The organism is Rhodococcus sp. RD6.2, assembly GCF_001040705.1.
Classification (GTDB): Bacteria; Actinomycetota; Actinomycetes; order Mycobacteriales; family Mycobacteriaceae; genus Rhodococcus_G.
The window spans coordinates 1-56,328 of the sequence record NZ_CVQP01000011.1; the positions used below are offsets into that span (position 1 = coordinate 1).

At 69.0% G+C, this 56,328-nt stretch carries 54 protein-coding genes (1 of these 54 only partly in view); 39 read left to right on the forward strand and 15 right to left on the reverse strand.

The features are described from left to right. The 3 genes from RHCRD62_RS22455 to RHCRD62_RS22465 form a co-directional block, all read right to left on the reverse strand. The coding region (locus tag RHCRD62_RS22455) for an aminotransferase class III-fold pyridoxal phosphate-dependent enzyme (protein ID WP_157051034.1) at positions 1-513 on the reverse strand (513 nt) is incomplete at its 3' end. Then, positions 510-1,037, reverse strand: a complete 528-nt coding sequence (ectA, locus tag RHCRD62_RS22460) for a diaminobutyrate acetyltransferase (RefSeq protein WP_050066997.1) — start codon at positions 1,035-1,037, stop codon at positions 510-512. The genes RHCRD62_RS22455 and ectA, both read right to left, overlap by 4 nt. 193 nt (positions 1,038-1,230) lie before the next feature. Beyond that, a complete protein-coding gene (locus tag RHCRD62_RS22465; protein ID WP_050067223.1) occupies positions 1,231-3,327 on the reverse strand; it encodes a RecQ family ATP-dependent DNA helicase in 2,097 nt (698 codons plus the stop codon). Between the two features lie 74 nt (positions 3,328-3,401). Between RHCRD62_RS22465 and RHCRD62_RS22470 the strand changes: the two genes are divergently transcribed. Further along, the gene (locus RHCRD62_RS22470; protein WP_253277443.1) at positions 3,402-4,832 is read left to right on the forward strand and encodes an amidohydrolase; all 1,431 of its coding nucleotides are present in this window, start codon (positions 3,402-3,404) and stop codon (positions 4,830-4,832) included. Between the two features lie 24 nt (positions 4,833-4,856). On the opposite strand, the gene RHCRD62_RS26210 is transcribed toward RHCRD62_RS22470, so the two are convergent. The 3 genes from RHCRD62_RS26210 to RHCRD62_RS22480 all read right to left on the reverse strand — a co-directional run bounded on the left by RHCRD62_RS26210 (position 4,857) and on the right by RHCRD62_RS22480 (position 7,621). After that, positions 4,857-5,855, reverse strand: coding sequence for an AMP-dependent synthetase/ligase (locus tag RHCRD62_RS26210; protein ID WP_216596660.1), 999 nt, complete (start codon positions 5,853-5,855; stop codon positions 4,857-4,859). Beyond that, positions 5,855-6,649, reverse strand: coding sequence for an AMP-binding protein (locus RHCRD62_RS26215; protein ID WP_216596661.1), 795 nt, complete (start codon positions 6,647-6,649; stop codon positions 5,855-5,857). The genes RHCRD62_RS26210 and RHCRD62_RS26215 overlap by 1 nt, the downstream gene beginning before the upstream one ends. Positions 6,650-6,751: 102 nt before the next feature. Beyond that, positions 6,752-7,621 carry a ribokinase gene (locus tag RHCRD62_RS22480; protein WP_050066998.1) on the reverse strand — a complete coding sequence of 290 codons (870 nt, stop codon included), beginning with the start codon at positions 7,619-7,621 and terminating at the stop codon, positions 6,752-6,754. A gap of 112 nt (positions 7,622-7,733) precedes the next feature. Between RHCRD62_RS22480 and RHCRD62_RS22485 the strand changes: the two genes are divergently transcribed. The 12 genes from RHCRD62_RS22485 (at position 7,734) to holA (ending at position 19,459) form a co-directional block, all read left to right on the forward strand. After that, a complete protein-coding gene (locus RHCRD62_RS22485; RefSeq protein WP_157051035.1) occupies positions 7,734-7,916 on the forward strand; it encodes a hypothetical protein in 183 nt (60 codons plus the stop codon). Between the two features lie 60 nt (positions 7,917-7,976). Further along, a complete protein-coding gene (locus tag RHCRD62_RS22490) occupies positions 7,977-9,251 on the forward strand; it encodes a glutamate-5-semialdehyde dehydrogenase (RefSeq protein ID WP_050067224.1) in 1,275 nt (424 codons plus the stop codon). Positions 9,252-9,311: 60 nt separating this feature from the next. Further along, complete coding sequence (locus RHCRD62_RS22495; RefSeq protein ID WP_050067000.1) at positions 9,312-10,193, forward strand: AAA family ATPase; 882 nt, start codon at positions 9,312-9,314, stop codon at positions 10,191-10,193. Between the two features lie 32 nt (positions 10,194-10,225). Then, the gene (locus tag RHCRD62_RS22500; RefSeq protein ID WP_050067001.1) at positions 10,226-11,674 is read left to right on the forward strand and encodes a vWA domain-containing protein; all 1,449 of its coding nucleotides are present in this window, start codon (positions 10,226-10,228) and stop codon (positions 11,672-11,674) included. Between the two features lie 94 nt (positions 11,675-11,768). Continuing rightward, complete coding sequence (gene nadD, locus RHCRD62_RS22505) at positions 11,769-12,461, forward strand: nicotinate-nucleotide adenylyltransferase (protein WP_050067002.1); 693 nt, start codon at positions 11,769-11,771, stop codon at positions 12,459-12,461. Beyond that, positions 12,462-12,914 carry a ribosome silencing factor gene (gene rsfS, locus RHCRD62_RS22510; protein WP_050067003.1) on the forward strand — a complete coding sequence of 151 codons (453 nt, stop codon included), beginning with the start codon at positions 12,462-12,464 and terminating at the stop codon, positions 12,912-12,914. After that, positions 12,911-13,570: a histidine phosphatase family protein gene (locus RHCRD62_RS22515; protein ID WP_050067004.1), complete on the forward strand. Its 660-nt coding sequence runs from the start codon at positions 12,911-12,913 to the stop codon at positions 13,568-13,570. Before rsfS ends, RHCRD62_RS22515 begins: the two co-directional genes overlap by 4 nt. Continuing rightward, positions 13,560-14,363 (forward strand): diglucosylglycerate octanoyltransferase, encoded by an 804-nt coding sequence (octT, locus tag RHCRD62_RS22520; protein ID WP_050067005.1) that lies wholly within the window; start codon positions 13,560-13,562, stop codon positions 14,361-14,363. The genes RHCRD62_RS22515 and octT overlap by 11 nt, the downstream gene beginning before the upstream one ends. Before the next feature lie 6 nt (positions 14,364-14,369). After that, on the forward strand, positions 14,370-15,248 hold the full coding sequence (locus RHCRD62_RS22525; protein WP_050067006.1) for a DegV family protein: 879 nt from the start codon (positions 14,370-14,372) through the stop codon (positions 15,246-15,248). 88 nt (positions 15,249-15,336) lie between these two features. Continuing rightward, complete coding sequence (locus RHCRD62_RS22530) at positions 15,337-16,167, forward strand: ComEA family DNA-binding protein (RefSeq protein WP_050067007.1); 831 nt, start codon at positions 15,337-15,339, stop codon at positions 16,165-16,167. A 44-nt stretch (positions 16,168-16,211) separates the two neighbouring features. Then, a complete protein-coding gene (locus tag RHCRD62_RS22535; RefSeq protein ID WP_050067225.1) occupies positions 16,212-18,503 on the forward strand; it encodes a ComEC/Rec2 family competence protein in 2,292 nt (763 codons plus the stop codon). Further along, entirely contained in the window at positions 18,500-19,459 is a 960-nt protein-coding gene (gene holA, locus RHCRD62_RS22540; protein WP_050067008.1) for a DNA polymerase III subunit delta, read from the forward strand. The genes RHCRD62_RS22535 and holA overlap by 4 nt, the downstream gene beginning before the upstream one ends. Positions 19,460-19,598: 139 nt before the next feature. Here the strand turns inward: holA and rpsT are convergent, their stop codons facing one another. After that, the gene (gene rpsT / locus RHCRD62_RS22545; RefSeq protein ID WP_050067009.1) at positions 19,599-19,859 is read right to left on the reverse strand and encodes a 30S ribosomal protein S20; all 261 of its coding nucleotides are present in this window, start codon (positions 19,857-19,859) and stop codon (positions 19,599-19,601) included. A 214-nt stretch (positions 19,860-20,073) separates the two neighbouring features. On the opposite strand from rpsT, the gene RHCRD62_RS22550 reads away from it, so the two are divergent. Genes RHCRD62_RS22550 through RHCRD62_RS22565 form a run of 4 tightly spaced genes read left to right on the forward strand, consistent with a single transcriptional unit; the run spans position 20,074 to position 24,364 of the window. After that, positions 20,074-21,741, forward strand: a complete 1,668-nt coding sequence (locus RHCRD62_RS22550; protein ID WP_050067226.1) for a circularly permuted type 2 ATP-grasp protein — start codon at positions 20,074-20,076, stop codon at positions 21,739-21,741. Further along, positions 21,728-22,696, forward strand: a complete 969-nt coding sequence (locus tag RHCRD62_RS22555; RefSeq protein ID WP_050067010.1) for an alpha-E domain-containing protein — start codon at positions 21,728-21,730, stop codon at positions 22,694-22,696. Before RHCRD62_RS22550 ends, RHCRD62_RS22555 begins: the two co-directional genes overlap by 14 nt. Then, the gene (locus RHCRD62_RS22560; protein ID WP_050067011.1) at positions 22,693-23,535 is read left to right on the forward strand and encodes a transglutaminase family protein; all 843 of its coding nucleotides are present in this window, start codon (positions 22,693-22,695) and stop codon (positions 23,533-23,535) included. The genes RHCRD62_RS22555 and RHCRD62_RS22560 overlap by 4 nt, the downstream gene beginning before the upstream one ends. A 55-nt stretch (positions 23,536-23,590) precedes the next feature. Further along, entirely contained in the window at positions 23,591-24,364 is a 774-nt protein-coding gene (locus tag RHCRD62_RS22565) for an aquaporin (RefSeq protein ID WP_050067012.1), read from the forward strand. Between the two features lie 57 nt (positions 24,365-24,421). On the opposite strand, the gene RHCRD62_RS22570 is transcribed toward RHCRD62_RS22565, so the two are convergent. Then, entirely contained in the window at positions 24,422-24,991 is a 570-nt protein-coding gene (locus RHCRD62_RS22570; protein WP_050067013.1) for a type II toxin-antitoxin system PemK/MazF family toxin, read from the reverse strand. Positions 24,992-25,095: 104 nt separating this feature from the next. Between RHCRD62_RS22570 and lepA the strand changes: the two genes are divergently transcribed. Next, a complete protein-coding gene (gene lepA / locus RHCRD62_RS22575; RefSeq protein WP_084734439.1) occupies positions 25,096-26,994 on the forward strand; it encodes a translation elongation factor 4 in 1,899 nt (632 codons plus the stop codon). A gap of 82 nt (positions 26,995-27,076) precedes the next feature. Next, the gene (locus RHCRD62_RS22580) at positions 27,077-28,006 is read left to right on the forward strand and encodes an NAD(P)H-dependent flavin oxidoreductase (RefSeq protein WP_050067015.1); all 930 of its coding nucleotides are present in this window, start codon (positions 27,077-27,079) and stop codon (positions 28,004-28,006) included. A gap of 97 nt (positions 28,007-28,103) precedes the next feature. On the opposite strand, the gene RHCRD62_RS22585 is transcribed toward RHCRD62_RS22580, so the two are convergent. After that, entirely contained in the window at positions 28,104-30,104 is a 2,001-nt protein-coding gene (locus RHCRD62_RS22585; protein ID WP_253277444.1) for a glycoside hydrolase family 15 protein, read from the reverse strand. Positions 30,105-30,169: 65 nt separating this feature from the next. Between RHCRD62_RS22585 and RHCRD62_RS22590 the strand changes: the two genes are divergently transcribed. The 6 genes from RHCRD62_RS22590 (at position 30,170) to RHCRD62_RS22610 (ending at position 34,551) form a co-directional block, all read left to right on the forward strand. Continuing rightward, positions 30,170-30,379, forward strand: coding sequence for a hypothetical protein (locus RHCRD62_RS22590; protein ID WP_050067016.1), 210 nt, complete (start codon positions 30,170-30,172; stop codon positions 30,377-30,379). 136 nt (positions 30,380-30,515) lie between these two features. Beyond that, positions 30,516-30,605, forward strand: a complete 90-nt coding sequence (locus RHCRD62_RS26765; RefSeq protein WP_317698979.1) for an Ms4533A family Cys-rich leader peptide — start codon at positions 30,516-30,518, stop codon at positions 30,603-30,605. A gap of 167 nt (positions 30,606-30,772) precedes the next feature. Further along, positions 30,773-31,831 (forward strand): sulfate ABC transporter substrate-binding protein, encoded by a 1,059-nt coding sequence (locus tag RHCRD62_RS22595; RefSeq protein ID WP_050067228.1) that lies wholly within the window; start codon positions 30,773-30,775, stop codon positions 31,829-31,831. Positions 31,832-31,877: 46 nt separating this feature from the next. Beyond that, positions 31,878-32,759: a sulfate ABC transporter permease subunit CysT gene (cysT, locus tag RHCRD62_RS22600; RefSeq protein ID WP_050067229.1), complete on the forward strand. Its 882-nt coding sequence runs from the start codon at positions 31,878-31,880 to the stop codon at positions 32,757-32,759. Positions 32,760-32,785: 26 nt separating this feature from the next. Beyond that, positions 32,786-33,562, forward strand: a complete 777-nt coding sequence (gene cysW / locus RHCRD62_RS22605; protein ID WP_157051044.1) for a sulfate ABC transporter permease subunit CysW — start codon at positions 32,786-32,788, stop codon at positions 33,560-33,562. Then, positions 33,559-34,551: a sulfate/molybdate ABC transporter ATP-binding protein gene (locus RHCRD62_RS22610; protein ID WP_050067018.1), complete on the forward strand. Its 993-nt coding sequence runs from the start codon at positions 33,559-33,561 to the stop codon at positions 34,549-34,551. Before cysW ends, RHCRD62_RS22610 begins: the two co-directional genes overlap by 4 nt. A gap of 62 nt (positions 34,552-34,613) precedes the next feature. Here the strand turns inward: RHCRD62_RS22610 and RHCRD62_RS22615 are convergent, their stop codons facing one another. Then, on the reverse strand, positions 34,614-35,915 hold the full coding sequence (locus RHCRD62_RS22615; RefSeq protein ID WP_050067019.1) for an outer membrane protein assembly factor BamB family protein: 1,302 nt from the start codon (positions 35,913-35,915) through the stop codon (positions 34,614-34,616). A gap of 244 nt (positions 35,916-36,159) precedes the next feature. Here RHCRD62_RS22615 and RHCRD62_RS22620 point away from each other — a divergent pair, with 244 nt between their 5' ends. Together RHCRD62_RS22620 and RHCRD62_RS22625 are read left to right on the forward strand one after the other, a co-directional pair. Continuing rightward, complete coding sequence (locus tag RHCRD62_RS22620; protein WP_157051036.1) at positions 36,160-36,423, forward strand: hypothetical protein; 264 nt, start codon at positions 36,160-36,162, stop codon at positions 36,421-36,423. A gap of 17 nt (positions 36,424-36,440) precedes the next feature. Continuing rightward, positions 36,441-37,184 (forward strand): acyltransferase, encoded by a 744-nt coding sequence (locus tag RHCRD62_RS22625; protein WP_050067021.1) that lies wholly within the window; start codon positions 36,441-36,443, stop codon positions 37,182-37,184. A gap of 71 nt (positions 37,185-37,255) precedes the next feature. Here RHCRD62_RS22625 and RHCRD62_RS22630 read toward each other — a convergent pair whose 3' ends face one another. Genes RHCRD62_RS22630 through RHCRD62_RS22640 form a run of 3 tightly spaced genes read right to left on the reverse strand, consistent with a single transcriptional unit; the run spans position 37,256 to position 40,852 of the window. Next, entirely contained in the window at positions 37,256-38,500 is a 1,245-nt protein-coding gene (locus RHCRD62_RS22630) for a glycosyltransferase family 4 protein (protein ID WP_050067022.1), read from the reverse strand. Position 38,501: 1 nt separating this feature from the next. Beyond that, positions 38,502-40,064 carry a 1,4-alpha-glucan branching protein domain-containing protein gene (locus RHCRD62_RS22635; RefSeq protein WP_050067023.1) on the reverse strand — a complete coding sequence of 521 codons (1,563 nt, stop codon included), beginning with the start codon at positions 40,062-40,064 and terminating at the stop codon, positions 38,502-38,504. Next, positions 40,061-40,852 carry a class I SAM-dependent methyltransferase gene (locus tag RHCRD62_RS22640; RefSeq protein ID WP_050067024.1) on the reverse strand — a complete coding sequence of 264 codons (792 nt, stop codon included), beginning with the start codon at positions 40,850-40,852 and terminating at the stop codon, positions 40,061-40,063. The genes RHCRD62_RS22635 and RHCRD62_RS22640 overlap by 4 nt, the downstream gene beginning before the upstream one ends. Positions 40,853-41,084: 232 nt before the next feature. On the opposite strand from RHCRD62_RS22640, the gene RHCRD62_RS22645 reads away from it, so the two are divergent. The 10 genes from RHCRD62_RS22645 to RHCRD62_RS22690 all read left to right on the forward strand — a co-directional run bounded on the left by RHCRD62_RS22645 (position 41,085) and on the right by RHCRD62_RS22690 (position 51,425). Continuing rightward, a complete protein-coding gene (locus tag RHCRD62_RS22645; RefSeq protein ID WP_050067025.1) occupies positions 41,085-41,870 on the forward strand; it encodes an electron transfer flavoprotein subunit beta/FixA family protein in 786 nt (261 codons plus the stop codon). Positions 41,871-41,916: 46 nt separating this feature from the next. Continuing rightward, positions 41,917-42,870 (forward strand): electron transfer flavoprotein subunit alpha/FixB family protein, encoded by a 954-nt coding sequence (locus RHCRD62_RS22650; protein WP_050067026.1) that lies wholly within the window; start codon positions 41,917-41,919, stop codon positions 42,868-42,870. 143 nt (positions 42,871-43,013) lie between these two features. After that, positions 43,014-43,784 carry a GNAT family N-acetyltransferase gene (locus RHCRD62_RS22655; RefSeq protein ID WP_050067027.1) on the forward strand — a complete coding sequence of 257 codons (771 nt, stop codon included), beginning with the start codon at positions 43,014-43,016 and terminating at the stop codon, positions 43,782-43,784. Positions 43,785-43,882: 98 nt separating this feature from the next. After that, positions 43,883-44,662 (forward strand): lysophospholipid acyltransferase family protein, encoded by a 780-nt coding sequence (locus RHCRD62_RS22660; protein WP_253277445.1) that lies wholly within the window; start codon positions 43,883-43,885, stop codon positions 44,660-44,662. Positions 44,663-44,745: 83 nt separating this feature from the next. Continuing rightward, entirely contained in the window at positions 44,746-46,041 is a 1,296-nt protein-coding gene (locus RHCRD62_RS22665; protein WP_050067029.1) for a cysteine desulfurase family protein, read from the forward strand. Continuing rightward, entirely contained in the window at positions 46,041-47,132 is a 1,092-nt protein-coding gene (mnmA, locus tag RHCRD62_RS22670; RefSeq protein WP_050067030.1) for a tRNA 2-thiouridine(34) synthase MnmA, read from the forward strand. The genes RHCRD62_RS22665 and mnmA overlap by 1 nt, the downstream gene beginning before the upstream one ends. Beyond that, on the forward strand, positions 47,129-48,151 hold the full coding sequence (locus RHCRD62_RS22675) for a methionine synthase (RefSeq protein WP_050067031.1): 1,023 nt from the start codon (positions 47,129-47,131) through the stop codon (positions 48,149-48,151). The genes mnmA and RHCRD62_RS22675 overlap by 4 nt, the downstream gene beginning before the upstream one ends. A gap of 14 nt (positions 48,152-48,165) precedes the next feature. Further along, positions 48,166-48,594: a DUF1801 domain-containing protein gene (locus tag RHCRD62_RS22680; protein ID WP_050067032.1), complete on the forward strand. Its 429-nt coding sequence runs from the start codon at positions 48,166-48,168 to the stop codon at positions 48,592-48,594. A 36-nt stretch (positions 48,595-48,630) separates the two neighbouring features. Further along, entirely contained in the window at positions 48,631-50,712 is a 2,082-nt protein-coding gene (ligA, locus tag RHCRD62_RS22685) for an NAD-dependent DNA ligase LigA (RefSeq protein ID WP_050067033.1), read from the forward strand. A gap of 224 nt (positions 50,713-50,936) precedes the next feature. Continuing rightward, positions 50,937-51,425, forward strand: coding sequence for a GNAT family N-acetyltransferase (locus tag RHCRD62_RS22690; protein ID WP_050067034.1), 489 nt, complete (start codon positions 50,937-50,939; stop codon positions 51,423-51,425). 19 nt (positions 51,426-51,444) lie between these two features. Here RHCRD62_RS22690 and RHCRD62_RS22695 read toward each other — a convergent pair whose 3' ends face one another. Together RHCRD62_RS22695 and RHCRD62_RS22700 are read right to left on the reverse strand one after the other, a co-directional pair. Continuing rightward, positions 51,445-53,799, reverse strand: coding sequence for an arylsulfatase (locus tag RHCRD62_RS22695; protein ID WP_050067230.1), 2,355 nt, complete (start codon positions 53,797-53,799; stop codon positions 51,445-51,447). A 142-nt stretch (positions 53,800-53,941) separates the two neighbouring features. After that, positions 53,942-54,592, reverse strand: coding sequence for an ACT domain-containing protein (locus tag RHCRD62_RS22700; protein WP_050067035.1), 651 nt, complete (start codon positions 54,590-54,592; stop codon positions 53,942-53,944). A 365-nt stretch (positions 54,593-54,957) separates the two neighbouring features. Between RHCRD62_RS22700 and gatC the strand changes: the two genes are divergently transcribed. Together gatC and gatA are read left to right on the forward strand one after the other, a co-directional pair. Further along, the gene (gene gatC / locus RHCRD62_RS22705; protein WP_050067036.1) at positions 54,958-55,257 is read left to right on the forward strand and encodes an Asp-tRNA(Asn)/Glu-tRNA(Gln) amidotransferase subunit GatC; all 300 of its coding nucleotides are present in this window, start codon (positions 54,958-54,960) and stop codon (positions 55,255-55,257) included. Further along, a protein-coding gene (gene gatA, locus RHCRD62_RS22710) for an Asp-tRNA(Asn)/Glu-tRNA(Gln) amidotransferase subunit GatA (protein ID WP_050067037.1) crosses the window boundary here: on the forward strand, positions 55,254-56,328 show its 5' portion. It continues 401 nt past the right edge of the window; the window shows 1,075 of its 1,476 coding nt (coding positions 1-1,075); its start codon is at positions 55,254-55,256; its stop codon lies off the right edge, out of view. The genes gatC and gatA overlap by 4 nt, the downstream gene beginning before the upstream one ends.

Consider the following 56,328-nt stretch of genomic DNA (forward strand, 5'->3'; position numbering starts at 1 on the left):
GGGGGTGGGGTGGGCGAGGGGGATGACGGCGCCGGCGCGTTGCATGGAGTTGCCGGTGACGGNGAGGGAGCCGAGGGTCATGCCGTGGAAGGCGTTGGTGAAGTTGACGATCGATTCGCGTCCGGTGACCTTGCGGGCGAGTTTGAGTGCGGCTTCGACGGCGTTGGTGCCGGTGGGTCCGGGGAACTGGACTTTGTAGGGGAGGTTTCGGGGTGCGAGGACGAGGGCGTCGAAGGTTTCGAGGAANCGGCGTTTGGCGACGGTGTGCATGTCGAGGCTGTGGGTGATGCCGTCGCTGTCGAGGTAGTCGAGGAGGGCGCGTTTGAGGACGGGGTTGTTGTGTCCGTAGTTGAGTGCGCCTGCGCCTGCGAAGAAGTCGAGGTAGTCGCGTCCGTCTTCGGTGCGGAGCCAGGATCCTTTGGCGGAGGTGAAGACGGTGGGCCAGGACCTGCTGTAGCTGCGAACCTCGGACTCGAGATCGGTGAAGATGGTGGTGTCGATGGCGATTGTCATCGTTGCGCTCCTTCGGTGCTCGTGTCCCCGATGATGTAGAGCTCTTCGGATTCGTGCGCATCGGGAAAATGGCTGGGAGTGAACAGTTCTCGCTTCGTGATCGTGGTGTAGCGGTGTCGGGCAAGGGATGTGAACATGGCGATCGAAGCACCGTTGTCCGGGCTGATCGTGGTTTCCAGGCGGGTAATGCCCTGGTGGGAAAGGTGGTCCAGGAGTTCGTTCAGCATGGCTGCTGCCACGCCGTGTCCGCGAGCGGACTCGTCGACGGCCACCTGCCAGACGAACAGTGTGCTGGGGTCGTCACGTCGGACGTAACCGGTGACGAATCCGACGACGCGGCCGTCGAGTTCTGCGACGACGGAGCAGTCGTGGAAGTCCCTGCACCACAACAGGTAGGAATAGCTGGAATTGAGATCGAGCACGCGTGAGTCGCGGGCGATCTCCCAGATCCTGGTCCCGTCGTCGACCGTCGGTCTGCGGCAGGCGATCTCAGTTGGGGTAGTGCTCTCCGTGAAGGGCTTCATATGCAACTCGAACGTAACAACCCGATCTCATTCAGGGCACACCCCTGGTTGGCGAGGGTGGCGATATACCCGGTCCGTCCCAGGTGAGACGGCGGGTGTGAGGTGCGACACATTCGTGTAGCAGTGGACCGCCTCCGGGCGATTGTCCTGCCCGGCACCGGGTCGCCGGAAGGCTGCCGGCGCCCCGTCGGGATCAGTTCGGCGTGGCGATTGCGAACGGAAGCACCGCGGGGGCGCCGGCCGCACGCAGCTCCCGCGCGGCGGTCGTCAGCGTCCAGCCGGTATCCCAGAGGTCGTCGACGAGGAGCACCGGGCCGTCGGCAGGGAGCGGGCCGGGGGTGAGGAACGCACCCGTCAGGCCCGCGACGCGGTACGCGGAGTTCGCAGCCGAGACCGGGGGGCGTCCGGGAGTGCGGTGCAGGGTTCCCAGGTCGGCGAGTCTGCCCACCTGCGCCAGCCGCGCCGCCAGCGAGGACACCAACTGCGGCCGGACGTCCGACTCGACCGCCATGACGCCGGTCGGGCGGACCTCCCAGTCCCAGGCGGAGAGCACCCGGATCGCGGCGTCGACGATTGCGTCGGGAACCGGGCCGTCCGGCGCGTCGAACAGAGCGCGCAGTCGAGAGCCCCAGCCGAGGTCGGAGAGCCTGCCTATCGCGCGTCCGGTCTGTGGCCCGTCGGTGATCCTTCCGGACAGGGACAGGCCGAGCTTCGCCAGGCCGGTGGGCCACTGCTTGCGTGGTGTCAGGTCGACGCCCGGCCGGTCGAGGCGGGCCCTGGTGCGCGTCACGGACTGCTCGTCGACGCTGGTGTCGGGGCCGACGCCGGTGCAGTTGTCGCAGCGGCCGCAGGGGGCGGGTGTGTCGCCGAGCAGCGGGTCGTCGAGTTGGCGGCGCAGGAACTCCATCCGGCACATGGGGGTGCTCTGGTAGTCGATCATCGCCTGCTGCTCGGCCGCCCGGGCCTGCTCGAGCCGCTCGTAGCGCGGTGCGTCGTACACCCACGGCTGTCCGGTGCCGATCCAGCCGCCGCGGACCCGGCGCACCGCGCCGTCGACGTCGAGGACCTTGAGCACCATCTCCAGACGCGAGCGGTTGAGCTCGACGAGGGGTTCGAGTGCCTGCGTCGACTGCGGGCGCTCGAGATCGAGTGCCTCGAGGACCTGCCGCACGATGTGCTCACGCGGGAAGGCGACGGACGCGAACCAACTCCAGATCTGCCGATCCTCGTGGCCGGGCAGCAGCACCACCTCGGCGCGGTCCGTGGAGCGGCCGGCTCGGCCCACCTGCTGGTAGTAGGAGATCGGAGACGACGGCGCCCCCAGATGCACGACGAACCCGAGGTCCGGCTTGTCGAACCCCATGCCGAGCGCCGATGTCGCGACGAGTGCCTTCACCCGGTTCGCCAGCAGGTCGGCCTCGAGCTGCTCGCGTTCCGCGGGATCCGTCTGCCCGGTGTAGGCCGCGACCGTGTGGCCCTGATCGGTGAGCAGGGCGGCCAGTTCCTGTGCCGCCGAGACCGTCAGCGTGTAGACGATCCCGGACCCCGGCAACGAGTGCAGATGCTGCCCGAGCCACGCGGCGCGCTTGGTGGCCTCGTCGATACGCACCACCGACAGGCTGAGCGACTCGCGGTCGAGGCCGCCGCGCAGCACCAGCGTCTCCGCGCCCCCGACACCGAGCTGCGCAGCGACGTCGGAGACGACGCGGTCGTTCGCCGTCGCGGTGGTGGCGAGCACGGGGATGCCGTCGCCGAGATCGGCGACGAGGGTGCGGATGCGGCGGTAGTCGGGACGGAAGTCGTGCCCCCAGTCGGAGACGCAATGCGCCTCGTCGACCACCACGAGGCCGGCGTCGGCGGCCAGCGACGGCAGCACCTGGTCTCGGAAGTCCGGGTTGTTCAGGCGCTCGGGGCTCACCAGCAGCACGTCCACCTCGCCGTCGGCGATCCGCTGATGGATCTCGTCCCACTCGGTGACGTTGCCGGAGTTGACGGTGGCTGCCCGGACACCGGCGCGCGCCGCGGAGTCGACCTGGTTGCGCATCAGTGCCAGCAGTGGCGAGACGATGACCGTGGGACCGAGCCCCCGGGCGCGCAGCAGCTTCGCGGAGATGAAGTACACGGCCGACTTGCCCCAGCCGGTGCGCTGGACGACCAGTGCCCGCTGCCGGTGCACCACCAGCGCCTCGATCGCGGTCCACTGGTCCTCGCGCAGCCGGGCGTCCGGTCCCGCGAGTTCACGGAGCAGGGACTCGGCGTCGGCGCGGAGATCGGTCGCTGCGGAGGTCATGGCGTCCATCGTGCCGGACGACACCGACACGACGCCTGCACGCTGCGGGGGTCGCCGTCTGGTAGGCCTGAGCGATGGACCTGACAGATCACCCGATCCTCGGCGGCTTCGACGTGCTCGCGGGCGAGCTGGCCGACCTGTATCGAGACCTGCACGCGCATCCCGAACTCTCCTACGAGGAGCACAGGACGGCCGGCATCGTCGCCGAACGGCTCGCCGCGTCCGGGTACGACGTCACCAGCGGGATCGGTGGCACCGGCGTGGTCGGCGTTCTCGTCAACGGGGACGGGCCGGTCGTGCTGCTTCGCGCCGACATGGACGCGCTGCCCGTGCGGGAGGACACCGGCCTCGAATACGCCTCCACCGCGACGACGGTGAACTCGGCGGGCGAGACGGTGCCCGTCATGCACGCCTGCGGCCACGACATGCACGTCACCTGCCTCCTCGGTGCGGCCGATCTCCTCGTTCGCGCACGCGGGCACTGGTCGGGCACGGTGATCGCCCTGTTCCAGCCGGCGGAGGAACTAGGGGACGGCGCGCGCAGCATGATCGACGACGGTCTCTACTCGCGGATTCCGCGGCCGTCGGTGGTCCTCGGACAGCACGTCATGCCGGGTCCGGTCGGGTCCGTGTTCGCCAGCCCCGGAACTGCAATGGCAGCCGCACGCAGCATGCAGATCCGGCTGTTCGGTCGCGGTGGCCACGGATCGACGCCCGACCAGTGTGTCGACCCGGTGGTGATGGGCGCGTCCACGGTGATGCGGTTGCAGACGCTCGTCTCCCGGGAGGTCTCGCCGACGAACCCGGCCGTCGTGACGGTCGGCTCGTTCCAGGCGGGCACCAAGGAGAACGTCATCCCGGACGAAGCCGTGCTCAAGGTCAACACCCGCGCGTTCGAGACGCACGTCGCCGAGCAGTTGGCGGAGGGCATCGCCCGGATCGCGAACGCCGAGGCCGAGGCGTCGCGGGCCCCGCGTCCGCCCGAGATCATCGACCTGAACAGCTTCCCGCTGACCGTCAACGACGTGGACGCGACCCGGCGCACCCTCGTCGCGCTCGGCGGAATGCTCGGCGCCGACAAGGTGTTCGAGATCGGACCCGTCGCGGGCAGCGAGGACGTCGGTGACCTCGCCACCGAGCTCGGAGTCCCGCTGGCCTACTGGTTCATCGGAGGGTTCGAGATCGAGGAGGGGAAGGGGTTGCCGTCCAACCATTCCCCGCAGTTCGCTCCAGTCGTGCGTCCGACTCTCGATGTCGGGGTTGCGGCGCTGGTCGTGGCCGCGCAGGAATGGCTCGGCGCCGCGGCGCCGGGGACGACAGAGTTTCCGCGCACCATCGGCAAGGTCGCTGCGCGGGAGCTCTCCGCACACGGGTACACGCGGTACGAGCAGTTGACGTCCGTCGCCGCGACAGCGTTGCTGGCAATCCACGGAGTCGGCCCCAAGGCGATTCGGATCCTCGGAGACGAACTGGCGGAGCGGGGGCTCGCCTTCGCCGACGCATGACGGCAGCGAAGGCGAGCGCTGCCGTCAGTCCACGTACAGGGCGTCGAACACGGCCGCGAAGTTCTCCCCGACCACCTTCCGCTTGATCTTGAGCGTCGGGGTCAGCTCGCCCGTCTCCTGCGCGAGGTCGCGGTCGGCGATCGCGAACTTCTTGACCTGTTCGGGCTGGGCGAGTTTCGCGTTCGCCGCATCCACCGCCTGCTGGACGAGGCCGACGACCGAGGGGTGCGTCGCAAGTTCCGCGATCGACTCCGGTAGTCCTTGCGCCTGCGCCCACGGCAGCACCGTCTCGGGATCGAGAGTCACCAGCACCACCGGATAGGGACGCCGATCGCCGTGCATGACGGCCTGACTGATCCATGGCGACCGCTTGAGGTCGTTCTCCAGATTGGCGGGAGTCAGGTTCTTGCCGCCGGAGGTGACGATGATGTCCTTCTTGCGGCCGATGATCGAGACGTACCCGTCCGCGTCGATCGAGGCGAGGTCGCCGGTGTGCAACCAGCCGTCGGTGACGGCGCCGAAGGAGGCGTCGTCCATCTTGTAGTAGCCCTGGAAGATGTTGCCGCCCTTGAGGAGCAGTTCGCCGTCTTCGGCGACCCGGGCCTCGATGCCGGGCAGCGGCCTACCGACCGTGCCGAACCGGTGATGCTTGACGGTGTTGACGGTCGCGCCCGTCGAGGTCTCGGTCATGCCGAAGCCCTCCATCAGCGGAACCCCACAGCCGTAGAAGAACTCGAGGATCTCCTTCGCGATCGGGGCCGCGCCGGTGATCGCGAGGTCGAGGTTGCCGCCGAACAGGGCTCGAACACCCTGGAACAGGGCGGTTTCGGCGGCATCGAACATCTCCTGCAGTTCCGCGGGCACCGGCTCGCCCGCCGCCTGCATGTCCCGGACGCGCACACCGAGTGCGGCGGCCGCCAGGATTCGCTCCTGCTCCTCGGCGGGCTTCGATCCGACAGCGAGGGTGTAGATCTTCTCGAAGACGCGCGGCACCGACGGCAGATGTGTCGGCCGGACGGTCATCACCTCGCCCCCACGATGCGGGTGGTGTCGCCGCCCCAGTAGGCGATGACGCCACCGCGGTCGAACGTCATCAGCTGAAACAGCAGTGCGAAGGCGTGTGCGAGCGGCAGGAACAGGTACAGCACCATGTCCTTGTCCGTCGTGATGCCGTCGAGGGCGTCGAGGCTGTCGTTCGCGGTCATGATGGCGCGGTAGTTGCCGTGGGAGAGCACGCATCCCTTCGGTGGACCGGTGGTTCCCGAGGTGTACATGAAGACATACGGGTCCGTCGGGTCGACGGCCGCCGCCCGGCGGCGCAGTTCGTCGGCGCCCGCCTCGCGTCCGCGCCTGCGGATCTCGTCGGCCGAGATCGCGCCGCCGGCGTCGCCCTCCAGCACGGCGATCCACTCCAGCGCGGGCAACTGGTCGCGGACGGCGACGATCTTCGCGACCTGTTCGGCGTTCTCGCAGACGATGCCGCGGGCCTCGGAGTTGCCGACGACCCAGGCGCATTCGTCGGGGGAGTTGGTCGGGTAGACGGAAACGTGTACGCCCGCGGCCGCGACGATGGCGAGGTGTGCGACGGACCAGTCGAGGCGGGTGCTCGCCAGCACGGCGACGCGGTCGCCGACGCCCAGTCCGAGGTCGATCAGTCCGGCACCGAACTCGTCGACCCGCTCGGCCAGATCGCGGAAGGAGAACTGTTCCCAGGTGTCCGGGACACTCTGCCAGCGGGCGGCGGGCCGGTCTCCGTACTCCTCCGCGGCGCGGAAGACGAGGTCGGCGATGGTCTTGCCCGCAACTGTCCGATTCATACGCACATTCTCCGATCGCGAGGAGCGGCCTGTGACCTTGCTCACCCTGGCCGCGGTGCGGTGATGGTATGCCGCACGAACGATTCGGGGGTGGGTTTGCGTTCAGGAGTGTCGGGCGAGCAGTGCGTCCACCTCGTCGGCAGTGGGGGAGGACACCGCTGCGCCCGCCCGGGTCGTCGCCAGCGACCCTCCGACGACGGCGCGGCGCAGTGCGCGTTCGGGCCCCAGATGCCAGGACGCGGCGAGGGCGCCCGCGAACGCGTCACCCGCGCCGGTGGTGTCGACGACCGCGACCGGGGGTGCGGCGACGTGCACGGCGACACCGTCCGGTCCCCGCCATGTCGCGCCGCGCCCACCGAGCGTCGTCACGACGTGCGGCACCCGTTCGACGCTCGCGGATCCGAGCTGCGCGAACTCCGTCTCGTTCACGATCAGCACGTCGACCGATCCGATCAGGTCGGTCGGAGGAGGTTGGACCGGAGACGGGTTCACGAACACGAGGGTGCCCGCGGAGTGCGCGTGCGCGGCGGCCGAGACGACCGTGTCCATCGGCGTCTCGAACTGGCACAGCAGCACGTCCGACTGCGCGATCCGCGCCAGCTCCTGGTCGTCGAGGTCCGTGAACGCACCGTTCGCCCCCGGCACCACGACGATCGAGTTCTCGCCCGCGGCGTCGACGACGATGACCGCGACACCGCTCGGTCCCGGAATCACCCGGAGCAGGTCGATGTCGACGCCGGCCGCGGCGAGCGTGCCGCGCAGCGTCGAGGCGAAGGCGTCGTCGCCGACCGCACCGAGGAAGCAGGTGCGGGCACCGGCACGAGCGGCGGCGATCGCCTGGTTCGACCCCTTGCCGCCGGGGCCGGTTGCGAAAGCCGTCCCCAGCACCGTCTCCCCGCCGGTCGGGCGGACGGCGGTCGTCGCGACCAGATCCATGTTGACGCTGCCGAGGACCGTCACGCGCGCAGGCATGTTTCCGAGGTTAAGGCAGTGGCCGGGGCGGGCAGCCGAAAATCGGATGACGCTGTCGGACCGTGCCTCTACGGTGCACCCGACGGATCGGTTTCGGGGGAGGACATTGCGCATGGCGGCGACGATCGAGCGAGGCGACGGCACCCGTATCCACGGCCCCGGCAAGTTGTCGCCGGAGCGGCTCCAGCACGAGTTGGCGCTGCGTCGGCGGGCACATCGCATTCCTGGACGTCGGGCGCACGACGGGAAGGGTGGGCGCAGGCAGCAGCGTCGCGACGCCGCCAGCGCGGGGTGAGACACCTCGTCCGCCGGGTACGGCGCTGACCTCCTCCCCAACGATCGTTAGGCTGTGTTCATGACAGCGGTGAACGAGCAAGAGCTGGGGACGGACACGATCCGGAAAGCCGTGCACGACGCGGCCCGCCGGGCCCGGGTGGCGTCGAAGGCGCTGGCCCTGCTGACAACGGCCCAGAAGGACGCCGCGCTGCACGCCGCCGCCGACGCTGTCCTCGCCGCCACCGATGCGGTGCTCGCCGCCAATGCCGTGGACGTCGAGACCGCGCGCGCAGCGGGTACCGAGGAATCCCTGATCGACCGGCTCCGGCTCACCGCCGACCGCATCGACGGCATCGCTTCGGGGCTGCGTCAGGTCGCCGGGCTGGCCGACCCGGTCGGTGAGGTCGTACGCGGCTCCACGCTCCCGAACGGACTCGAGATCCGGCAGCTGCGGGTGCCTCTCGGCGTCGTCGGCATGGTCTACGAGGCCCGCCCGAACGTCACCGTCGATGCCTTCGGGCTCGCCCTCAAGTCCGGCAACGCCGCCCTGCTGCGCGGCTCGTCGTCGGCGAAGGCATCCAACGCGGCACTGGTCGAGGTGCTGCGTGCCGCACTCACCGAGCAGGGTCTGCCCGCCGACGCCGTCCAGTTGCTGCCGTCCGAGGACCGCTCGTCCGTCACCCATCTGATCCAGGCCCGCGGCCTCGTCGACGTCGTCATCCCTCGCGGCGGCGCCGGTCTCATCAACGCCGTCGTCCGTGATGCCACCGTGCCGACCATCGAGACCGGCGTCGGTAACTGCCACGTCTACGTGCACGCAGCCGCCGACCTGGACCGGGCCCGCGACATCGTCCTCAACGCGAAGACCCGCCGACCCAGCGTGTGCAACACAGCCGAGACGGTCCTCATCGACGCCGCGATCGCGGACGTCGCGGTGCCCGCGCTCACCCAGGCGTTGCAGACCGCAGGCGTCGTCATCCACGGCGACCTCGACGGTCAGGTCCCCGCGACCGAAGCCGACTGGACCGAGGAATACCTCACCCTCGACATCGCCATGAAGGTCGTCGCCGACCTCGACGAGGCCGTGGCGCACATCGACCGTTACGGCACCGGTCACACCGAGGCCATCGTCACCGACAACCTGGCCGCGGCCCGCGAGTTCACCGCCCGCGTCGACGCGGCCGCGGTCATGGTGAACGCGTCGACCGCGTTCACCGACGGCGAGCAGTTCGGGTTCGGTGCCGAGATCGGCATCTCCACCCAGAAGCTGCACGCCCGGGGCCCGATGGGACTGCCTGAGCTGACCTCGACCAAATGGGTGGTGTGGGGCGACGGCCACACCCGCCCCGCCTGATCCCGGCCGCCCCGCCCGACCCGGCTGCCCAGTCACCCGGCCCGTACGAAAGGTTCCCCCGTGGATCGAGCACTCCCGACCACCCCGCCCGTCTTCGCCAGCGTCGACGACGTGATCACGCGTCTCGCCGAGACCGGTTACCTCGCGGACAAGGGGACCGCGACCGCGGTGTTCCTCGCGGATCGACTCGGCAAGCCGCTGCTGATCGAGGGTCCCGCCGGAGTCGGCAAGACCGAATTGTCGCGCGCGGTCGCGCAGACGGCGGGCGCCGAACTCGTCCGTCTCCAGTGCTACGAGGGTGTCGACGAGTCGCGCGCCCTGTACGAGTGGAACCACGCCAAGCAGATCCTGCGGATCCAGTCGAGCACCGAGAACTCGTGGGAGGACACCCGGCAGGACGTCTTCGCCGAGGAGTTCCTGCTCTCGCGTCCACTGCTGACCGCCATCCGGCGCTCGGATCCGACTGTCCTGCTGATCGACGAGGTCGACAAGGCCGATGTGGAGATCGAGGGTTTGCTCCTCGAGGTCCTCAGCGACTTCGCCGTCACGGTGCCCGAGCTCGGCACCATCACCGCAACCCGAAAGCCGTTCACGGTGCTGACGTCCAACGGCACCCGTGAACTGTCCGAGGCGCTCAAGCGGCGCTGCCTCTTCCTGCACCTCGACTTCCCGGATGCCGATCTCGAACGCCGGATCCTGGCCAGCCGCGTGCCCGAACTGCCCGAGGCGATCGCCGAACAGCTCGTCCGCACGGTGCGGGTTCTGCGCGGCATGCAGCTCAAGAAGCTGCCGTCCGTGGCGGAGACCATCGACTGGGGTCGGACCCTGCTCGCGCTCGGCATGGACACCCTCGACGACGAGGCGATCCGCACGACCCTCGGCGTCGTCCTCAAGCACCAGGCCGACCAGCAGCGCGCCGAGTCGGAACTCCGGCTCAACTAACGACTAGGTCAACTAACGACTAGGGAGGCCTCATGGCCGTCACCGCAGGCAGGTCGGGGGTTCCGGCAGCACCGTACGGGCTGCCCGGGCACCTCGTCGACTTCGTCGAAGCCCTCCGTAAGCGCGGAATCGCGGTCGGACCGTCCGAGACCGTCGACGCCGGACAGGTGATGTCGGTTCTGGACCTGCTCGACCGGGAGTCGGTGCGGGAGGGGTTGGCGTGCGCGCTGCTGCGTCGACCGACGCACCGCGCCACGTACGACGCGCTGTTCGACCTGTGGTTCCCGGCCGCGGTCGGAGCGCGCACCGACGGCAGTGGTGACGTCGAGATCGAGATCCCGCGCGGCGAGAACGGTGAGGTCGACTTCGAGGCGCTGCGCGAGTTGATCGCGGGACTGCTCGTCGACGGGTCCGCGGAGTCCCTGCAACTGATCGAGCAGCTCACCTCGCGTCTCGTGGAGGAACTGGGCCAGTACCAGTCCGCGAAGGGGCCGTCGTTCTCCGCCTATCAGGCACTGCGGGACGTGGCCCCGGAGACGCTCGTGTCCCGGATCCTCGACGGCCTGCTCGGGCATTCGAGCAAGGGTGAGCACCAGGCCGACGATTACGCGACCGAGATCGCCCGCCGCACGGCCGCGCAGCGGATCGCCGACTTCCGCAAGATGGTCGAGATCGAGACGCGTCGCCGCTCCGCCGAGCAGCTCGGCAAGGAGCGCGTCGCGAGCTACGGCGTTCCGAAGCTCGCCGAGGAGGTCGACTTCCTCCGTGCCACCGACTCGGAGATGGTCACGCTCAAACGTACCGTCAATCCGCTCGCCCGCAAGCTCGCGAGCAGGCTCGCGGCGCGCCGCAAACGTGCGCGGGCCGGCGCCATCGACCTCCGCAAGACGCTGCGCAAGTCGATGTCCACCGGCGGCGTCCCCATCGACCTCGTGCTGCGCAAACCGCGTCCGGCACGCCCCGAGCTCGTCGTGCTGTGCGATGTGTCCGGCTCGGTCGCCGGGTTCTCCAACTTCACGCTGCTGCTCGTGCACGCGCTGCGCGAGCAGTTCGCCCGGGTCCGGGTGTTCGCGTTCATCGACACCACCGACGAGGTCACCCGGTTCTTCGACTCGGGCGCCGACCTCGGCGTGTCGATGTCGCGCATGATCCGCGAGGCCGACCTCATCGCGTACGACGGGCACTCCGACTACGGAAACGCGATCGGGGTCTTCGCCGAGCGGTTCGCGCACAGCCTGACGGGCCGCTCGTCGCTGCTCATCCTCGGCGATGCGCGCAACAACTATCGCGACCCCAACCTCGCGACACTGGCGCACCTGGCCACGGTCGCCAAACACACGCATTGGCTCAACCCCGAGCCGCGCGGCCAGTGGGGCGGCGGCGACTCCGCCGCCAACGTGTACGCCGACGTCGTACCGATGCACGAGTGCCGCAACGCGCAGCAGCTGGCCGCGGTCGTTGCGGGGCTGTTGCCGGTGTGACGTGGTGGCGAATTCACCCCGCGGCCTCCCAGTAAGCTCGACTCTCGTGCACAAGGGAGAGAAAGCGGCAGCGCGTCGCCGCAGGCTGGGAGTCATGGGTGGCACCTTCGACCCCATCCACCACGGTCACCTCGTCGCAGCGAGTGAGGTCAAGGATCTCTTCGATCTCGACGAGGTCATCTTCGTGCCGACCGGCCAGCCGTGGCAGAAGGCGGGCAAGAACGTCAGCGGCGCCGAGGACCGCTACCTCATGACGGTCATCGCGACGGCGTCCAATCCGAGTTTCTCGGTCAGCCGCGTCGACGTCGACCGGCACAAGGACACCTATACCGTCGACACCCTGCGCGACCTGCGTGACCAGCACCCCGACGCGGACCTGTACTTCATCACGGGCGCCGACGCGGTCGAGACGATCCTCACCTGGCAGAATTGGGAGGAGATGTTCGAGCTGGCGAAGTTCGTGGGTGTGAGCAGGCCCGGATACGAACTCGGTGGCGACCACCTCGCCGAGCACCTCGCCGGCCAGCCCGCCGACGCGTTGACGCTCGTCGAGATTCCCGCGATGGCGATCTCGTCGACCGACTGCCGCTTGCGGGCGAGTGAGAACCGTCCCGTCTGGTACCTGGTGCCGGACGGGGTGGTGCAGTACATCTCGAAGCGGAACCTGTATCGACCCCGGGGCGCGGAGCGTCACGACGGCGCGATCACGGTGTCGGGACCGGCACCGCAGCACGACACGGGCACGACCCAGAACACCAGCCGAACCCAGAACCGGGAGAACAGTTAAGTGAGCGCATCCGCCGAAGCACTCGAGATGTCGCGGATTGCCGCGTTGGCCGCCGACGAGAAGCTGGCCAAGGACGTGGTGGTTCTGGACGTGTCGGAACAGTTGGTCATCACCGACTGCTTCGTCATCGCGTCCGCGTCCAACGAGCGTCAGGTCAATTCGGTCGTCGAGAACATCGAGGACAAGCTGCGTGAAGCCGGGCACAAGCCGGTTCGCAAGGAAGGCACCCGCGAGGGTCGTTGGGCACTGCTCGACTACGTCGACATGGTCGTCCATGTGCAGCACGACGACGAGCGCAACTTCTACGGCCTCGAGCGGCTCTGGAAGGACTGCCCCGTCGTGACGATCGACGGCATCGAGGCACCCACGTCCGAGTGGGGTGCCGATTCCGACGGCGTCATCACCGACGACCGCGCGGGCCTGGACGACGCTGCCCCGGAGTCCGGACTGTGACGTCCGCGCTGCCGCATTCGCGGCGGCTGATCCTGCTTCGGCACGGGCAGACGGAGTACAACGCGGGCGACCGGATGCAGGGGCAACTCGACACCGACCTGTCCGAGCTCGGCCGAATCCAGGCGAAGTCGGCGGCGAAGGTACTCGCGGAGCGCGGGCCCGCCGCGATCGTCAGCTCGGACCTGCGGCGTGCGTCGGACACCGCAGCCGCCCTGGGCGAGCACGCCGGCCTGACCGTCACCACCGACATCCGCCTGCGGGAAACCCACCTCGGGGAGTGGCAGGGCCTCACGCACACCCAGGTCGACGAGCGCGACCCCGGAGCGCGGGCCGCCTGGCGTGCCGACGCGTCCTGGACGCCGCCCGGCGGCGAGAGTCGCATCGACGTCGCGCGGCGTGCCGTGCCGGTCGTGGACGAACTCGTCGCCGACCGTCCCGAGTGGGGTGAGTCGCCCGTGGTGCTCGTCGCGCACGGTGGTCTCATCGCGGCGCTGACCGCCGCGCTCCTCGACCTTCCCGTGGACCGCTGGCCCGTCCTCGGTGGCCTGGGCAACACCAGCTGGGTGCAGCTCAGCGGGCACGGCGAACCCGGTGCCGTCTCATGGCGTCTCGACGTGTGGAACGCGTCCGCAGCGGTGGCCGGCGATGTCCTCTGACCTCGCGGGCGGTGCCGCCGCCGAATCCGCCGATCGTCCGACGCTGTTGGTGATCGCGGACTCCCTGTCCTACTTCGGACCGAAGGGCGGGCTCGCCGCCGACCACCCGAAGATCTGGCCGAACATCGTCGCCGCGGAACTCGGCTGGGACGTCGAACTGGTCGCCCGCATCGGGTGGACCAGCCGCGACGCCTACTGGGCCCTGATCCAGGACCCGCGCGTGTGGGCGACCGTGCCGCGCGCGGGCGCGGTGGTGTTCGCGGTCGGCGGCATGGACTCGTTGCCGTCCCCGCTGCCGACCGCGCTGCGCGAGACGCTGCGGTACATCCGCCCACCCGCCCTGCGTCGCCAGGTCCGCAACGCCTACCAGTGGCTGCAGCCCCGGCTCGCGCCGCTGGGATGGCCCGTCGCGCTGCCCCCGAGGCTCAGCGTCGAGTATCTCGAGGAGTGCCGCACCTCGCTCGAGTACATGCGGCCGGAGTTGCCGATCATCGGCTGCCTGCCGTCCGTGCACCTCAGCGACGCCTACGGCAAGGTGCACGCTGGTCGTACGGCGGCCGTCAACGCACTCGAAGCGTGGAGCAGCGAGAAGGACGTGCCACTGGTCGACCTCGCCCAGGCGGTCCGTCCCGACATCTACTCCGGTGAAGGGAATCCCGACGGCATCCACTGGGGGTGGGCCGGCCACGCCGCGGTCGCCGAGGCGATGCTCCCGACCATCCGCGCCGCCGTCGCGGCTGCTGCCGCCCGCGCTGCCGATGTCGTGGACCCGGCCGCCGACGGAGCCCGGTAGTCGCCCATGGCGGTCGTCGTGGTCACGGACTCGTCCTGCGGTCTCGAACCGAAGGTCGCGGAGGACCTGGGTATCCGGGTGGTCCCGCTGCACGTACTCGTCGACGGGACCGACCTGCGCGAAGGTGTCGACGCGATGCCGGCGAACCTGTTCGTCGGCGCGGGCATCACCACCTCGGGGGCGTCGCCGGGTGAGCTGACGGACGCCTACGCCCGTGCCCTCGAGGACAGCGCCGGGGACGGTGTCGTCGCCGTGCACATCTCGCGGCAACTGTCCGGGACCTGGGAGGCCGGGCGGCAGGCGTCGCAGGAACTGGGGGACAAGGTTCGCATCGTCGACTCCCGTTCCACGGCAATGGCATTGGGCTATGCGGTGCTCGCCGCGGCTCGCCTCGCCCGGGCGGGCGGTAGCCTGCGCGCGGTGTACGAGCGGGCCGTGGAGGTCGCCGACCGGGGTCGCGTCCTCATCATGGTCGACCGGCTCGACCACCTGCGCCGCGGCGGCCGGATCGGCACGGCGGCCGCACTGTTCGGAACCGCCCTCGCGATGAAGCCGGTGCTGCACCTGGTCGACGGGAAACTGGTGCTCCGGGAGAAGACGCGGACCGCCACCAAGGCGATCGGCAGGCTCGTCGACGGCGCCGTCGAACTGGCGGAGTCCGGCACCAGGGAGCTGTCCGGATCCGACGCAGGCGACGTCGCGGTCGCGGTGCATCACGTCGGCGCCGCCGAGCGGGCGGAGCAGGTCGCGGCGGCGCTCCGCGAACGACTCCCCGGCGCAGGCGAGTTCGTTGTAGCCGAACTCGGCCCGGTCGTCGCGAGTCATCTCGGGCCCGGCGCAGTCGGGGTGCTCGTGGTGCCCGGCGGGGCCGACGCGCCCGAGTAGTACACAGGGCGCCAATTCATCCACAGGCCACGCTGTTTCGGCTGGTCGGCCCCGAGGTCCGGTGCGGCGCCCGTCCTACCGTCGTGTCATGGGCAGCACCGAGGTACGCGAGCAGATCAGGCGCAGACTGGACGCCGTCACCGGAGCCGTCAACGTCGACGACGCGACCGGCGAGTCCGATCACGACGACGGGGTGGGTGCGCCGGGCTGGCTCGAGTCCGATACCGCCGCGTCCGGTCCGCGGGTTCGGTTCGCACCGGGGCGTCGCGGCGTGATCGCGCTGGTGCTCGTCGCACTCGTCGCCGCAGGAATCGGCGGAGTCGCGGTGTGGCGGGACCGGCCCACCACGGAGTTGGCGCCGCCGCTGCCCGCGGTCGACGTCGTGGACGAGTCGCCCGCACCTCCCGTCATGCCGGGCACGCCCGCGCCACCACCGCCCGCCTCCGACATCGTCGTCAGCGTGGTCGGGCTCGTCCATACGAGCGGCCTCGTTCACCTGCCGGACGGATCGCGGGTCGCCGACGCCCTCGCCGCCGCAGGCGGTGCACGGGAGGGTGCGGACCTGCTGGGACTCAACCTCGCGCAGCGGCTCGCCGACGGCGACCAGGTGCTCGTCGGCCTGGCACCCGCTCCAGGGTCGGTGCCCGTCGCGGGAAGTGCCACCGTCGGCGCGGGTGCCGTCGGTGGGAGCGCCGGCGGCGGGACGGGGAACGCCACCGCCGGTGGGCCGGTCGACCTCAACACCGCAACCGAGCAGCAGCTGGACGCCCTGCCCGGAGTCGGACCGGTCACCGCGACCGCGATCATCTCGTGGCGCACCGCGAACGGCAGCTTCACCGACGTCGAGCAGCTCGGTGAGGTCGACGGGATCGGTCCCGCGCGACTCGAGAAGCTGCGCGACCTCGTGACGGTGCGGTGACGCCGCCGCGGGTCCTCGACCTTCGCCTGCTTCCGTCGGCTGGAATGTCCTGGGCGGCAACCGCTGTCGGGATCGGACTCGGGTGGCGCGCAGCGGTGTGGTTCGCCGCGGTCGCCCTGGCGGGAGCGGTGGCGGCGGCAGGGCTGCGGAGGCACTCGGCGGCAGTCGCGGGTGCGGTGATCGCGGCACTACTCGTGGGGGCGGGCTTCGCCGGCGCCACCGCGCTGCGGGTGCATGCGGTTCGGAGTCATCCCCTCGCCGCGGTCGCGGAGCGCGGCGGCCACGTCACCCTGACCGCGGTCGTCGTCGACGATCCGCGTCCCGTCCGCGGGCCAGCCGGTGGCTCCGTACTGGTCCGCGTCTCGCTCCGCTCGATGGACACCGCGCGTGGCGCACTCGACGTCGGGGGAGCGGTGCTCGTCTTCGCCCCCATCGACGGCTGGCAGGATCTGCTGCCGGGGCAGCGAGTGCAGTTGCGCGGTCGGGTCGGCGAATCGGACCGTGCGGATCTCACCGTCGCGGTGGTCCAGGCGACCGGGCCGCCGACCGAGGTCGGTGATCCGCCCTGGCATCAACGCGCGGCAGGGCACGTACGGCAGCGCTTTGCCGAGGCGGCATCTCGCGCCCTGCCGACCGACGCCGCCGGACTGCTGCCCGGTCTGGTGGTCGGCGACACGTCTGATCTGCCGGAACCCGTGGACGACGACTTCACCGCGGCCGGTCTCAGCCATCTGACGGCGGTGTCCGGCGCCAACATCTCGATCCTGTTGGGCGCGATCCTGCTCCTCACCCGGGCGGCCGCGCTCGGCCCTCGCACCACGGCGGCGATCGCCGGTGTCGCGCTCGTCGGCTTCGTCGTCGTGGCCAGGCCGTCCGCGAGCGTGCTGCGGGCCGCCGCGATGGGTGCGGTGGTGCTGCTGGCGATGGTGGTCGGCCGCCGCCGTCAGGCCGTGCCCGCACTGGCGGCCGCGGTCGTCGCACTGCTCGCGTGGTTTCCGGAACTGGCCGTCAGCTACGGTTTTGCGCTGTCCGTTGCGGCGACCGCGGCGCTGGTCCTGATCGCGCCGCGCTGGGCACGGCGGTGGCAACGTCGCGGCTGGCCCCGCGCCGTGGCCGAAGCGGTCTCGGTTGCCGTCGCCGCCCACGTCGTCACCGTGCCGATCGTGGCGGCGATGTCGGGGACGGTCAGCATGGTTGCCGTCGCCGCGAATCTCCTTGTCGCCCCCGTGATCGCGCCCGTCACGGTGATCGGGGCCGTGGCCGCGGCGGGCGCGACGGCCTGGGTCCCGCTCGGCGAGGTCGTCGCACTCGCGACCGGCCCGCCGCTGTGGTGGTTGCTGAGAGTGGCGCGTGAAGCCGCGGAGGTCCCGGGAGCGTCGGTGGTCGTACCGTCGGGGGCATTCGGGTTCGCGATCCTCGCCGTGACGGCCGCAGCGGCAATCACGGCGGTCGCGGTGCGTCGGCTCCGGATCGTGGCGATCGCCGTCGTGATCGGGTTGGCCGTCGCCTGGATACCGCTCCGGATGCTGATGCCGGGCTGGCCGGTCGCGGGCTGGGTTCTGGTGGCGTGCGATGTCGGCCAGGGTGACGCACTTGTGCTCGACGCGGGCGACGGGTCGGCGGTGGTCGTCGACGCCGGTCCAGCATCGCGGCCGGTGGACGGCTGCCTGGACCGGCTGGGGGTGCGGTCGGTCACGGCCGTCGTGCTGACTCATCTGCACGCCGATCATGTCGACGGACTGCCGGGCGTCCTGCACGGGCGAACGGTCGAGCAGATCGTGACCGGGCCGATGCGGCTGCCGACGCAGGCGTACGAACAGGTGCGGACGCTGGCATCCGGCGCGGGAGTGCCGCTCACCTCTGTCCACGCGGGGCAGGCGCTGACGGTCGGCACGCTGACGTTGCGGGTCCTCGGTCCGACGCTTCCTGCCCCTAGCGACCCCGAGGACGCCGACGACGCGGCCAACGATCAGTCGTTGGTACTGACGGTCGACACGGTTGCGGGACGCATCCTGCTGACCGGCGACGTCGAGGCAGCAGGGCAGCGTGACCTCATCCGCGACGGGGTCCCGCTCACCGCGGACATTCTGAAACTGCCGCATCACGGTTCGCGGACGACCGCGCCGGAGTTCCTCCGCGCGGTCGGGGCGAGGGTGGTCGTCGTGTCGGTCGGTGCGGGCAATACCTTCGGACATCCCAACCCCGACATCCTCCGCGCAGTGCGGGAGACGGGTGCGACGGTTGCACGGACCGACCTCGGCGGCGACATCGCGGTGAGCCGCGCCGGCGGTGGCGGTGTGGCCGTGACGTACCGGCGTGGGACGATCGTGCGGTGAGTCAGACCGAGCAGTTGCATCTCGTCCTCGGCGACGAGGAATTCCTCGTCGAGCGGGCAGTCGCGTCCATCGTCGCGATGGTCAGGGGAGCATCCGACAACCCGACGGATGTGCCGGTGGAGAGGCTGCGCACCGGTGACGCCACCCCGGCCGAACTGGCCGAACTGCTCAGCCCGTCGCTGTTCGCCGAGGACAAGGTGATCGTCCTCGAAGCCGCGGCCGAGGCGGGCAAGGACGCCGTCGCACTCGTTCAGGACGCGGCCGCGGCCCCGCCGGACGGATTCACCCTCGTCGTCCTGCATTCCGGCGGAGGCCGTGCGAAGGCGATGGTCGGCGTACTGCAGAAGTCGGGGGCGCAGGTGCACGAGTGCGCCAAGCTCAAGGCGTCCGAACGCGTCGACTTCGTCCGCGGTGAGTTCCGGGCGGCCGGCGCCCGGGTGTCACCGGAGGTAATCGAGACGATCCTCGACGCGGTCGGCTCCGATCTTCGCGAACTGGCCGCGGCGTGTTCGCAGCTGGTCGCGGACACGGGCGGACGTATCGACGCGGCCGCGGTGCACCGGTACTACTCGGGCAAGGCGGAGGTGTCCGGATTCGACGTCGCGGAGCTTGCTGTGGCGGGAAACCGGCCCGGAGCGCTCGAGGCACTGCGATGGGCGATGCTCCGCGGTGTCCCGCACGTCCTCCTCGCCGATGCGCTGGCTGATGCCGTGCACACCATCGCGCGCGTGGACTCCGCAGGACGCGGCGACCCGTTCAAGATGGCGTCGGGGCTCGGCATGGCGCCGTGGAAGGTGAAGAAGGCGCAGGCGCAGGCCCGGGGATGGAGTCCCGAGACCCTGGGCGTGGCGCTGCGTGTGGTCGCGCAACTCAACGCGGACGTGAAGGGCGGGGCCGCGGACGCGGACTACGCGGTCGAATATGCCGTGGGACGTGTGGCCGAACTGCGGTCGTGAGCACGTGTCCCCGGGGCGCCACCGTTCACGGGAACGCGAAAGACCGCCCGGTCGAATGACCTGGGCGGTCTCCAGCGATGACGTGAGTCGGGCGGCAGGGCCGCCAGCCGAGTGACGGCGAGCCGTCACACGGGGTGCGTCAGAGCTTGTTGGCGGCGAGGGCGAGCGCCGACTTCTTGTTGGCGGCCTGGTTGGCGTGGATGACGCCCTTGCTGGCTGCCTTGTCGAGCTTGCGGCTGGCGGAGACGAGGAGCTCGCTGGCCTTGTCCTTGTCGCCCGCGGCAGCTGCCTCGCGGAAGGAGCGGATGGCGGTGCGCAGCGAGGACTTCACCGACTGGTTGCGCAGTCGCTGACGCTCGTTGGTCTGGATCCGCTTCACCTGGGACTTGATGTTGGCCACGCGTAAAATCCTGTCGTCTTCGCTGGTTTCTGGTTGAGAAAGCTTTGGGTGCACTTAGGCACCGACAGGCCACTGTACCAGTGGCCGAGGTGCCGTCCCAAACCGGCGTGTGCGATCACGCATCGGAAACGGAGAAACACAGTTGTTTCGCCGCGCTCATCTCCCCTTTACCGTACGTGATGCCGCGGTGACACGGGTGTCGGACCATGAGCCGATGAACGCTCGAGCCGCCACACGAACCGCGCCCGGTCAGTCCGAGGGCGAGGTCTTCGACGGGTACACCGACATCGGTCGCTACGCCCTCGCGCACGACGAAATGTTCGCCGCCGACGGCACCGTTCGAGAACCGTACGAGGGGATCTTCGCGGCGCTCGCGCCTGCCAACGCCAACGACCTGGCCGCCCGCGCGGAGGCGTTGGCCCGCGCATTCGTCGACCAGGGCGTGACGTTCTCGCTCTCCGGGCAGGAGCGACCGTTCCCGCTCGACCTCGTACCGAGGGTGATCGGAGAGCAGGAGTGGACCGGACTCGAGCTCGGCATCGCCCAACGTGTCCGCGCACTCGAGATGTTCCTCGCCGACGTGTACGGCGACCAGGAGATCCTCCGCGATCGGGTGGTCCCGAAGCGGCTGGTGACGTCCTGCGACCACTTCCACAGGGAAGCGATGGGCATCGTGCCGCCGAACGGGGTCCGGATCCACGTCGCCGGGATCGATGTCATTCGGGACGCCAACGGCACCTTCCGGGTGCTCGAGGACAACCTCCGCTCCCCGTCGGGTGTCTCCTACGTGATGGAGAACCGGCGCACCATGGCGCGAGTCTTTCCCGACCTCTTCTCCTCGCATCGGGTGCGGGCGGTCGGCGACTACTCGGCACACCTGTTGCGGGCGCTGAGGTCGTCGGCCGCGGTGAACACCGCGGACCCGACCGTCGTCGTACTCACCCCCGGCATCGCGAACTCCGCCTACTTCGAGCACTCCCTGCTGGCCCGGCAGATGGGCGTCGAACTCGTCGAGGGCAGGGACCTGTTCTGCCGAGACAACGTCGTCTACATGCGCACGACGGAGGGGGAGCGGCAGGTCGACGTCGTCTACCGACGCATCGACGACGACTTCCTCGACCCGATGCACTTCCGGCCAGACTCGGTGCTCGGCGTCGCCGGGCTGCTCAACGCGGCCCGTGCCGGCAACGTGGTCATCTCCAGTGCCGTGGGAAACGGGGTGGGCGACGACAAGCTCGTCTACACCTACGTCCCCGCGATCATCGAGTACTACCTGGGCGAGAAGCCGTTGCTCGAGAACGTCGACACCTTCCGTTGCTGGCTGCCCGACGAATGCGAGCAGGTCCTCGACAGGCTCGACGAGCTGGTGATCAAGCCGGTGGAGGGTTCGGGCGGGTACGGAATCGTGTTCGGCCCGGACGCCTCACCCAAGGAACTCACCGAGATCGGCGAGAAGATCCGCGCCGATCCTCGAGGCTGGATCGCGCAGCCGGTCGTGCAGCTGTCGACCGTCCCCACCAAGATCGGCGACGTCCTCTCCCCACGTCACGTCGACCTCCGTCCCTTCGCGGTCAACGACGGCGACAGCGTCTGGGTGCTGCCCGGTGGACTGACGCGCGTCGCACTCCCCGAGGGGTCGCTCGTCGTCAACTCCAGTCAGGGCGGTGGCAGCAAGGACACGTGGGTCCTCGCCAGCCGCGTCCCCGACGCCGAACGGGAACTGGGCGGCGGGGAACTCGTCGGCGAGCCGGTCCGCCCCGGGCACAGCGAACTCGGTCCCGAACTCTCCGCCGGACAGCAGCAACAACAACAGCAGCAGAACGGTCGACGGCAACCCGTCGTCGACGGGCCGCAGGAGGGGGACGCCGATGCTCGCGCGTAACGCGGAGTCGCTGTTCTGGATCGGCCGCTACGTCGAGCGGGCCGACGAGACCGCCCGCATCCTCGACGTCGCGGTCCATCAACTGTTCGAGGACTCGACGGTCGACCCGGACCGGTCGTCCCGGCTGCTGCTGCGGGTGCTCGGCATCAATCCGCCGGAGGGTCCGTTGGACGTCTGGTCGCTGACCGATGCCGTGGCGTTCAGCCGAAGCCGCGGTGGATCGATCGTCGACTCCCTGTCGCGGGCCCGTGAGAATGCCAGGGGTGCAAGGGAAGTCACGTCCACCGAGATGTGGGAGTGCCTCAACACCACCTACAACGGTCTGGCCGAACGGGAGCGGGCCGCGCGCCGTCTCGGTCCGCACGAGTTCTTCAGCTACGTCGAGACCAGGGCCGCGATGTTCGCCGGCCTCGCCGACTCCACCCTCAGTCGCGACGACGGATACCGGTTCCTGCTCCTCGGCCGCTCCGTCGAACGTGTGGACATGCTCGTCCGGCTGCTGCTCTCGCGTGCGGGCGACCGCAACAGCTCACCCGCATGGGTGACCGTGCTGCGTTCCGCCGGCGCGCAGGACACCTACCTGCGCACGTATCGCGGTGCACTCGACGCCCACCGGGTCGTCGAGTTCATCCTTCTCGACCGCCTGTTCCCCCGGTCGGTGTTCCACGCGATCGGGCAGGCGGAACAGTGTCTCGACCAGTTGGACATCAACCCGAGCAGTCGCGTCGGTACCCGCGCCGAGGCGCAGCGCATCGTCGGCCGGGCGCGAAGCGAACTCGAGTTCCTGCCCCCGGTGGTGGTGATGGAGGACCTGCAGCAGCGACTCCTCGCGTTGCAGACGACGTGCCGCGACCTCCAGGAAGCGATTGCGCAACAGTACTTTCACTCCGCCCCGTGGGTGGCGTGGACCGATGCCGGGGCCGGGGTGTCGCCGGAAGCGGAGGTGGAGCGATGACTTGGCGTCTGCGGGTGGTGCACACCACGGGGTTCGCCTACGATGCGCCGGTGACGTCGTCGTTCAACGAGGCGCGGTTGACGCCGCGCAGCGACTCACGACAGAACGTCATTCACAGTCGGGTCGAGACGATTCCGGCGACGCGGGCGTACCGGTACACCGACTACTGGGGCACTGCTGTCACCGCCTTCGACCTTCATGCGCCCCACAGGTCGCTCGCCGTCACCGGATCGTCGGTGGTCGAGACCGAGGCAGTCACGATCCCGGTGGACACCGTGGGCTGGGATCAGTTGGACAATGGCCACATTCGCGACCAGTACGGGGAGTTCCTCGGTGGCACCGGATATGTCCCGACGACCGACCGGTTCGATGATGTCGCGCAGAGGCTGCGACGTGAGCACTCGCCCGCGAACGCAGTCGTCGAGGCCGCGCGATGGGTGCGCGAACACATGTCGTACGTGCCTGGAGCGACCGGCGTGCACACCTCCGCGCTCGAAGCCTGGGAGGAGCGCAGGGGTGTCTGCCAGGACTATGCGCACTTGACACTCGTCCTGGTGCGCGCCATGGGTGTTCCCGCGCGCTACGTGTCCGGCTACCTGCACCCGAAGCGAAATGCGGCACTGGGCGTGGCCGTCAGCGCAGAGTCGCATGCGTGGGTGCAGACCTGGACCGGATCGTGGTGGGGCTATGACCCGACCAACGGTGTTCCGGTGAATGAACAGCACGTGTCGGTCGCGGTAGGACGAGACTACGCGGACGTTCCCCCACTGAAAGGGATCTATTCGGGAGGGGGATCGACACACCTCGATGTCGTTGTGGAGATGATTCGGCTCGCGTAGCGTCCGGCTCCAGACATTCTTCACTTCGTGATCGAACCTCGAGCAAAGGTGTCAGATGTCCCCAACAGCACAGGAATTCGTCGAGAAGGAACCGATCTCGGACATCAAGAAGTACGTCGCCGAAGCGGTCGGAACGTTCATTCTGGTGTTCGTCGCCGTCGGCACTGCGGTGGTTGCGGGCGACAAGGTCGGAAACCTCGGTGTCGCACTCGCGTTCGGTCTGACCCTGCTCTTCCTGGTCTACTCGATCGGACCGGTGTCCGGCTGCCATGTGAACCCCGCGGTGACACTGGGGCAGTTCCTCATCGGCCGGGTCAGCGCCATGACGGCCGGAATCTACGTGGTGGCGCAGCTGATCGGTGGTCTGGCAGCCGGCTTGGCTCTCTTCGCCGTGGCGCAAAGCCTGCCCGCCTACGATCGCGAGGCGTCCGGACTCGGCGCGAACGGTTGGGGTGCCCACAGCCCGTCCGCGATCGAGGGTCCCCTCGGCGGTGTGCTGCAGAACGGCTACGGCATCGGCGCCATGATCGTCATCGAGGTCCTGCTCACCGCACTGCTCGTGTTCGTGGTGCTGGCTGCCACCGACCAGATCTCGGACGTCCCGCTCGCAGGCATCGCGATCGGGTTCACTCTCGCCGCAATTCACATCATGTCGATCCCCGTCGACAACACCTCGGTCAACCCGGCGCGCAGTTTCGCGGTCGCGTGGTACCAGGACGGGGCGCCCGCGCAGCTGTGGGCGTTCATACTGTTCCCGCTGATCGGTGGCGCGCTCGGCGCGTTGGCATACCGCGCGCTGTTCGGACGATACGACCGACTGCACGACTGACGTTTCGGAGACCGGGATCGGGCGTCGGCCATGGAGGCCGGCGCCCGATCGTTTGCGTCAGGACCAGCTGTAGTCGCTGCGGAGGCGCGTAGCGACCTGATCGAACCGGGCGCGGTCGAGGATCGCGCCCTCCCTGCGGATACCGGACTCCGGCACATCGAGCACCCGGTCCAGTCGCACCCAGCTCGGCCGGTTCCCGCCGTCCCACGAACCCGCACCGATACCCAGCCAGTTCCGGCTGCCCTCGCGCTCCGAGTTCGACGACAGCATCAGGCCGAGCAGTGTCGCGCCGTCACGTCCGACCACCAGCACAGGACGATCCTTGCCCTGCCCCGCGTCCTCCTCGTACGTCACCCACGTCCACACGATCTCCCCGGGGTCGGCTCGGCCGTCCAGGTCGGGTGCGTACTCGACGGTGCGGGCGCGGTGCGCGGTCGGGACCGCCGTCGACGACACCGGCCTGCCGCGGTCGCGGGGCTTCGGCCCGGGCACGCCCGGCTCCGTGCCTGCCGCCGGTTTCTTGCCGGGCAGCACACCCGACTGCTGCAACCCCTTGAGAATTCTCGGGCCCTCCCGCAACGCGATTTCGCCGAGTTGCCTGCCGAACTGTGTCCACCTCGAAGCCATGCGTCCAACCTAGTCAGTCGTCCCGTGCATCTCGGGGCCGAACCTGCCCTGAGCGGGGCCGAACCTTCGGTGGGCGGTGCCTGGCATATTCTTCTCGGTAGTGACTGCGGCCCGACTCGAGCCGCCGCCGACTTCAGGAGCACACCATCAGCACCTTCGCGGACACGACGTTCACGGATCCGGCCCGGATCCGGAACTTCTGCATCATCGCCCACATCGACCACGGCAAGTCGACGCTGGCCGACCGGATGTTGCAGCTGACCGGTGTCGTCGAGGAGCGGGCGATGCGCGCGCAGTACCTCGACCGGATGGACATCGAGCGCGAACGCGGCATCACCATCAAGGCCCAGAACGTGCGGCTGCCGTGGGTCGTCGAGCACGAGGACGGCACCAAGGAAGAGATCGTCCTGCACCTGATCGACACCCCCGGTCACGTCGACTTCACCTACGAGGTGTCCCGCGCGCTCGAGGCCTGCGAGGGTGCCGTGCTGCTGGTGGACGCCGCGCAGGGCATCGAGGCGCAGACCCTGGCGAACCTGTACCTGGCGATGGAGAAGGACCTCACCATCATCCCGGTGCTCAACAAGATCGACCTGCCCGCCGCCGACCCCGACCGGTACGCCGCGGAGATCGCGCACATCGTCGGCTGCGAGCCGGAGGACGTGCTGCGGGTGTCCGGCAAGACCGGTGTCGGCGTCAAGGAACTGCTCGACGAGGTCGTCAAGCAGGTGCCTGCCCCCGTCGGCGACGCGGACGGCCCGGCGCGCGCGATGATCTTCGACTCGGTCTACGACGCCTACCGCGGCGTCGTCACCTACGTGCGAGTGGTGGACGGCAGGATCCGTCCCCGCGAGAAGATCACCATGATGTCGACCGGCACCACCCACGAACTGCTCGAGGTGGGCATCATCTCGCCCGAACCCAAGGCCACCGTCGGCCTCGGCGTCGGCGAGGTCGGCTACCTCATCACCGGTGTGAAGGACGTCCGCCAGTCCCGGGTCGGCGACACCGTGACCACCTTCCGCAACGGTGCGGAAGAGCCGCTGACCGGCTACCGCGACCCGAAGCCGATGGTCTACTCCGGCCTGTACCCGATGGACGGCTCCGACTACCCGGTGCTCCGCGACGCGCTCGACAAGCTGCGCCTCAACGACGCCGCGCTGGCATACGAGCCGGAAACCTCGGTGGCGCTGGGCTTCGGCTTCCGCTGCGGCTTCCTCGGCCTGCTGCACATGGAGATCACTCGCGACCGCCTCGAGCGTGAGTTCGGCCTCGACCTCATCTCCACCGCGCCGAACGTCGTCTACCGCGTGATCATGGAGGACGGCTCCGAGCACGAGGTGACCAACCCGTCGTACTGGCCCGAGGGCAAGGTGCGCGAGGTGTACGAGCCGATGGCCAAGTGCACCGTCATCGCGCCGAGCGAGTACACCGGCGCGATCATGGAGCTCTGCCAGTCCCGCCGCGGCGAACTCGGCGGCATGGACTACCTGTCGGAGACCCGCGTCGAACTCCGCTACACGCTGCCGATGGGCGAGATCATGTTCGACTTCTTCGACGCCCTCAAGTCGCGGACGAAGGGCTACGCCAGCCTCGACTACGAGGAGGCGGGCGAACAGAACGCGGCGCTGGTGAAGGTGGACATCCTGCTGCAGGGCGAGGCCGTCGACGCGTTCAGTGCCATCGTGCACAAGGACGCCGCGTTCGCCTACGGCAACAAGATGACCACCAAGTTGCGTGAGCTCATCCCGCGCCAGCAGTTCGAGGTGCCGATCCAGGCGGCGATCGGCTCGAAGATCATTGCCCGCGAGAACATCCGCGCGATCCGCAAGGACGTCCTCGCCAAGTGCTACGGCGGCGACATCAGCCGTAAGCGCAAGCTGCTCGAGAAGCAGAAGGAAGGCAAGAAGCGGATGAAGACCATCGGCCGGGTCGAGGTCCCGCAGGAGGCCTTCGTCGCGGCGCTGTCGAACGAGTCGGTGGCGGACAAGCCCAAGAAGTAGGCGCTCCGCGCCCGTTGGTGCTTCCGGCCCGCACCAGGACCGGAAGCACTCACGGGGGCGGCGCCGCAGGAAAGGACGCGGTGTGCTCGAGACCTGGTTGACGGAGACGTTGGGACTCGAGGTGCCGATCCTCGGCGCTCCGATGGGCGGACGTGCCGGCGGCGAACTCGCAGGAGAGGTGTCGAAGGCGGGTGGCCTCGGCATGCTGGGCGCCGCCCGATACAACTCGCCGGACTGGGTCGCGTCCGAAGCAGCGGTTGCCCGCGAACGCGGCGGCCGCATCGGCATCGGGTTGATGACGTGGTCCCTCGACACCGACGACAGCCTCCTCGATGCCGCGATCGCCGAGAAGCCGACGCTGCTCTCCCTCTCGTTCGGCGATCCGGCACCGTACGTGCCCCGCGCACACGCTGCCGGGATTCCCGTCGCGTCGCAGGTGAACACCCTCGACGACATGCGGATCGCGGAGCGAGCGGGGGTCGACGTGATCATCGCGCAGGGCGGTGAGGCAGGTGGACACACCGGTCGCATCGGGACGCTGCCGCTGCTGCAGGAGCTGCTGGACGCCACCGATCTTCCCGTGCTCGCGGCGGGGGGAATCGGAACCGGTCGCGGTCTCGCGGCCGTGCTCGCGGCGGGTGCGCAGGGCGCGCTGATCGGGACCGCGCTGCTCGCCAGCCCCGAGACTGTCGGCCCCGCCTACGCGCGGACCGCGGTCGTCGACGCCGGCAGCGCCGACACCGTGTACACCGCAGTGTTCGACCGCGCTCGCAACCAGCCGTGGCCGTCGCGGTGGGGCGGTCGCGCGATCGTCAATGACTTCACCCGCGACTTCCACGACGTCGACGCGCCGGACTCGCAGTTGGAGCAGACCTACGATCCCGCCGACCCGCGTCGCGGTGTCGTGTACGCGGGGGAGGCGGTTGGTCTGGTGCACGGCGAGCGGCCTGCGGGCGAGATCGTCAGGCAGATCGCTGCCGATGCCGAGCGGCTGCTGTCGCGCTGGGGCTGATCGAAGCGCGACACCGTGCTCGATCGAATGTGGCGTTCGGTTACGTGAAGTGACCTGACGCCACATTCAATCGGGTGCCGGGACGGGTGCGGGCCGATCAGGTGGGGGAGTGTGCCGGCTGGAATGTGCCGGTCGCAGCCGCCTCCTCTGCTCGGATGACGTGCACGACCGCGTTGATCAGTGCCAGGTGGGTGAACGCCTGCGGGAAGTTGCCGAGATGCCTGCCCGAGCGGGTGTCGATCTCCTCCGCGTACAACTTCAGCGGGCTCGCGTAGCCGAGCAGTCGCGAGCACAGGTGCTTGGCCCGTGACAGCTCGCCGATCTCGACCAGTGCCGACACCAGCCAGAACGAACAGATCGTGAACGCGCCCTCCTCGCCGGACAGTCCGTCGTCGGTGGTCTCCACGCGATAGCGCAGCACGAGACCATCCTCGGTCAGCTCGTCGGCGATCGTGAGGACGGTTGCGCGGACCCGGTGATCGTGTGCAGGGAGGAATCGGAGCAACGGAACGAGAAGCAGGGACGCGTCGAGGGAGGGGTGACCGTAGCGCTGGGTGAAGACGCCGCGCTCGTCGACGCCGTGCTCGAGGATGTCGGCCTTGATCTCCTCTGCGATCACCGACCACCGCTCGGCGTACCCCTCCTCGCCGTGGAGGAGGGCGAGTTTGACTCCGCGATCTAGGGCCACCCAACACATCACCTTCGACGACGTGAAGTGCTGTGGTTCGCCTCGCACCTCCCAGATCCCGCGATCGGGTTGACGCCAGTGCTCGATGGCTTCCTCCACCTGCCGCTTGAGCAGTGGCCACAGAGCATCCGGGACCTGGTCACGGGAGCGCACGTGGAGGTAGACGGAGTCGAGCATGGTGCCCCAGATGTCGTGCTGCTTCTGGTTGAAGGCGCCGTTGCCGATCCGGACCGGCTTCGCGCCGTCGTACCCGGACAGGTGGTCGAGTTCGGATTCCTCGAGCGTCTTCTCGCCGCCGATGCCGTACATCACCTGCAGTGGGTGCGGGTCGCCGTTCTCGGACTGCGAGACGTCGGAGATGAACGAGAAGAAGTCGTTGGCCTCACGGTCGAGGCCAAGGGTGTACAGGCCCCACAGCGCGAAGGTGGAATCGCGCACCCAGGCGTAGCGGTAGTCCCAGTTACGTTCTCCGCCAGGGGTTTCCGGAAGCGATGTCGTGGACGCGGCGAGCAGTGCGCCGGTGGGTGCATACGTCAGGCCCTTCAGCGCCAGGGCGCTGCGCTGCAGGTAGCCGCGCCACGGGTGGTCGGGGAAGGTGCCGATGGTGATCCACTGGCGCCAGCACTCCGCCGTCGTCCACATCTTCGCCGCGGCGTCCTCGAAGGTCTGTGGTGCCGGGAGGTCCGACCACGACAGGGCGACGAAGACGTTGTCGCCCTCCTTCATCCGGGTCCGTGCCCGCGCCTCGCGACCTTCGAGTCCGAGTTTGAGGTTGGTGGTCAGGCGCAGCGTCGGATGCTCGCCCAGGGCACTGCCGGTGCACGTCGCGGTGGCCTCCTCGTACACCTTGCCGGTGTACTCCCACTTCGCGGGTACGCGGTGGTAGTCGAACGACGGCTCGCAGCTCACCTCCAGTTCGACGACGCCGCTGACGCACTTCACCGTGCGCAGCAGGATGTGCTCGGCGTCCCAGTCGGTCGGTGTGCGCCGGTGGCTCCGAGAGCGCTCGTCGTTGTTGTGCCACGGTCCCATCACGAGGGCGTCGCGAACGATGAGCCAACCGGTCTCCGTCTGCCACGTGGTTTCGACGATCAGCCCGCCGGGGAGGTAGCGGCGGGCGGCGGGGACGTTCTGGCCGTACGGGCCGATCCGGAAGTGTCCGGCGCTGCGATCGAGGATCGCGCCGAAGACACTGGGGGAGTCGGGGCGCGGAATGCACATCCATTCGACGGAGCCGTTGCGAGCGATGAGGCACGTCGTCTCGCAATCGGACAGGAAGGCGAAGTCGTCGATCGGGGGGAACGGGCTGCGGCGCGAATGGTGGCGTTCGATCAGCGCGGGCAGGTTGGCAGGCAGGTCGTCGTACGCGGCCGGACCAGGTCCGGCCGCCTCGTGATCGGTGGCCGTCATCTGCACATTCTGTGCCCGCCGGGCGTCGTCGTCCACCGCTGGAGGCGCCGCGTAGGGTTGGGTGCGTGAATGCGATTGCCGAGTGGTGGGACGGACTGGAACTGTGGCTCAGTGGGCTGCCCTACGTGCCGCAGTTGCTGCTGGTCATGGTCGTCGCACTGCCCCTCGCGTACGGGTGCGCAAGCCTCTTCGACGTGGCGCTCGCCCGGGTCCTCGCGCTGCTCGGACGGGACCGCGTCGCTGTGTCCGCCGACGTCACGGTCGGTGACCGCTGATGCCTCGTTCTCGCGTCACCCTCATGCTGATCGCGCTGCTGATCCTTGTTCTCATCGGGTGGCTCTTCACCCGGTGATCCCGCAGGGTGGTCCGCCGGCTGGATTCGGGTCCGGTCGCTCTGCTAGATTCGCCCGCGTGTCTGTCACTGCCGCGCACCAGGTCCGCCATGAATTGGCGTTGATCGCTGTCGGCATGCTCGCAGTCGCCGACATCGACTGTCGTTGATCGACTGAGCCGGCGCCGTCGCGCCCGGACGGTTCGCCCCACGCAGCGGGCACCCTCCCATTCTGATGACCGTGATCCGCTGCCCATCGGCCGCGGCGGTCACGGCGGTCTCGACGACCACCCGAATTTTCGCCGCATTCCGGCGAATCCTCGAAAGGCATATCTCGATGAGTGTTCGTGCCCGCATTTCCCGTTCCGGCCTCCTCCTGGCCGCCGTCGCCACCGTCGGAGCGGTTGCGCTGACCGCGTGCAGTGGCGGATCGAGCGACGTGGTCGGCGCCGACGCGACCGGCGCGACCGGCGCGGCGGACGGCAGTGGCGGCACCGTCAGCCTCTTCGCCTACGCGGTACCGAAGCCGGGCTTCGACAAGCTGATTCCCGCGTTCCAGGCCACCGACGAGGGCGCGAACGTGCAGTTCCAGCAGTCCTACGGCGCCTCGGGAGACCAGTCGCGCAAGGTCAAGGACGGCGCGCAGGCCGACGTGGTGAACTTCTCCGTCGAACCCGACATCACCCGACTGGTCGACGCCGGCCTCGTCAGCGAGGACTGGAACAAGAACGCCTACAACGGAGTTCCGTTCGGCTCCGTTGTCACCATCGTCGTCCGTGAGGGCAACCCGAAGAACATCCGCGACTGGGACGACCTTCTCGCGCCCGGCATCGAGGTCGTCACCCCCAACCCGTTCAGCTCCGGCTCGGCGAAGTGGAACCTCCTCGCGCCGTACGCCGCGAAGAGCGAGGGCGGCGCGAACCCCCAGGCCGGACTCGACTACGTCAATGCGCTTGTCACCGATCACGTGAAGGTGCAGCCGAAGTCCGGTCGTGAGGCCACCGAGACCTTCCTGCAGGGCACCGGCGACGTGCTGCTCAGCTACGAGAACGAAGCGATCTTCGCCGAGCGCAACGGTGATCCGGTCGAACACGTGACCCCGCCGGTCACTTTCAAGATCGAGAACCCCGTCGCGGTCCTCCAGAACAGCAAGGTGCTCGAGCAGGCCACCGCGTTCAACGACTACCTCTACACCACCGAGGGGCAGACGCTGTGGGCCGAGGCCGGCTTCCGGCCGGTCGACCCCGCCGTCGCCGCGGAGTTCGCGGACGAGTTCCCGGCCCCGGCCAAGTTGTGGACCATCGCAGACCTCGGCGGTTGGAAGGCCGTCGACGCCTCGCTGTTCGCCAAGGACACCGGGTCGATCGCCGTGATCTACGACGCAGCGAGCCAGTAGTCTCACGATGACCACTACCGCGACGACGGGGGGATCGGTGTCCGAGATGCCGTCCACCCCGGACAACCAAGAGACCGGCGTTTCCGCCCCGGTGAAGTCACCTGCTCCCCGTCGTCGTCGGCGGTGGTTCACCGTCACCGGAACGGTCGGACCCCTCGGCATCGGCATCACGATGCTCTGGCTCAGTGTCATCGTGTTGCTGCCTCTCGCTGCGTTGACCGTCACCTCGTTCGAGGGCGGCATCAGCGGATTCTGGGACGCCGTCACCAGCCCGACGGCACTCGCGTCGCTGCGCGTGACCGTGGGGGTGTCCGTGGTGGTGGCGCTCATCAACGTCGTGATGGGCACCCTCATCGCATGGGTCCTCGTTCGCGACGAGTTTCCCGGCAAGCGAGTGGTCAACGCGCTCATCGACCTGCCGTTCGCGCTGCCGACGATCGTCGCGAGCATCGTCCTTCTCTCGCTGTACGGGCCCAACAGTCCGATCGACGTGCAGCTCAACGCGACCCAGCCGGGCTTGGTGGTCGCGCTGGCCTTCGTGACCCTGCCGTTCGTGGTGCGCTCGGTGCAGCCCGTGCTGATCGAACTCGACAAGGACGTCGAGCAGGCGGCGGCATCTCTGGGGGCCGACAACTGGACCATCTTCCGCAAGGTCGTGCTCCCCACCCTGGCGCCCGCCATCATCGGTGGTGCGGGCCTGGCCTTCGCCCGGGCCATCGGTGAGTACGGCTCGGTCGTACTCATCGGCGGCAACATCCCGCGCGAGACGCAGGTGACCTCGCAGTACATTCAGCAGCAGATCGAGATCGACCGACCCGTCAACGCCGCCGCGGTGTCGGTGGCGTTGCTGGCGATCGCCTTCGTCACGCTGTTGGTGCTGCGACTGCTCGCGAGCCGCACCCAGCGACGTGAGGAGCAGTCCGCGTGAACGTCTCGACGCCGGCTCGGCTCGGCATGCGCGTGATCGCCCTCGGCTACCTGGTGCTCCTGCTCCTAGTGCCGATCGGGGTGATCCTGTGGCGCACCTTCGAGAACGGGATCGTGGCTTTCTACGAGGCGATCTCGACCCCGGCGGCGATCTCGGCGCTGAACCTGTCGCTGCTCATCGTCGCGATCGTCGTACCCATCAACGTCGTCTTCGGTGTCGTCACCGCACTCGCGTTGGTGCGGGGCAGGTTCCCCGGCCGCGGGTTGGTCCAGGCCGTCGTCGATCTGCCCTTCGCGGTTTCGCCCGTCGTCGTCGGTGTGTCGCTGATTCTGCTGTGGGGCGTCAACGGTTGGTTCGGCGGACTCGACAATCTCGGATTCCGGGTGATCTTCGGGCTGCCCGGCATGGTCCTCGCCACGATCTTCGTGACGTTGCCGTTCGTGGTTCGCGAGGTCGAACCGGTCCTGCACGAGATCGGCGACGAGCAGGAGCAGGCAGCCGCGACCCTCGGTGCGTCGAAGTGGCAGACATTCTGGCGGATCACCCTGCCCGCGATCCGCTGGGGCCTCACCTACGGCATCGTGCTCACCGTGGCCCGTTCGCTCGGCGAGTTCGGGGCCGTGATCATGGTGTCGTCCGGGTTCCCCGGCGTCTCGCAGACCCTCACCCTGCTGGTGCATTCGCGCTACATCGACGACCACAACACCTACGGCGCGTACTGCGCGGCGACGCTGCTGATGGGTATCGCCCTGGTGACGCTGCTGCTGATGACGCTGCTGGACCGCAAGAGGAGCAACGCATGATTTCGGTGATCGGCGCGAACAAGAACTACGGCGACTTCGCGGCCCTCGACAACCTTTCGCTCGAGATCCCGTCCGGGTCCCTCACGGCGCTGCTCGGACCGTCCGGCTCGGGCAAGTCGACGCTGCTGCGGTCGATCGCCGGACTCGAACACCCCGACTCGGGCACCATCACCATCGCGGGCAAGGACGTCACCGGTGTACCGCCGCAGAAGCGCGACATCGGATTCGTGTTCCAGCACTATGCGGCGTTCAAGCACATGACGGTACGTGACAACGTCGCGTTCGGCCTCAAGATCCGCAAGCGGCCGAAGGCAGAGATCGAGAAGCGCGTCAACGAGCTCCTCGGGATCGTCGGGCTCGACGGCTTCCAGCATCGCTACCCGGCACAACTCTCCGGTGGTCAGCGGCAGCGCATGGCGTTGGCGCGGGCGCTCGCGGTCGATCCGCAGGTGCTGCTCCTCGACGAGCCGTTCGGCGCGCTCGACGCGAAGGTTCGGGAGGACCTGCGGACCTGGTTGCGTCGCCTGCACGACGAGGTGCACGTCACCACCGTGCTCGTCACGCACGACCAGGAGGAGGCGCTCGACGTCGCCGACCGGATCGCCGTGCTCAACAAGGGCCGGATCGAGCAGGTCGGTACGCCGCGCGATCTCTACGACAGCCCGGCGAACGACTTCGTGATGTCGTTCCTCGGCCCGGTAGCGAAGCTGAACGGTCAGCTGGTGCGTCCGCACGACATCCGGGTCGGTCGCGACCCCAGCATGGCGGTGGCGCAGAAGGCGGGCACCGCAGAGTCGGCGGGCGTCACCCGCGCCACCGTCGAACGCGTCGTCCATCTCGGATTCGAGGTGCGCGTCGAACTCCGCAATGCGGCCACCGGCGATCTGTTCGCCGCTCAGGTGACCCGTGGTGACAGCGAGGCGTTGCAGCTCAAGGAGGGCGAGACCGTTTACGCCCGCGCGACCCTGATTCCGTCCATTCCCGCGTAGGCGGCGCCGCGAGGCTCTGGGACGAGAGCGCACCAGAGCCTCGCGGTGGCTTCCGCGCGCCCCTACGGCTTGAGGACGAACAGTTCCCCGATCAGGGTCGGCGTCACGACCTCGCCGTCGGGGCCGATCGACGTACCGACCGTGAATCCCGTTGCGCCAGGCAGGATGTCCTGGTCCGCGGTCTCGCCGGTCGCGGTGTCGAAGGTGAGCATCGCGAGTCCCTCGGTGCCCTCGCGGACGACCGTGTAGCCCGTGCTGCCCGCGGTTTGCGCCGGTACGCCGAGCTGAAGCAGATCCGTCCGTTCCCACGACACCTCGGCGGTATCGCCGTTGTCGCGCAGTGCGAGCAGGCGACCGTCGCGTCCTCCGGCCGGAATGATCAGGCCGTCCGCCGAAATCGAGGGTCCGGCGGCCGCCGTGTACCCGATGTCGTGGTGCCAGCGGGGTTCGCCGCTGAGCGCGTCGAGTGCCCACAGTGCGCCCTCGTTGTCGTTGACGTACATCGTCGACCCGTCCGCGGACAGTACGGGGCTCGACGTGGCGCCGCCGGGAAGGGCGTCGGTGGACCACTCCTCGGTCAGCGCGCCGTCCGCATACCGCATCGCGACCAGCTGGCTGCGCGGCGTCCCCGGGCGCCAGAGGGTGAGATAGAACCGTCCCGAGGACAGGTCGATCGCAGGTGTGTGCGACACCGGGCATTCCGGGGAGCCGAGGAAGCAGTTGTCGAGTCCCTGCGCGGCGGGGACCAGCGGCACGTTCTGAGCCTGAGCGGCCGTCGGTGCCGGAATCAGTTGGTAGGAGGGAACGACCTCACGGCCGTTCTGCGGGTTCAGGATCGACACGACTCCGAAATGCGTGACGAACAACAGATTTCCGTCGCCGGTGAACTGCGCCGAGACCGGCGTTCCGCTCACGATGGTCCGCCAACGAAGTTGGCCGTGATCGTTGAACGAGTTCATCGCGCCGTCTTCGCCGATGTACACGTTCGTGGCCTTGTCGACGAGTGGGGTCGACAGCGCGGAGCCGGGGCCGAGACGCGTGCACCAGCGTTTGCGGCCGCTGTCGATATCGAACGACCAGAGCGTGCAGCCGATCTCGTCGCGCGTCGTGACGAAGATCTGACCGGTCGCCGCGACAGAGGCGTAGGTCGCGGCCGGAGCGCCGAGCGGCCGCGACCAGGCAGGCGACACGGACCGGGATCCGGTGACCGGGCTGGTGGCACTGTTGCGGGCGTCGGCGTGCATTCCCGGCCAGCCGCCGGGGGAGTAGATGCCTGCGACCTGGGTGTCGCTTCCGCAGCCCGCCGTCACCAGGGCGGAGACCGTCGCAAGTGCCACTGCTGTCGACCGTACGACCCGCCGCATGCATCACTCCTCGTGTGTTTTTCGTTCGGTGCACACTATCGGGCGGGCGGGGCGGCGTGCGCACGTGTCCTGGTGTGGTTGGGGTCGGCGTGGATCAAGGGTGTCCGGGTTCCGGAGAATTTCTTTCGGTTACAAATCAAGTAAGAACGTTATGAATTCGCGATTTATCGTTTGGAAGAATGTATCGAATTGTTAATGTTTTCAAGAGGTCAATTATTCGCCAAAAGTGTGCTGAAATGTGTTCATGGCAACGGCAGTGACGAACGCCGCAACGGTCACGACGCCCGCGAGGGAAACCGACGTCGACCACCTCCTGGCCGCACCTCATGCCGGCGCCGTCATCGTCGTCGCACTGATCCTCGGCAGCACCGTCCTCGTCGGGGTGCTGACCGGGTCGCCACTCGCCGTCGCCGTGGTGGTGGTGGGTGCGGTCGGAGTCGCGCTGATGCTCAGCGGTCTCGATCACGTCGGGCAAGGCCTGGGCCGTGACCGACCTCACCATGGGTGAACGTAGTCTGTTCCCCTATGACCAGCATGTGGGGCGCTCCGTTGCGCACGAGGTGGCGTGGATCCCGGCGAACCGACCCGGACCAGGCCAAGTTCCTGACCCGTGACTCGTTGCGATGGGTGATCGCGAACAAGGCCTACACGCCGTGGTACCTGGTGCGGTACTACCGGCTCGCCAAGTTCAAGCTCGCCAACCCGCACGTGATCCTGCGCGGCATGGTGTTCCTGGGTAAGCGGGTCGAGATCCACTCCACGCCGGGGCTGTCACGGCTCGAGATCGGCCGGTGGGTCCACATCGGTGACGGCAACGCGATCCGGTGCCACGAGGGCTCGCTGCGCATCGGCGACAAGGTCGTCTTCGGCAAGGACAACGTCGTCAACACCTACCTCGACATCGAGATCGGTGCCTCGACACTGGTCGCCGATTGGTGCTACATCTGCGATTTCGACCACCGCATGGACGACGTGAACACCCCGATCAAGGACCAGGGCATCGTGAAGGGCCCCGTCCGGATCGGCCCCGACACTTGGATCGCCGCCAAGGTGACGGTCTTGCGTAACACGATCACCGGGCGCGGCTGCGTCCTGGGCGCGCACGCCGTCGTCAAGGGTGTGGTGCCGGACTACAGCATCGCGGTCGGTGCGCCCGCGAAGGTCGTCAAGAACCGCAAGGAGTCGTGGGAGGCAGGCGCCGAGGAGCGGGCGAAGTACATTGCCGCCCTCGAGGACATCGCGCGCAAGAAGGCCGCAGCAGCGGGCTAGGCGGTTTGCCGCCGCCCGTGAGTCCTGTCGGTCCCGTCACGGAACCGACAGGACTCACGGGCGCGGAATGCCTACCGGCCCGGGAGGGGGCGCTGCGGGATGTCGGGCCGCGCCAGCGGATGCCGGACGCGCCGCTTCGCACTCAGATACACCTGGGCGGTGTCGAGGGCCACCTGGTGCCAGTCGAAGTCCTCGGTGAGTCGCTCGCGGGCGGCACGAGCCCGTTCCTGCGTGGCGGCGGGATCGTCCAGGGCCTCGCGGACGGCGGACGTCAGTCCGTCGACGTCGCCAGGCTGGAACGACAATCCTGTCACCCCGTCGACCACTGCCTCGCCGAGGCCACCCGCCGTCGACGTGACGAGCGGAGTTCCCGCCGCCGCTGCCTCGAGCGCGATGATGCCGAACGGCTCGTACCGGCTGGGCAGCACGATGGCGTCGGCTCCGTGCAGCCACCCGAGCAGTTCCGTGTGGTCCAGTGATCCGAGGAAGTTCACCGACCGCAGCACGCGGTGCGTACGGGCCTGCTCGCGAAGCCACTCGTACTGGGTGCCCTCGCCCGCGACCGCGAGGGTCGTGCCGGGGTGGCTGCGCCTGATCCGGGGCAGGGCGGCGATCGCGTCCTGCACGCCCTTCTCGTACTCGAGCCTTCCGACGAACAGCAGTTGCGGCGGCCCCGACCGCGGAGCTCGCTCACGGTACGTCCACGTCGCGACGTCGATCCCGTTGCGGATCACGGTGACCGGCGACAGGTTCGGTCCGTAGAGTTCGGTCACCTCCTCCTCCATCGACGCGGAGCAGGTGATGATCGAGTCGGACTCGTTGGCGAGCCACCACTCGACGGAGTGGACCTGGCGGTTGATGGTCCCGGAGAGCCAGCCGCTGTGCCTTCCCGCCTCGGTGGCATGGAGGGTGGACACCAGCGGGACGTCGTAGAACTCCGCGAGCGCGATCGCGGGGTGTGCGACGAGCCAGTCGTGCGCGTGGACGACGTCGGGCCGCCAGCCGTCGCCGATGCCGGGGCGGGCCAGTCCGATGCCCGCGCGCACCATCGCGTGCCCCATTGCGAGGGTCCACGCGAGCATGTCCTCGCCGAAGACGAAGTGCGCGGGGTCCTCTGCGACCGCGACGACGAGGACGCCGTCGGAGATGTGGGTGATCGTCGGATGAGTCGACGAGTCGGTTCCGGTCGGCCTGCGCGAGAGCACGACGACTTCGTGCCCCGCCTTGACCAGCTCGGTCGCCAAGTGGTGGACGTGCCTGCCGAGGCCGCCCACGACCACCGGCGGGTACTCCCACGACACGATCAGGACTCTCATCTCAACTCCCTGGGGTGACGTCGTCGGGCAGTCGGCGTGCGTCGAGTCCGGGAAACAGTCCGTCGGCGTGGTTCCAGCCGTCTGCGAGCCGGCCGGCGCGCTCGGGATGCCCGGACGCCACCGCCTCGGCGATTTCCCTGGTGGCGTGTGCGTGCTTGTGCGCCCGCTCGCGGGCGTATCCGGCGGCGGAGTCCTTGCTCACCATGAACGCCCAGTCGCTCTGGACGGTCATGATCGCCTCGCGCAGGATCTGGTCGTTGACGCGGTCGCGCAGTTCCGGGCGTCCCGGCGCGCGGGCACTGCCCCGGGCCTTGTCGACGGTGTCGAGGGCGGTCTCCACGACCTCGGAGTTGAGCTGGACGAGGTCGGAGACCTGGTCGCCTGCCCACACCCGCCAGTCCTTGCCGCTGCCCCACGACGAGTCGGCGAGTTGGACCGGCTCGCCGACGTACCCGTCGGCACGGGCCTGCGAGAGGGTGCCGACGCGCACACCCGCCTCGGGCAGTGCGCGCAGCACCTTCTCCAGCCACTGCGGGCCCTCGAACCACCAGTGTCCGAACAGTTCGGTGTCGAATGCGGCGACGACGAGGGCGTCCCGCCCGGTGCGCGCACGCTCGCTGCGGATCCGGTCGACGACGGTGTCGACGAAGTCTTCGACGTGCTTGTCGACGGCAGCGGCCGCGAGTGCGGGGTCGTAGGGGGCCTTGTCCTTCGAGTCGACGGTCTTCCCGGTGACCCGCGACGGCTTGAGGCCGGTGTCGTGGTCGTAGGTGTGGAAGTCGCGGTAGGCGGGGTGGCCCGGGTATCCCGACTTCGGCGACCACACCCGGTACGAGACCTGCAGGTCGCGGCCGAACGCCACGACGTCGGATTCGCGGACCGGGCGGCCCACCGAGGTGTCGCCGCGTAGTGACGGTCCGTCGACCATGAAGTGGGTGATCCCGGCTTCGGCGTACTCGCGTTCCATGCCGGGCGTGTACCCGCACTCGGGTGCCCAGATGCCGGAAGGCTTGGTGCCCCAGCGCATCTTCGCGTCCTCGAGTCCCTCCGCGAGCTCGAAGCGGCGCAGGCGCGGGTGCAGGAGCGGCTGGAACGGGTGCGCGAGCGGGCCGCCGAGTAGTTCGATCGTCCCAGCGTCCACGAACTTTCGCAGCACGGGCGACGCGCCGTGCGCCCACGACTGTTCGAACTCGGCGAGGGACTGCGCGGCGAGCCGGTGCTCGCGGGCGCCCAGTTGGCGTCGGGCGTCGTCCGGCATCAGCGCGGCCTCGTGTGCGCGGAGCTGCCAGTTTCCGAGCCAGTGGTGCATGCCGGACAGGCTGTGCGGGTCGTCGAGCATCGCCGCGAGCACCGGGGTGATACCGAGCGTCAGCAGGTTCTGCCTGCCCTCGTCCGCGAGGGTGCGTAGGACCCGGGCCAGCGGCAGGTAGCAGGCTGCCCACGACTGGTAGAGCCATTCCTCGCCGACCGGCCACCGGCCGTGATTCGCCAGCCACGGCAGGTGCGAGTGCAACACCAGGGCGAACATGCCCGGCTGCTGCTCGGTGGCGCGTGGCGTGGTCATTCCGTGGCTTCCGGTTTGCGGGCGATGGCGACGAGGTCGAGGCTGGCGTCGATGTCTGCCGGGTCAAGGGCGAAGTCGTCGATGGTGATCGACTCCACGTCGCGGACCAGGTCGTCGGGCCACGGCTCGCCTGCGAGGGCGCGGTCGATCTGGGCGTCGATGAACGAGCCACCGTGGGCGGCGTCGAGGTCGCGCAGACGTGGGCCGTGGTGCACGCCCGTCATCGTCGTCACCTCGAAGCCGGCCTGTTCGAGCAGTTCGGTGAGCTCCGCCGCGTTGAGTTCGCGGGTGTGGAACGGGTTGAGCGGCGTGTCGCGACCGGGGGAGAAGGTGATCCGGTTCGGCGTGCTGATCAGCAGCTCGCCTCCGGGCGTCAGGACGCGGAAGCACTCGGCGAGGAACTGTGCCTGATCCCACAGGTGCTCGATGACCTGGAAGTTGACGACGGTGCCGACGCTCGCGTCGTCCAGCGGCAGATCCGCCAGGTTGCCCTGTCGCATGTCGATTCGCGGGTAGCGGGCGCGCACGTGTTCAACGGCGGAGGTGTCGTAGTCGAGGCCGATGACGAGTTCGGCGACATCGGCGATCATGTTGGCGCCGTAGCCCTCTCCGGACCCGGCTTCGAGGACGACACGACCGGCGCAGCGTCCGAGGAGTCGCTGGTAGACCACCTCGTGGCGGCGGAACCAGTAGTTCTCCTCGGCGATTCCGGGGACGGTGCGCTCGCCCGTCAGGGGCAGAGGCGCATGATCGTCGGTCGCTGCGGCCGGAACAGATGTGTCACTCACCGCTGCGAGATTACTGCCACGTGTTCCAGTGTGTGCCGTGGTGGTCCAGATCACAGCGGTTCAGCCGCCTTTCGGTCTTATGGTGAAGGTGATTCCCCGCTAAGTTACCCGCCAGTAGCTTAGCGTGTTGTAATCTGGCGCACGGTCATCGTGCGAAGTAGATGAATACCCGAGAGCTCGGCCACCGCGGAGCCGCTCGCTGAGAACTGACACAGGAGGTCGACGAAGACCCATGACGAACATCGTCGTTTTGATCAAGCAGGTTCCCGATACCTGGTCCGAGCGCAAGCTCACCGACGGTGACTTCACGCTCGACCGTGAGGCCGCGGATGCCGTGCTCGACGAGATCAACGAGCGCGCCGTCGAGGAAGCCCTGCTCATCAAGGAGGCCCAGGGCGGCGAGGTGACCGTGCTGTCCGCCGGTCCCGACCGCGCCACCGACGCCATCCGCAAGGCGCTGTCCATGGGTGCCGACAAGGCCATCCACCTCAACGATCCCGCGCTGCACGGCTCGGACGCGATCCAGACCTCGTACGCGCTGGCCGCTGCGCTCGGTCAGATCGAGGGCGTCGAGCTGGTCATCGCAGGCAACGAGGCCACCGACGGTCGCGCAGGCGCTGTCCCCGCGATCATCGCCGAGTACCTCGGCCTGCCGCAGCTGACCCACCTGCGCAAGCTGACCATCGCCGACGGCAAGGCCACCGGCGAGCGCGAGACCGACGAGGGCGTCTTCGCGCTCGAGGCTCCGCTGCCGGCGATCGTCTCGGTCACCGAGAAGATCAACGAGCCGCGCTTCCCGTCCTTCAAGGGCATCATGGCCGCGAAGAAGAAGGAGGTGCAGGTCCTCACGCTCGCCGAGATCGGCCTGGACCCGTCCATCTTCGGTGTCGCGAACGCCGCGACCACGGTCACCGCGTCCACCCCGAAGCCCCCGCGTACCGCTGGTGAGCGTGTGACCGACGAGGGTGAGGGCGGCAACCAGATCGCGTCCTACCTGGTCGGTCAGAAGATCATCTGATTCGCGCCCCCCCACCAGCAGAAACACACGTAGGAGAAAGAAAGCAATGGCTGAAGTACTCGTGCTCGTCGAGCACGCCGAGGGCGCGCTCAAGAAGGTCAGCACCGAGCTGATCACCGCCGCCCGTGTTCTGGGTGAGCCCGCCGCCGTCGTCGCCGGTCCCGCCGGCACCGCGGACAAGCTGCAGGACGCCCTCGCCGCCGCCGGTGCCGCGAAGGTCTACGCCGCCGAGTCCGACGACATCGACGGCTACCTGATCACGCCGAAGGTCGACGTCCTCGCCTCGCTGGTCGAGTCCGTCTCCCCGGCCGCGGTCCTGACCGCTGCCTCGACCGAGGGCAAGGAGGTGTCCGGTCGTCTGGCCGCGCGCATCGGCTCCGGTCTGCTCGTCGACGTCATCGACGTCAAGGCCGACAGCGCCATCCACTCCATCTTCGGTGGCGCGTTCACCGTCGAGGCCAAGGCGAACGGTGAGGTTCCGGTCATCTCGGTCCGTCCGGGTGCCATCGAGGCGCAGCCGCAGGCCGGCGCCGCCGAGCGCGTCGCGGTCGAGGTCCCGGCTCAGGAGGAGAACGCCGTCAAGGTGACCTCCCGTCAGCCGATCGTCGGTGGCGACCGCCCCGAGCTCACCGAGGCGTCCGTCGTCGTCTCCGGTGGTCGTGGTGTCGGTTCCGCGGACAAGTTCTCGGTCGTCGAGGAGCTCGCTGACGCACTCGGTGCCGCTGTCGGCGCCTCGCGTGCCGCTGTCGACTCGGGTTACTACCCGGGCCAGTTCCAGGTCGGTCAGACCGGCAAGACGGTCTCCCCGCAGCTGTACATCGCCCTCGGCATCTCCGGTGCGATCCAGCACCGCGCGGGCATGCAGACCTCGAAGACCATCGTCGCGGTCAACAAGGACGAAGAGGCCCCGATCTTCGAGATCGCGGACTACGGCATCGTCGGCGACCTGTTCAATGTCGCTCCGCAGCTGACCGAGGCCGTCAAGGCTCACAAGGGCTGAGTGCCCGCTGCTCCACGGTGAGGGGAACCCTCGCCCGGTCCGACCGGGCAAGGGTTCCCCTCACCCGTTTCTTCACCGGGTTGCCGCCGACATGACACCGCAGCGACGGCGGGGCGCCGCCAACACGGTCGACGCTTCGTGCCATGACCACTGTCGAGGTCCGGGCCGCGGCCCGTTACACACTGCTGGTGTCCTCGGATCGTGAGCACCGCGAAGCCGCGCAGCGACTGCGGCACAGCGTGTTCGCCACAGAACCCGGGTTCACGCCGTCCGCCGACGCGGGCGGCCTCGATACGGACCGTTTCGACGAACACTGCGACCACCTGCTGGTTCGCGACGAGACGACCGACGAGACCGTCGGCTGCTACCGAATCCTCACTCCTGATGCGGCCAGATCGGCCGGAGGGCTGTACACCGCAACCGAATTCGACGTCACCGCACTCGACCCGCTGCGATCCGACCTCGTCGAACTCGGCCGTGCCTGCGTCCACCCCGACCACCGCAGCGGCACCGTCCTCGGTCTCATGTGGGCCGGGATGCTCAACTACCTCGACCTCACCGGCCACCGATGGGCGATCGGGTGCGTGTCGGTGCCGATGCGCCTCGGACTCGACGAGGTCGCGGGCGCGAACGTCCGCGGGGTTCGCGACCGCTTGCTCGCGGACCACGCGAGCGCACCCGACCGCAGGGTCCGACCCCTGCGTCCGGTTCCCGGCCTCGCGGCCCTGGAGCCGCCCGCGAAACCCGTTCTCCCGCCACTGATGCGCGGATACCTGCGCCTCGGCGCGAAGATCTGCGGCGAGCCCGCCCACGACCCCGACTTCGGCGTGGCCGACTTCGTGGCGTTGATCGGCATGGATGAGGTCGACGAGCGATACCTTCGCAGGCTGCGGTCGGCGGTGAACGCACGATGAGCCATCAGTGGATGCCCGCGAGTCCGTGCACGGACACCTGTCATACGGCTCACGTGCGCGCGGGGATGGGCGCAGTCGCACTGAGGTATGCGGCTCTGGTGACGACCGCGACCGTGGCGCTGCTGCTGCCGCTCGCCGTCCTGCTGCCGGCGCCCCGGCGGCGCGGTGTGCACCGCCGGTACATCCTGATGGTGCTCTGGGCGCTCGGCGTCCGCCTGCAGGTCAGCGATGAACGGGGTCCGATCGGCGAGCCGGGACGCGGGGTCCTGGCGGTCGCCGGGCACGTCTCCTGGCTGGACGTGCTGGTGCTGAACGCGATCGATCACGGTGAGTACGTCGCCCGTGCCGACCTGCTCGACTGGCCGCTGATCGGGCGTCTCGCGCGTCGGGTCCGCGTCGTTCCCATCGACCGGGGACGGCTGCGCGACCTCCCGGGGGTCGTCGACGAGGCCGCCGAACGGCTACGAACCGGCACCCGTGTCGTCGCGTTCCCCGAGGGCACCACCTGGTGCGGGAGGGCGTACGGACGGCTGCGGCCCGCGCTGTTCCAGGCCGCCGTCGACTCGGGAGCCGTGGTGGAGCCGATCGAACTTCGGTACGTGCGCGGGGACGGCACGACCGAGACGGGCGTGTGCTTCGTCGGCGAGCAGACGCTCCTCGCCAGTCTGCGGCGGACGATCCATCTGCCGGGCGTGATCGCCGAGGTCCGGCGCGGACCGCTGCAGGAGCCGGGCCTGGACCGACGGGAGCTGGCCGAGCGATGCGAGCGGGTCGTGCACGGTGGGGACAGGCGCGAGCGCGAGGTGGACGTGTTGTTGGCGGCGGCGCACGTGGGATCGGTCGTTGCCGTCGATCGGAGGCCGGTCCCGGTCCAGTAGGACCGGAGCGTCGACGGGCTCGGGTCCGACCAGCGTGGTGGCCGTCGGGGCCACCTCCACAGACCCGCTATCCTGGTCGGGTCATGACTTCGTCCCACCCCCCTCTCGCCGGAGCCGGTGATTCGGATCGCGCACCCTCGGCGCGGTCGGCTTCCGCGCACCCGGCCCGCGCCGCCTACCTCGATCACGCCGCGACCACGCCGATGCTGCCGGAGGCGATCGCCGCGATGACCGACGTACTCGCGACGGTGGGGAACGCGTCGTCGCTCCACGGATCGGGGCGTGCCGCGCGGCGCCGCGTCGAGGAGTCACGCGAGTCGATCGCCGCCGACCTGGGCGCCCGGCCCTCGGAAGTGATCTTCACCTCGGGTGGCACCGAATCCGACAACCTCGCGGTCAAGGGCATCTACCGGGCGCGCCGGGATGCCGATCCGCGTCGTCGCCGCGTCGTCACCAGCACGGTCGAGCATCACGCGGTACTCGACGCGGTCGAGTCGCTTGCCACGCACGAGGGTGCCGAGATCGTGTGGCTCCCTGTCGACGAGTACGGCGCGGTGGACCCAGCCGACCTGCGCTGCGAACTTGCCGCGCATCCCGACGAAACCGCGCTGGTCACCGTGATGTGGGCGAACAACGAGGTCGGAACGATCATGCCGATCTTCGACCTGGCCGCGATCGCCGCCGAGTTCGACGTCCCGATGCACAGCGACGCGGTTCAGGCGGCGGCGCAGCTGCCGGTCGACTTCGCCGCGAGTGGTCTGTCGGCGCTCAGCATCGCGGCCCACAAGTTCGGTGGCCCGCACGGATCCGGTGCCCTCCTGCTCGGCAGGCAGGTGCCGTGCGCGCCGCTGTTGCACGGCGGCGGGCACGAGCGAGATCTGCGCGCAGGCACCCTCGACACCGCTGCGGTGGTTGCGACCGCGACGGCGCTTCGCACGGCCGTCGACCACCGCGAGGACACGGTGTCCGATTTGGTTCGGTTGCGGGACAGGCTGATCGACGGAGTTCAGGCCCTGGTGCCGGACGCCGTCCTGAACGGGCCGGTCGGCCCGAACCGGTTGCCGGGCAACGCCCACTTCACCTTCCCTGGCTGTGAGGGCGACTCGCTGTTGATGCTGCTCGATGCGGCAGGTGTCGAATGTTCGACCGGGTCGGCATGCACCGCCGGTGTCGCCAGCGCGAGCCACGTGTTGATCGCGATGGGTGTCGACCCGCGAGTGGCGCGGGGCTCGCTGCGCTTCTCGCTGGGCCACACGTCCACCGATGCCGACGTCGACGCCCTGCTGACGGCGCTGCCCCAGGTCGTGGAACGGGCGCGCGCGGCAGGGTTGGCAGGGTCGAGGTCGAGGCGCATGCAGAGCACGGGAGGAGCGCGCTGATGCGGGTACTGGCGGCGATGAGCGGTGGAGTCGACTCCGCGGTGGCGGCGGCCCGGGCGGTTGAGGCCGGGCACGAGGTGGTCGGGGTGCACCTGGCGCTGTCGACGGCCCCCGGCACCCTGCGCACAGGTTCGCGTGGCTGCTGCTCGAAGGAGGACGCGGGTGATGCCCGCCGTGCGGCGGACATGCTCGGAATCCCCTTCTACGTCTGGGATTTCGCGGACCAGTTCAAGGAAGACGTCATCGACGACTTCGTCGCGGCCTACGCGGCGGGTGAGACCCCCAATCCCTGCCTGCGCTGCAACGAGAAGATCAAGTTCGCAGCACTCGCGGACCGCGCGATCGCACTCGGTTTCGACGCCGTCGTCACCGGTCACTACGCGCAGCTCGACGACGGCGTGCTCCGGCGAGCGGTCGACGCGGACAAGGACCAGTCCTACGTTCTCGGCGTCCTGACCGCCGAGCAGCTGTCGCGGGCGATGTTCCCGGTCGGGGACACCCCGAAGCCGCAGATCCGCGCCGAGGCCGCCGAACGTGGACTGGCGGTGGCGAACAAGCCGGACAGCCACGACATCTGCTTCATCCCGTCCGGCGACACGCGTGCGTTCCTCGGAGCGAAGATCGGCATCCGTCCCGGCAAGGTCGTCGACGCCGACACCGGCGCCGAACTCGCCGATCACGAGGGCGTGCACGGCTTCACAATCGGTCAGCGCAAGGGACTCGGAGTCGAGGGGCCCGCCGCGGACGGCCGGCCCCGGTACGTCACCGCGATCGAGCCCGACACCGGAACGGTGAAGGTCGGTTCGGCGGAACGTCTGCAGGTGTGGACGATTCGCGCGGATCGTCCGATCTGGACGTCGGGGTCGGCGCCCGCGGGGCCCGTCGAATGCACCGTGCAGGTGCGTGCGCACGGCGGACTCGCCGAGGCGATCGTCGAAGAGGTCGACGGTGGCCTGGACATTCGGCTGCGGGAGCCGCTGACCGGTGTCGCGCGGGGGCAGGCCGTGGTGCTGTACCGCCGCGACGCGGCAGGCGACATCGTGCTCGGCAGCGGCACCATCGCCGGCACCGCGGGCAGTGAATCACGTTGACGGAAACTGGTTTCCCCGTCGGTGTCGCGACGGGGATCGGATCCTGGCCGGGCGACGACGCCCGTGAGGCCGCGGCGGTCGTGGTCGGGGAACTGCCGCAACTGCCGCACCTTGTCGAACTCCCCGGCCGGGGTATCGGCGCCGACATGATCGGTCGCGCCGCCGCGCTGCTCGTCGATCTGCCCCTGGACACCTCGACCACCGGGTACCGCGTGGCGCAGCGCCCGGGCCCGGTCACCCGCGCCGCCCGCGACCACCTCGCCCGTGACCTCGACGCCCTCGAGGAGGCATGGGAGGTCGCCGGTCGTCGCGGAACCGATCAGCCGGTGAAGGTGCAGGCCGTGGGTCCGCTGACGCTGGCGTCTCAGGTCGAGCTGTTCGGCGGGCATCGGGCCCTCACCGATCCCGGTGCGTTGCGGGACCTGGCCGAGTCGCTGTCCGAGGGTGTCCGCGCGCACGTCGCGGAGGTGGAGCGCAGGCTCGGTTCGCCGGTGCTCGTGCAGTTCGACGAGCCCGCGCTGCGGTCGGTACTCGACGGCTCGCTGACCGGGGTGTCGATCTTGCAGGCGCCGCGCGCACTGCCGGAGCCGGAGGCCCTCGCGGTGCTCCAGGACGCGATCGGGTCCGTCGGCGTGCCGGTGCTGGTGCACTGCTGCGCCGCGTCTCCACCCGTGGACCTGCTCCGACGCAGTGGCGCGCAGGCTGTCGGTCTGGACCTGAGCGTGCTGCGTGCAGCCGACCTCGACGGTGTCGGGGAACTGCTCGAGGACGGGCTGAACCTCGCACTCGGCCTGGTCCCCACCGCCGCCCCCGAGCGGATTCCCGGGTGGCGGGATCTGGCGCGCCCCGCGGTCACCCTGGTCGACCGGCTCGGATTCCCTCGCACGACACTCGCCGATCGGGTCGTCGTCACGCCCACCTGCGGGCTGGCCGCGGCGGGCGCGAAGTGGTCGCGCCAGTCCCTTCGAGCGGCATCCGAGGTCGCCCGTGCGTTCGCCGAGGGCGCGGAGTTCGGCTGACATACCCTGACGTGATGGTCAACCAGGCAGTCGAGGCGTTTCTGGACCGGGTGACGCATCGCGTGCGCAGGCGGGACGCCGCGACGCTGCTCGCCCTCATGGAGTCGGCGACCGGCGAGCGGGCTGCGATGTGGGGTCCGTCGATCGTGGCCTTCGGTATGTACCACTACAAGTACGAGAGTGGACGCGAGGGCGATGCGCCCGCGGCCGGATTCTCGCCGCGCAAGGCGGCGTCGACGGTCTATCTCGCCGACGGCGTCAATGCGCACCCCGACCTCGTCGGGCGCCTCGGACCGCACACGTCCGGGGTCGGGTGCCTCTACTTCAAGGATCTCGCCGACGTCGACCTGGGCGTCCTCGAACAGCTCGTGGCGCGGTCGTACACGGCGGTCACCGCGGGAACCTTCGGCCTGCGTGCGCGCGACGGAGGCGCAGGCTCCTGACCCGGTGGTGTCGGTGGCCTGGGATAGCCTTTTCCCGTGACGGAGAACGGGACACCGACCGCAGCCGAACGCGACGAGTGGCAGCGCCTCGCGGAAGAGGTGCGCGAGCACCAGTTCCGCTACTACGTCAAGGATGCGCCCACCATCAGCGACGGTGAGTTCGACGCCCTGCTCCGGCAGCTGACCGACCTCGAGGAACGTCATCTCGAGCTGCGTACCCCGGACTCGCCCACGCAGTTGGTCGGCGGCGGATTCGCAACGGAATTCACCGCGGTCGATCACCTCGAGCGAATGCTCAGTCTGGACAACGTGTTCGACGAAGCGGAACTGCGCACCTGGATCTCCCGAGTCGAGGCAGAGACGGGCCCGGATCTGCACTACCTGTGCGAGGTGAAGATCGACGGCGTCGCACTGAGCCTGGTGTACGAGAACGGAAAGCTGGTGCGGGGCGCCACTCGCGGCGACGGCCGCACGGGGGAGGACGTCACCCTCAACGCCCGCACCATCGACGACATCCCGCACATCCTCACGGGAACCGACGAGTACCCGGTGCCCGCGCTTCTCGAGGTGCGCGGTGAGGTGTTTTTCCGACTCGAGGACTTCGAGGCGCTCAACGCCTCGCTCGTCGCGGAGGGCAAGGCGCCGTTTGCCAATCCCCGCAACTCCGCCGCCGGTTCGCTGCGGCAGAAGAATCCCGCGGTCACCGCGAAGCGGCGGCTGGGGATGATCTGCCACGGCATCGGCCGCACCGAGGGTTTCGACCCGGTCAGTCAGCACGACGCCTACACCGCGCTGGCCGCGTGGGGACTGCCCGTCTCGACGCACACGGCGCGGGTGCAGGGCGCCGACGCGGTCGTCGCCAAGGTCGCGTACTGGGACGAGCATCGACACGATGTCGAGCACGAGATCGACGGCCTGGTCGTCAAGGTCGACGAGATGTCTCTGCACCGCAGGCTCGGTGCCACGTCGCGGGCCCCGCGGTGGGCCACCGCCTACAAATACCCGCCGGAGGAGGCCACGACCAAGCTCCTCGACATCCGGGTCAGCGTCGGGCGCACCGGGCGGGTCACCCCGTTCGCGTACATGGAACCGGTCACGGTCGCCGGGTCCACCGTGTCCCTCGCGACCCTGCACAACGGGTCCGAGGTCAAGCGCAAGGGTGTCCTGATCGGCGACACCGTCGTCATCCGCAAGGCCGGAGAGGTGATCCCCGAGGTGCTCGGCCCGGTCGTGGACGTGCGCGACGGATCCGAACGCGAGTTCGTCATGCCGACGCACTGCCCCGAGTGCGGAACGGAACTGGCGCCCGCGAAGGAGGGCGATGCCGACATCCGTTGCCCCAATCAGCGGTCCTGCCCGGCGCAGCTGCGTGAACGGGTGTTCCACGTCGCCGGTCGCGGCGCATTCGATATCGAGGTCCTCGGCTACGAGGCGGCGACCGCGCTGCTCGAGGCGGGCGTCATCCAGGACGAAGCCGACCTGTTCTCGCTCACCGCCGACGATCTGATGAAGACGTCGCTGTTCACCACCAAGGCCGGCGCGCTGTCGGCGAACGGGAAGCGATTGCTCGACAATCTCGACTCGTCGAAGACGAAGCCGCTGTGGCGGGTGCTGGTCGCGCTGTCGATTCGGCATGTCGGCCCGACCGCGGCCCGCGCGCTCGCCGGAGAGTTCGCGAGCCTGGAACGGATCGAGGCTGCCTCGGTCGACGAACTGGCCGCCGTCGATGGTGTCGGCGGCACCATCGCGGCCGCGGTCGTCGAGTGGTTCGCCGTCGACTGGCACCGCGACATCGTCGAGAAGTGGCGTGCCGCAGGGGTGTCCATGGAGGACGAGCGGGACGCCTCGATCGAACGAAACCTGGAAGGGTTGTCGATCGTGGTGACCGGATCGCTGGAGGGCTTCACCCGCGACGGCGCGAAGGAGGCGATCCTGCAGCGGGGAGGAAAGGCTGCCGGATCGGTGTCGAAGAAGACGGCGTTCGTGGTCATCGGTGACGCCCCGGGGTCGAAGGCGGACAAGGCCGAGCAACTCGGTGTCCCGATCCTCGACGAGGCGGGTTTCGTGCGGCTGCTCGAGGGTGGTCCCGATGCGGTGTCCGAACCCGGATCCGAGTAGCTACACGGCCTCACGCGGGTCTTCCGGTCGTGGTGAACATCACTCCCGGGGGTGGCTGTGAGGGCAGTTGCCTGGCAGTGTCCTGAACCGGGACTTCCCTCGAACTGCCTGGTCATCGGCGCGTTCGACAATGTTGAGATGTAACTGGGGGTGAGCCGACCGAGTCGTTCACGCCCGTTACCACGGGCTTGAGTGGAACGCGAGCGAGCTGCGATAGTGACGCCATGATCACGATCCGCCCCGCCGAGCCCACCGACTTCGACGCTGTCGCCGACCTGACCGTCGAGTCCTACGTGAGCGGTGGCTTCGTTGCGGAGGCGAGCGCATACGTCCAGCGCCTGCGGGACACCGCCGGACGATCCGATCAGGCCGAGGTCGTCGTCGCCGAGCTCGACGGCGAGGTCGTCGGGTCGGTCACCATCGCGGAGCCGGGGACACCGTTCTCAGACGTCGCGACGGACGGCGAACTCGAGTTCCGCATGCTTGCCGTCTCGCCGGCCGCGCGCGGACGGGGTGCAGGATCGGCACTCGTGCGGCACGTACTCGACGCCGCCTACGACCGCGGCCTGCGCGCCGTGGTCATCTCGACGGAACCGGAGATGATCGACGCCCGCCGCATCTACGACCGCAACGATTTCGTGCACATGCCCGAACGTGACTGGGAGCCGGTCCGCGGCATGCCGCTGACCGTGCTGGTGCGCGAGATCGTCTGACCCGCGCGCTCCGAGCGGGTCAGTCGAGCACGAACCACCCCCGTACCTGCGCCTCGTGGTCGACGTATCGCTCCCCGGAGACGTCCACGACCACCTTGTCGATGGTGCCGCCGGTGAACGCGAACGGTGCCTCGTACTCCGGCGTGACCGGTGAGGCGCTGTCCCTACCGACGCAGATGCCGTCGCCCACGATGTTGAAGGGCCCTGGCTGGGTGACGATGTCACCCGATCCGACCTCCTCGTCGTCCACGTACAGCGTGAGCGTCCCGGCGAATCCCGGCATCGCGGGATCCGGGTTGGCGCCCGCGGCGGAGAACTCGGCGGTGCACACGTGCGGGCCCGGGGCGATGTCGCGATCGGCGGCAACGTCGCGGACGTCGCTGCCCAGCCAGTTGAAGGCGTAGTGCAGGCGGTGATCCTTGATGTACAGGCTGTGGCCGCCCGCGACACCTCCGTGCGCATACAGGACGCCCCGCGCGTCCGCGTCGTCCACCTGTACCCCCGCCGCGATCGTGTACGACCGTCCGGTGATCCGCACCCCGGCGGACTCGGGCACGTCGGTGCTGTCCGGGTAGTAGACGTACCGGTCCCGGCCGCTGCCTGCGTGCGGGCGTTCCGCGAGAACCTGCTCGATGGGACTTCGGTCGTCGAGCGGCAGCCCGTTGTATCGGCCCGCGTAGTAGAACCACAGCCCCTGCATCATCGCCAGTCGCTCGGGCTCGTCGTCCGCGAGGTTCCGGGTCTGCGAACGGTCGGTGTCGAGGTGGAAAAGCTCCCACGCGTCGCGTTCGAAACGGCCCCACCCCGACAGGGGCGGATGGAGCGAACACGCCAGCCAACCTTCGTGATACAGCGAGCGCTGCCCGAGCATCGTGTAGAACTGCGTCGCCTTGGCCGGTGCGTTCGGGTCCGTGAGGGTCGCGGCGAAGCTCTCGCCTTCGATGGGGTTCTGGGTGTAGCCCTTGAGCACCTCGGGCGGCTCGATGCCCAGCAGCTCGTAGAGCGTGGGCACGACGTCCACCGCGTGCACGTACTGCTGCAGCGGCTCGCTGCGCGGGGGGACCTTCGCCGGCCATGCGAGCAGGCACATGTCCGCGATACCGCCCTCGTAGCCGGACCAGCGCTTCCAGTACGGGAACGGTGTGTCGAACGCCCATGCCCACCCCGTGTTGTAGTGGTTGTACGACCGCGGTCCACCCAGCTCGGCGAGGTGCGGGAGGGTGCTCTCGGTGGTGTCGGGTACTCCGTTGAAGAACCGCCACTCGTTGAACGACCCGTTCGGGCCGCCCTCACCGCTGGCGCCGTTGTCGGACACCACCACGACGATGGTGTTCTCGAGCTGGCCGGATTCCTCCAGATGGTCGATCACGCGGCCGAGTTGGTGGTCCGTGTAGGAGACGTACCCGGCGAACACCTCGGCCATCCGGGTGAACAGGCGCTTCTCGTCGTCGTCGAGGGTGTCCCAGGGCCGCACCGTGTCGAGGATCGGCCACAGCTGCCCGTCGGGTCCCGTGGCGTCCGGTTCTCCGTGGGGGTTGATCGAAGACAGTTCGGTGTCCGGAGGTAGGAGGCCGATCTCCTTCTGGCGCAGCAGGATACCGTCCCGGATGGCTTCGTAGCCGTCGACGAAGACGCCGCGATAGCGATCGGCCCATTCCGCGAAGACGTGGTGTGGCGCGTGCGCGGTCTCCGGCGCGAGGTACAGGAAGAACGGCTTGTCGGGATCGACCGCCTTGGCGTCGCGGATGAACTCGATCGAGCGGTCGGCGAGGTCCTTCGCCAGGTGGTAGCCCTGTTCGGGAGTTCCCGGTGGCTCGATCGGATGGTTGTCGTAGACCAGGTCGGGGTACCAGCTGCTCGACTCGCCGCCGAGGAATCCGTAGAACCGCTCGAATCCCCGGCCGAGCGGCCACCTCGTCTTGACCGCCGACATGTTCGTCTCCTCGCCGGGCGTGAGATGCCACTTCCCGACGCAGTAGGTGTTCCAGCCGTTGTCCGCGAGCACCTCAGAGACGAAGCCGTTCTCGAACGGGATGTGGGTGGAGATTCCGGGGAACCCGGACCCCAGTTCGGTGACGGTGGCCATGCCGTTCGTGGTGGCGTTGCGGCCGGTGAGCAGCGAGGCCCGGGTCGGTGAGCAGAGCGCGGTCGTGTGGAAGTTCGAGTAGCGCACACCCGTCCGGGCGATGCGTTGCATGGTGGGCGTCTCGACCGGGCCACCGAAGATGTCCATGGTGCCGTACCCGACGTCGTCCCAGACGATCATGAGCACGTTCGGTGCGCCCTCGGGAGCCCGGCGCGGCAGATACGGGGTCCAGTCCGGGACTGAGTCCCGGATGTCGACGGTGATCTTCCCCCGGTGGTTCGTGGACATGGTGCCCTCCCAGTGGTGGGTGGTCACCGGCCGAGGCCGAACGGAACGGAACGCGCCGACCATAGCGTGCCCCGACCGGCCGGCTCGAGCGCGTACCGGTCAATCCTCGCCGTTCACGTCCACGATGTCCACGGCCGTTCCGTTAGCCCAGCACGGTGGCGACGATGCCTGCGAGGTAGCCGAGCCGGGCGATCTCCGACGGGCGGAATTCCGGTCCACCGGACCGCCCGAGGAGGAGCGCCCGGTCGGACACGCCGAGCGGTGCCGCGGCGAGTGTGGTGTCCATGTCCTTCCAGACGTCCGGCACCCAGTCGGCGCTGCCGTCGAGAATCGTCGGCTTCTCCAACGGCATCCACGGCACGTCGCCCGCGTGGGTTTCCGGTGCGCCCACACTGCCGACGACCCGGAACGTTCCGTGCGGGCCGATTCCGGCGACGATCGCCCAACTCACCCTTAGCACCCGGGCAGCCCCGTCGACGAGAACCTGCATCCGGTCGTCGCGGGCGGTGGCGACCTGGTCGATCAGTTCCAGCTCGCGATGGGTGTCGAGGAGTCCGGTGTAGGGCCGGATCGAATCGACCCGCACTCCGTCGAGCGCCTCCGCTGCGGTGAGAAGCGTGTCCGGCAGAGAGCCGTGCGCCAATTCGACGACGAGGTCGTCGACGGCGTATCCGTCGCCCCGCTCGACCACGTCGAGGGAGAGGATGTCCGCGCCCACCGAGCCGAGCGCGACAGCGAGCGAGCCCAGGCTGCCAGGTCGGTCGGGTAGCTGGACACGCAGTAGGTATGACACGGAAGTCCTTCTGTCACGATCGAGTTGTCATGGCGAGCGGGTGGTTCGGTGCCCGCGGCGCCCATCCTTCCACTCCCGACGGGTCAGCGTGGCGGCGAATCCGAAGTCCCTGCGCGGAAAGCCCAGCTCATTTGGAAAATCGTCACGCGGCCGACATGCGCGCGCCGTCGACCGGAAACGAACGCGTCCGACGTGGAGTTGCCCGAGGCTTCGCCAGAGGCGCGACGTGGAGTTGCCCGAGGCTTCTCCCGAGGAGTGGGGTTCGGCCGGGGCGCGGGCGTCGGGCGGCGCTGGGTGCGAGACGTTCGACGGCAGCCGATAGGCTGGGCGACATCGTTCTTCGCCGACCTGAAAGGGGCCCACGGGTGCCTGCCATCTCCCGCGACGAGGTTGCACACCTCGCCCGGCTGTCCCGGCTCGCGCTGTCCGACGCAGAACTCGACGAGTTCGCCGGTCAGCTCGACTCGATCATCAGCCACGTCAAGACCGTCGCAGAGGTCGCTGCGGACGACGTGCCGCCCACCGCGAACCCCACCGCGCTGAGCAACGTGACCCGACCGGACGTCGTCGTCCCCGGCCTGACGCCGGAGCAGGCGCTGTCCGGTGCGCCTGCCGTCGAGCAGGATCGATTCGCCGTCCCGCAGATCCTCGGAGAAGAGCAGTGACCGCCGACCTGACCGCGCTCGACGCGTCCACCCTCGCGACGAAAATCCACGCCCGTGAGGTGTCCTCGGTCGAGGTCACCCAGGCGCATCTCGACCGCATCGCGTCGGTCGATGGCGAGTACAACGCCTTCCTGCACGTCTCCGGTGAGACCGCCCTCGCGGCGGCCGCACAGGTCGACGCCGCTCTCGCCGCGGGTGAGGCGCCCGCGTCACCGCTCGCCGGTGTCCCGCTGGCACTCAAGGACGTCTTCACCACCACCGACGCTCCGACGACGTGTGGTTCGAAGATGCTCGAGGGTTGGGTGGCGCCGTACGACGCGACACTGACGACCAAGTTGCGCGCGGCGGGCATCCCGGTGCTCGGCAAGACCAACATGGACGAGTTCGCGATGGGCTCGTCCACCGAGAACTCCGCATACGGCCCGACCCGCAACCCGTGGGACACCACCCGCATCCCGGGCGGTTCCGGCGGCGGCAGCGCCGCGGCGCTCGCGTCGAACCAGGCGCCGCTCGCGATCGGCACCGACACCGGCGGGTCGATCCGTCAGCCGGCCGCGGTCACCGCGACCGTCGGTACCAAGCCCACGTACGGCACCGTCTCCCGCTACGGCCTCGTGGCTTGCGCGTCGTCGCTCGACCAGGGCGGCCCGTGTGGCCGCACGGTCCTGGACACCGCGCTGCTGCACGAGGTGATCGCCGGCTACGACCCTCGCGACTCCACGTCGATCGACACACCGGTCCGCCCGGTGGTCGAGGCGGCCCGGCAGGGTGCGACGGGTGACCTCAAGGGCATGCGGATCGGTGTGGTGAAGGAACTCCACTCGGACAGCTACCAGCCGGGTGTCATCGCGTCGTTCGACGCCGCCGTCGCACAGCTCAAGGAACTCGGCGCCGAGATCGTCGAGGTGTCCTGCCCGAGCTTCGAGTACGCGCTCGCGTCCTACTACCTGGTGCTGCCCAGTGAGGTGTCCTCGAACCTGGCCCGGTTCGACGCCATGCGGTACGGCATGCGCGTCGACGACGGCAACATGAGCGCCGACCAGGTGATGGCCGCGACCCGCGCCGCCGGCT

Bases quoted from the DNA above. Each gene is read 5' to 3' on its own strand.
- RHCRD62_RS26215 (WP_216596661.1), bottom strand. From the start codon at position 6,649: ATGAATCGGACAGTTGCGGGCAAGACCATCGCCGACCTCGTCTTCCGC.
- mnmA (WP_050067030.1), top strand. From the start codon at position 46,041: ATGCGGGTACTGGCGGCGATGAGCGGTGGAGTCGACTCCGCGGTGGCG.
- RHCRD62_RS22535 (WP_050067225.1), top strand. From the start codon at position 16,212: ATGTCCTGGGCGGCAACCGCTGTCGGGATCGGACTCGGGTGGCGCGCA.
- RHCRD62_RS22560 (WP_050067011.1), top strand. From the start codon at position 22,693: ATGACTTGGCGTCTGCGGGTGGTGCACACCACGGGGTTCGCCTACGAT.
- RHCRD62_RS22615 (WP_050067019.1), bottom strand. From the start codon at position 35,915: ATGCGGCGGGTCGTACGGTCGACAGCAGTGGCACTTGCGACGGTCTCC.
- RHCRD62_RS22680 (WP_050067032.1), top strand. From the start codon at position 48,166: ATGGTCAACCAGGCAGTCGAGGCGTTTCTGGACCGGGTGACGCATCGC.
- RHCRD62_RS22490 (WP_050067224.1), top strand. From the start codon at position 7,977: ATGACAGCGGTGAACGAGCAAGAGCTGGGGACGGACACGATCCGGAAA.
- RHCRD62_RS22500 (WP_050067001.1), top strand. From the start codon at position 10,226: ATGGCCGTCACCGCAGGCAGGTCGGGGGTTCCGGCAGCACCGTACGGG.
- RHCRD62_RS22645 (WP_050067025.1), top strand. From the start codon at position 41,085: ATGACGAACATCGTCGTTTTGATCAAGCAGGTTCCCGATACCTGGTCC.
- octT (WP_050067005.1), top strand. From the start codon at position 13,560: ATGTCCTCTGACCTCGCGGGCGGTGCCGCCGCCGAATCCGCCGATCGT.
- RHCRD62_RS22570 (WP_050067013.1), bottom strand. From the start codon at position 24,991: ATGGCTTCGAGGTGGACACAGTTCGGCAGGCAACTCGGCGAAATCGCG.
- RHCRD62_RS22550 (WP_050067226.1), top strand. From the start codon at position 20,074: ATGAACGCTCGAGCCGCCACACGAACCGCGCCCGGTCAGTCCGAGGGC.
- RHCRD62_RS22485 (WP_157051035.1), top strand. From the start codon at position 7,734: ATGGCGGCGACGATCGAGCGAGGCGACGGCACCCGTATCCACGGCCCC.
- RHCRD62_RS22565 (WP_050067012.1), top strand. From the start codon at position 23,591: ATGTCCCCAACAGCACAGGAATTCGTCGAGAAGGAACCGATCTCGGAC.
- RHCRD62_RS22690 (WP_050067034.1), top strand. From the start codon at position 50,937: ATGATCACGATCCGCCCCGCCGAGCCCACCGACTTCGACGCTGTCGCC.
- nadD (WP_050067002.1), top strand. From the start codon at position 11,769: ATGGGTGGCACCTTCGACCCCATCCACCACGGTCACCTCGTCGCAGCG.
- RHCRD62_RS22695 (WP_050067230.1), bottom strand. From the start codon at position 53,799: ATGTCCACGAACCACCGGGGGAAGATCACCGTCGACATCCGGGACTCA.
- RHCRD62_RS22480 (WP_050066998.1), bottom strand. From the start codon at position 7,621: ATGCCTGCGCGCGTGACGGTCCTCGGCAGCGTCAACATGGATCTGGTC.
- RHCRD62_RS22525 (WP_050067006.1), top strand. From the start codon at position 14,370: ATGGCGGTCGTCGTGGTCACGGACTCGTCCTGCGGTCTCGAACCGAAG.
- RHCRD62_RS22625 (WP_050067021.1), top strand. From the start codon at position 36,441: ATGACCAGCATGTGGGGCGCTCCGTTGCGCACGAGGTGGCGTGGATCC.
- RHCRD62_RS26210 (WP_216596660.1), bottom strand. From the start codon at position 5,855: ATGACCGTCCGGCCGACACATCTGCCGTCGGTGCCGCGCGTCTTCGAG.
- RHCRD62_RS22665 (WP_050067029.1), top strand. From the start codon at position 44,746: ATGACTTCGTCCCACCCCCCTCTCGCCGGAGCCGGTGATTCGGATCGC.
- RHCRD62_RS22610 (WP_050067018.1), top strand. From the start codon at position 33,559: ATGATTTCGGTGATCGGCGCGAACAAGAACTACGGCGACTTCGCGGCC.
- ectA (WP_050066997.1), bottom strand. From the start codon at position 1,037: ATGAAGCCCTTCACGGAGAGCACTACCCCAACTGAGATCGCCTGCCGC.
- cysT (WP_050067229.1), top strand. From the start codon at position 31,878: ATGCCGTCCACCCCGGACAACCAAGAGACCGGCGTTTCCGCCCCGGTG.
- RHCRD62_RS22635 (WP_050067023.1), bottom strand. From the start codon at position 40,064: ATGACCACGCCACGCGCCACCGAGCAGCAGCCGGGCATGTTCGCCCTG.
- RHCRD62_RS22630 (WP_050067022.1), bottom strand. From the start codon at position 38,500: ATGAGAGTCCTGATCGTGTCGTGGGAGTACCCGCCGGTGGTCGTGGGC.
- RHCRD62_RS22465 (WP_050067223.1), bottom strand. From the start codon at position 3,327: ATGACCTCCGCAGCGACCGATCTCCGCGCCGACGCCGAGTCCCTGCTC.
- RHCRD62_RS22585 (WP_253277444.1), bottom strand. From the start codon at position 30,104: ATGACGGCCACCGATCACGAGGCGGCCGGACCTGGTCCGGCCGCGTAC.
- RHCRD62_RS22655 (WP_050067027.1), top strand. From the start codon at position 43,014: ATGACCACTGTCGAGGTCCGGGCCGCGGCCCGTTACACACTGCTGGTG.
- RHCRD62_RS22650 (WP_050067026.1), top strand. From the start codon at position 41,917: ATGGCTGAAGTACTCGTGCTCGTCGAGCACGCCGAGGGCGCGCTCAAG.
- RHCRD62_RS22555 (WP_050067010.1), top strand. From the start codon at position 21,728: ATGCTCGCGCGTAACGCGGAGTCGCTGTTCTGGATCGGCCGCTACGTC.
- RHCRD62_RS22470 (WP_253277443.1), top strand. From the start codon at position 3,402: ATGGACCTGACAGATCACCCGATCCTCGGCGGCTTCGACGTGCTCGCG.
- RHCRD62_RS22620 (WP_157051036.1), top strand. From the start codon at position 36,160: ATGGCAACGGCAGTGACGAACGCCGCAACGGTCACGACGCCCGCGAGG.
- RHCRD62_RS22595 (WP_050067228.1), top strand. From the start codon at position 30,773: ATGAGTGTTCGTGCCCGCATTTCCCGTTCCGGCCTCCTCCTGGCCGCC.
- RHCRD62_RS22530 (WP_050067007.1), top strand. From the start codon at position 15,337: ATGGGCAGCACCGAGGTACGCGAGCAGATCAGGCGCAGACTGGACGCC.
- cysW (WP_157051044.1), top strand. From the start codon at position 32,786: ATGCGCGTGATCGCCCTCGGCTACCTGGTGCTCCTGCTCCTAGTGCCG.